Source organism: Pseudazoarcus sp. NS36, from assembly GCF_059703705.1.
On sequence record NZ_BAAKJA010000007.1, the window covers coordinates 55,830 to 111,093 of the forward strand.

At 62.1% G+C, this 55,264-nt stretch carries 63 protein-coding genes and 4 tRNA genes (1 of these 67 running past the window's edge); 10 read left to right on the forward strand and 57 right to left on the reverse strand.

All coding sequences use genetic code 11. The annotated features are described in order from the left end of the window. Positions 1–196: 196 nt before the first annotated feature. Positions 197–694 (reverse strand): single-stranded DNA-binding protein, encoded by a 498-nt coding sequence (ssb, locus tag AC6H0R_RS12060; RefSeq protein WP_497581619.1) that lies wholly within the window; start codon positions 692–694, stop codon positions 197–199. Between the two features lie 22 nt (positions 695–716). Further along, entirely contained in the window at positions 717–1,925 is a 1,209-nt protein-coding gene (locus AC6H0R_RS12065; protein ID WP_497581620.1) for an MFS transporter, read from the reverse strand. A gap of 162 nt (positions 1,926–2,087) precedes the next feature. Here AC6H0R_RS12065 and uvrA point away from each other — a divergent pair, with 162 nt between their 5' ends. Both uvrA and AC6H0R_RS12075 read left to right on the forward strand, forming a co-directional pair. After that, on the forward strand, positions 2,088–4,943 hold the full coding sequence (gene uvrA / locus AC6H0R_RS12070; RefSeq protein WP_497581621.1) for an excinuclease ABC subunit UvrA: 2,856 nt from the start codon (positions 2,088–2,090) through the stop codon (positions 4,941–4,943). 23 nt (positions 4,944–4,966) lie between these two features. Next, on the forward strand, positions 4,967–5,266 hold the full coding sequence (locus tag AC6H0R_RS12075; RefSeq protein ID WP_497581622.1) for a hypothetical protein: 300 nt from the start codon (positions 4,967–4,969) through the stop codon (positions 5,264–5,266). Between the two features lie 41 nt (positions 5,267–5,307). Here AC6H0R_RS12075 and AC6H0R_RS12080 read toward each other — a convergent pair whose 3' ends face one another. Further along, on the reverse strand, positions 5,308–5,691 hold the full coding sequence (locus tag AC6H0R_RS12080; RefSeq protein WP_497581623.1) for a DUF2237 family protein: 384 nt from the start codon (positions 5,689–5,691) through the stop codon (positions 5,308–5,310). A 16-nt stretch (positions 5,692–5,707) separates the two neighbouring features. After that, positions 5,708–6,739 (reverse strand): UDP-glucose 4-epimerase GalE, encoded by a 1,032-nt coding sequence (gene galE, locus AC6H0R_RS12085; protein WP_497581624.1) that lies wholly within the window; start codon positions 6,737–6,739, stop codon positions 5,708–5,710. Positions 6,740–6,806: 67 nt separating this feature from the next. Here galE and AC6H0R_RS12090 point away from each other — a divergent pair, with 67 nt between their 5' ends. Beyond that, positions 6,807–7,223: an RNA-binding S4 domain-containing protein gene (locus AC6H0R_RS12090; RefSeq protein WP_497581625.1), complete on the forward strand. Its 417-nt coding sequence runs from the start codon at positions 6,807–6,809 to the stop codon at positions 7,221–7,223. 58 nt (positions 7,224–7,281) lie between these two features. Here AC6H0R_RS12090 and rplQ read toward each other — a convergent pair whose 3' ends face one another. The 46 genes from rplQ to AC6H0R_RS12320 form a co-directional block, all read right to left on the reverse strand. Beyond that, on the reverse strand, positions 7,282–7,683 hold the full coding sequence (rplQ, locus tag AC6H0R_RS12095) for a 50S ribosomal protein L17 (RefSeq protein ID WP_497581626.1): 402 nt from the start codon (positions 7,681–7,683) through the stop codon (positions 7,282–7,284). Between the two features lie 25 nt (positions 7,684–7,708). Next, positions 7,709–8,689 carry a DNA-directed RNA polymerase subunit alpha gene (locus AC6H0R_RS12100; protein WP_497581627.1) on the reverse strand — a complete coding sequence of 327 codons (981 nt, stop codon included), beginning with the start codon at positions 8,687–8,689 and terminating at the stop codon, positions 7,709–7,711. A gap of 40 nt (positions 8,690–8,729) precedes the next feature. After that, positions 8,730–9,359 (reverse strand): 30S ribosomal protein S4, encoded by a 630-nt coding sequence (gene rpsD / locus AC6H0R_RS12105; RefSeq protein WP_497581628.1) that lies wholly within the window; start codon positions 9,357–9,359, stop codon positions 8,730–8,732. A 14-nt stretch (positions 9,360–9,373) separates the two neighbouring features. Then, positions 9,374–9,763 carry a 30S ribosomal protein S11 gene (rpsK, locus tag AC6H0R_RS12110; RefSeq protein WP_497574673.1) on the reverse strand — a complete coding sequence of 130 codons (390 nt, stop codon included), beginning with the start codon at positions 9,761–9,763 and terminating at the stop codon, positions 9,374–9,376. Between the two features lie 15 nt (positions 9,764–9,778). Next, entirely contained in the window at positions 9,779–10,144 is a 366-nt protein-coding gene (rpsM, locus tag AC6H0R_RS12115; protein WP_497581629.1) for a 30S ribosomal protein S13, read from the reverse strand. Positions 10,145–10,199: 55 nt separating this feature from the next. Further along, on the reverse strand, positions 10,200–10,313 hold the full coding sequence (rpmJ, locus tag AC6H0R_RS12120) for a 50S ribosomal protein L36 (RefSeq protein WP_497574675.1): 114 nt from the start codon (positions 10,311–10,313) through the stop codon (positions 10,200–10,202). Positions 10,314–10,336: 23 nt separating this feature from the next. Continuing rightward, a complete protein-coding gene (gene infA / locus AC6H0R_RS12125; RefSeq protein ID WP_497574676.1) occupies positions 10,337–10,555 on the reverse strand; it encodes a translation initiation factor IF-1 in 219 nt (72 codons plus the stop codon). A gap of 4 nt (positions 10,556–10,559) precedes the next feature. Beyond that, on the reverse strand, positions 10,560–11,885 hold the full coding sequence (gene secY / locus AC6H0R_RS12130) for a preprotein translocase subunit SecY (protein WP_497581630.1): 1,326 nt from the start codon (positions 11,883–11,885) through the stop codon (positions 10,560–10,562). Between the two features lie 15 nt (positions 11,886–11,900). Continuing rightward, positions 11,901–12,338 carry a 50S ribosomal protein L15 gene (gene rplO / locus AC6H0R_RS12135; RefSeq protein WP_497581631.1) on the reverse strand — a complete coding sequence of 146 codons (438 nt, stop codon included), beginning with the start codon at positions 12,336–12,338 and terminating at the stop codon, positions 11,901–11,903. Between the two features lies 1 nt (position 12,339). Then, complete coding sequence (rpmD, locus tag AC6H0R_RS12140; RefSeq protein WP_497574679.1) at positions 12,340–12,522, reverse strand: 50S ribosomal protein L30; 183 nt, start codon at positions 12,520–12,522, stop codon at positions 12,340–12,342. A gap of 3 nt (positions 12,523–12,525) precedes the next feature. Beyond that, entirely contained in the window at positions 12,526–13,050 is a 525-nt protein-coding gene (rpsE, locus tag AC6H0R_RS12145) for a 30S ribosomal protein S5 (protein ID WP_497574680.1), read from the reverse strand. A gap of 12 nt (positions 13,051–13,062) precedes the next feature. Further along, on the reverse strand, positions 13,063–13,416 hold the full coding sequence (gene rplR / locus AC6H0R_RS12150; RefSeq protein ID WP_497574681.1) for a 50S ribosomal protein L18: 354 nt from the start codon (positions 13,414–13,416) through the stop codon (positions 13,063–13,065). A gap of 11 nt (positions 13,417–13,427) precedes the next feature. After that, positions 13,428–13,961 carry a 50S ribosomal protein L6 gene (gene rplF, locus AC6H0R_RS12155; protein ID WP_497581632.1) on the reverse strand — a complete coding sequence of 178 codons (534 nt, stop codon included), beginning with the start codon at positions 13,959–13,961 and terminating at the stop codon, positions 13,428–13,430. A 9-nt stretch (positions 13,962–13,970) separates the two neighbouring features. Next, positions 13,971–14,366: a 30S ribosomal protein S8 gene (gene rpsH, locus AC6H0R_RS12160; protein WP_497574683.1), complete on the reverse strand. Its 396-nt coding sequence runs from the start codon at positions 14,364–14,366 to the stop codon at positions 13,971–13,973. 12 nt (positions 14,367–14,378) lie between these two features. Further along, positions 14,379–14,684 carry a 30S ribosomal protein S14 gene (gene rpsN, locus AC6H0R_RS12165; protein ID WP_497574684.1) on the reverse strand — a complete coding sequence of 102 codons (306 nt, stop codon included), beginning with the start codon at positions 14,682–14,684 and terminating at the stop codon, positions 14,379–14,381. Positions 14,685–14,691: 7 nt separating this feature from the next. After that, positions 14,692–15,231 (reverse strand): 50S ribosomal protein L5, encoded by a 540-nt coding sequence (gene rplE / locus AC6H0R_RS12170; protein ID WP_497581633.1) that lies wholly within the window; start codon positions 15,229–15,231, stop codon positions 14,692–14,694. Between the two features lie 10 nt (positions 15,232–15,241). Beyond that, positions 15,242–15,559, reverse strand: a complete 318-nt coding sequence (gene rplX, locus AC6H0R_RS12175; RefSeq protein WP_497581634.1) for a 50S ribosomal protein L24 — start codon at positions 15,557–15,559, stop codon at positions 15,242–15,244. A gap of 11 nt (positions 15,560–15,570) precedes the next feature. Next, a complete protein-coding gene (rplN, locus tag AC6H0R_RS12180) occupies positions 15,571–15,939 on the reverse strand; it encodes a 50S ribosomal protein L14 (protein ID WP_497574687.1) in 369 nt (122 codons plus the stop codon). A gap of 160 nt (positions 15,940–16,099) precedes the next feature. Next, a complete protein-coding gene (rpsQ, locus tag AC6H0R_RS12185; RefSeq protein WP_497581635.1) occupies positions 16,100–16,369 on the reverse strand; it encodes a 30S ribosomal protein S17 in 270 nt (89 codons plus the stop codon). Then, positions 16,366–16,560, reverse strand: coding sequence for a 50S ribosomal protein L29 (rpmC, locus tag AC6H0R_RS12190; RefSeq protein ID WP_497574689.1), 195 nt, complete (start codon positions 16,558–16,560; stop codon positions 16,366–16,368). Before rpmC ends, rpsQ begins: the two co-directional genes overlap by 4 nt. 4 nt (positions 16,561–16,564) lie before the next feature. Continuing rightward, a complete protein-coding gene (gene rplP / locus AC6H0R_RS12195; protein WP_497574690.1) occupies positions 16,565–16,978 on the reverse strand; it encodes a 50S ribosomal protein L16 in 414 nt (137 codons plus the stop codon). After that, entirely contained in the window at positions 16,947–17,774 is an 828-nt protein-coding gene (gene rpsC, locus AC6H0R_RS12200; protein ID WP_497574691.1) for a 30S ribosomal protein S3, read from the reverse strand. Before rpsC ends, rplP begins: the two co-directional genes overlap by 32 nt. 9 nt (positions 17,775–17,783) lie before the next feature. Next, positions 17,784–18,113, reverse strand: a complete 330-nt coding sequence (gene rplV / locus AC6H0R_RS12205) for a 50S ribosomal protein L22 (protein ID WP_497581636.1) — start codon at positions 18,111–18,113, stop codon at positions 17,784–17,786. A 9-nt stretch (positions 18,114–18,122) separates the two neighbouring features. Beyond that, a complete protein-coding gene (gene rpsS, locus AC6H0R_RS12210) occupies positions 18,123–18,398 on the reverse strand; it encodes a 30S ribosomal protein S19 (protein ID WP_497574693.1) in 276 nt (91 codons plus the stop codon). Positions 18,399–18,408: 10 nt separating this feature from the next. Next, on the reverse strand, positions 18,409–19,236 hold the full coding sequence (gene rplB, locus AC6H0R_RS12215; protein WP_497581637.1) for a 50S ribosomal protein L2: 828 nt from the start codon (positions 19,234–19,236) through the stop codon (positions 18,409–18,411). Positions 19,237–19,240: 4 nt separating this feature from the next. Continuing rightward, positions 19,241–19,546 carry a 50S ribosomal protein L23 gene (rplW, locus tag AC6H0R_RS12220; protein ID WP_497581638.1) on the reverse strand — a complete coding sequence of 102 codons (306 nt, stop codon included), beginning with the start codon at positions 19,544–19,546 and terminating at the stop codon, positions 19,241–19,243. Continuing rightward, the gene (gene rplD, locus AC6H0R_RS12225; RefSeq protein WP_497581639.1) at positions 19,543–20,163 is read right to left on the reverse strand and encodes a 50S ribosomal protein L4; all 621 of its coding nucleotides are present in this window, start codon (positions 20,161–20,163) and stop codon (positions 19,543–19,545) included. The genes rplW and rplD overlap by 4 nt, the downstream gene beginning before the upstream one ends. A gap of 11 nt (positions 20,164–20,174) precedes the next feature. Then, positions 20,175–20,819 (reverse strand): 50S ribosomal protein L3, encoded by a 645-nt coding sequence (rplC, locus tag AC6H0R_RS12230; protein WP_497581640.1) that lies wholly within the window; start codon positions 20,817–20,819, stop codon positions 20,175–20,177. Positions 20,820–20,943: 124 nt separating this feature from the next. Further along, a complete protein-coding gene (gene rpsJ, locus AC6H0R_RS12235; RefSeq protein WP_102246069.1) occupies positions 20,944–21,255 on the reverse strand; it encodes a 30S ribosomal protein S10 in 312 nt (103 codons plus the stop codon). A 65-nt stretch (positions 21,256–21,320) separates the two neighbouring features. Continuing rightward, positions 21,321–22,511, reverse strand: a complete 1,191-nt coding sequence (gene tuf, locus AC6H0R_RS12240; RefSeq protein ID WP_497581641.1) for an elongation factor Tu — start codon at positions 22,509–22,511, stop codon at positions 21,321–21,323. Between the two features lie 27 nt (positions 22,512–22,538). Next, positions 22,539–24,638, reverse strand: a complete 2,100-nt coding sequence (gene fusA, locus AC6H0R_RS12245) for an elongation factor G (RefSeq protein WP_497581642.1) — start codon at positions 24,636–24,638, stop codon at positions 22,539–22,541. A gap of 103 nt (positions 24,639–24,741) precedes the next feature. Beyond that, positions 24,742–25,212 carry a 30S ribosomal protein S7 gene (rpsG, locus tag AC6H0R_RS12250; RefSeq protein ID WP_497581643.1) on the reverse strand — a complete coding sequence of 157 codons (471 nt, stop codon included), beginning with the start codon at positions 25,210–25,212 and terminating at the stop codon, positions 24,742–24,744. Between the two features lie 32 nt (positions 25,213–25,244). Next, on the reverse strand, positions 25,245–25,622 hold the full coding sequence (gene rpsL, locus AC6H0R_RS12255) for a 30S ribosomal protein S12 (protein WP_497574701.1): 378 nt from the start codon (positions 25,620–25,622) through the stop codon (positions 25,245–25,247). A gap of 129 nt (positions 25,623–25,751) precedes the next feature. Next, positions 25,752–29,999 (reverse strand): DNA-directed RNA polymerase subunit beta', encoded by a 4,248-nt coding sequence (gene rpoC, locus AC6H0R_RS12260; protein WP_497581644.1) that lies wholly within the window; start codon positions 29,997–29,999, stop codon positions 25,752–25,754. 40 nt (positions 30,000–30,039) lie between these two features. Then, on the reverse strand, positions 30,040–34,173 hold the full coding sequence (rpoB, locus tag AC6H0R_RS12265) for a DNA-directed RNA polymerase subunit beta (protein ID WP_497581645.1): 4,134 nt from the start codon (positions 34,171–34,173) through the stop codon (positions 30,040–30,042). 158 nt (positions 34,174–34,331) lie between these two features. Beyond that, positions 34,332–34,715 carry a 50S ribosomal protein L7/L12 gene (gene rplL / locus AC6H0R_RS12270; RefSeq protein WP_497581646.1) on the reverse strand — a complete coding sequence of 128 codons (384 nt, stop codon included), beginning with the start codon at positions 34,713–34,715 and terminating at the stop codon, positions 34,332–34,334. A gap of 53 nt (positions 34,716–34,768) precedes the next feature. Then, positions 34,769–35,293 carry a 50S ribosomal protein L10 gene (gene rplJ, locus AC6H0R_RS12275; RefSeq protein ID WP_497581815.1) on the reverse strand — a complete coding sequence of 175 codons (525 nt, stop codon included), beginning with the start codon at positions 35,291–35,293 and terminating at the stop codon, positions 34,769–34,771. 273 nt (positions 35,294–35,566) lie between these two features. Continuing rightward, entirely contained in the window at positions 35,567–36,265 is a 699-nt protein-coding gene (gene rplA / locus AC6H0R_RS12280) for a 50S ribosomal protein L1 (protein WP_497581647.1), read from the reverse strand. A gap of 2 nt (positions 36,266–36,267) precedes the next feature. Next, the gene (rplK, locus tag AC6H0R_RS12285; RefSeq protein ID WP_497574706.1) at positions 36,268–36,699 is read right to left on the reverse strand and encodes a 50S ribosomal protein L11; all 432 of its coding nucleotides are present in this window, start codon (positions 36,697–36,699) and stop codon (positions 36,268–36,270) included. A 101-nt stretch (positions 36,700–36,800) separates the two neighbouring features. Further along, positions 36,801–37,334 (reverse strand): transcription termination/antitermination protein NusG, encoded by a 534-nt coding sequence (gene nusG, locus AC6H0R_RS12290; protein WP_497581648.1) that lies wholly within the window; start codon positions 37,332–37,334, stop codon positions 36,801–36,803. 2 nt (positions 37,335–37,336) lie between these two features. Continuing rightward, positions 37,337–37,684, reverse strand: a complete 348-nt coding sequence (secE, locus tag AC6H0R_RS12295; protein ID WP_497581649.1) for a preprotein translocase subunit SecE — start codon at positions 37,682–37,684, stop codon at positions 37,337–37,339. A gap of 26 nt (positions 37,685–37,710) precedes the next feature. Further along, positions 37,711–37,786, reverse strand: a tRNA-Trp gene (locus AC6H0R_RS12300). A gap of 63 nt (positions 37,787–37,849) precedes the next feature. After that, complete coding sequence (tuf, locus tag AC6H0R_RS12305) at positions 37,850–39,040, reverse strand: elongation factor Tu (RefSeq protein ID WP_497581650.1); 1,191 nt, start codon at positions 39,038–39,040, stop codon at positions 37,850–37,852. A gap of 73 nt (positions 39,041–39,113) precedes the next feature. Further along, positions 39,114–39,188 (reverse strand) — tRNA-Thr (locus tag AC6H0R_RS12310). Positions 39,189–39,218: 30 nt separating this feature from the next. Then, a tRNA-Gly gene (locus AC6H0R_RS12315) sits at positions 39,219–39,292 on the reverse strand. Positions 39,293–39,354: 62 nt separating this feature from the next. Beyond that, a tRNA-Tyr gene (locus AC6H0R_RS12320) sits at positions 39,355–39,439 on the reverse strand. A gap of 123 nt (positions 39,440–39,562) precedes the next feature. Here AC6H0R_RS12320 and AC6H0R_RS12325 point away from each other — a divergent pair. Both AC6H0R_RS12325 and AC6H0R_RS12330 read left to right on the forward strand, forming a co-directional pair. After that, positions 39,563–40,342 (forward strand): class I SAM-dependent methyltransferase, encoded by a 780-nt coding sequence (locus AC6H0R_RS12325; RefSeq protein ID WP_497581651.1) that lies wholly within the window; start codon positions 39,563–39,565, stop codon positions 40,340–40,342. Between the two features lie 92 nt (positions 40,343–40,434). Continuing rightward, positions 40,435–41,133, forward strand: a complete 699-nt coding sequence (locus tag AC6H0R_RS12330; RefSeq protein ID WP_497581652.1) for a hypothetical protein — start codon at positions 40,435–40,437, stop codon at positions 41,131–41,133. Here the strand turns inward: AC6H0R_RS12330 and AC6H0R_RS12335 are convergent, their stop codons facing one another. Further along, a complete protein-coding gene (locus tag AC6H0R_RS12335) occupies positions 41,134–41,763 on the reverse strand; it encodes a response regulator transcription factor (protein WP_497581653.1) in 630 nt (209 codons plus the stop codon). A 143-nt stretch (positions 41,764–41,906) separates the two neighbouring features. On the opposite strand from AC6H0R_RS12335, the gene AC6H0R_RS12340 reads away from it, so the two are divergent. Both AC6H0R_RS12340 and AC6H0R_RS12345 read left to right on the forward strand, forming a co-directional pair. Further along, positions 41,907–43,829 carry an ATP-binding protein gene (locus AC6H0R_RS12340; protein ID WP_497581654.1) on the forward strand — a complete coding sequence of 641 codons (1,923 nt, stop codon included), beginning with the start codon at positions 41,907–41,909 and terminating at the stop codon, positions 43,827–43,829. Between the two features lie 17 nt (positions 43,830–43,846). Further along, positions 43,847–44,221 (forward strand): PhaM family polyhydroxyalkanoate granule multifunctional regulatory protein, encoded by a 375-nt coding sequence (locus tag AC6H0R_RS12345; protein WP_497581655.1) that lies wholly within the window; start codon positions 43,847–43,849, stop codon positions 44,219–44,221. Here AC6H0R_RS12345 and AC6H0R_RS12350 read toward each other — a convergent pair. Next, positions 44,218–45,108, reverse strand: a complete 891-nt coding sequence (locus AC6H0R_RS12350) for an AEC family transporter (RefSeq protein ID WP_497581656.1) — start codon at positions 45,106–45,108, stop codon at positions 44,218–44,220. The two genes, AC6H0R_RS12345 and AC6H0R_RS12350, sit on opposite strands and share 4 nt — an antisense overlap. A 105-nt stretch (positions 45,109–45,213) precedes the next feature. Between AC6H0R_RS12350 and AC6H0R_RS12355 the strand changes: the two genes are divergently transcribed. Beyond that, a complete protein-coding gene (locus AC6H0R_RS12355) occupies positions 45,214–45,717 on the forward strand; it encodes a VOC family protein (protein WP_497581657.1) in 504 nt (167 codons plus the stop codon). 58 nt (positions 45,718–45,775) lie between these two features. Here the strand turns inward: AC6H0R_RS12355 and AC6H0R_RS12360 are convergent, their stop codons facing one another. From AC6H0R_RS12360 to scpA, 5 genes are all read right to left on the reverse strand, one after another. Then, positions 45,776–47,164, reverse strand: a complete 1,389-nt coding sequence (locus AC6H0R_RS12360; RefSeq protein WP_497581658.1) for a KamA family radical SAM protein — start codon at positions 47,162–47,164, stop codon at positions 45,776–45,778. A gap of 287 nt (positions 47,165–47,451) precedes the next feature. Further along, positions 47,452–49,440, reverse strand: a complete 1,989-nt coding sequence (accC, locus tag AC6H0R_RS12365) for an acetyl-CoA carboxylase biotin carboxylase subunit (RefSeq protein WP_497581659.1) — start codon at positions 49,438–49,440, stop codon at positions 47,452–47,454. Between the two features lie 145 nt (positions 49,441–49,585). Next, positions 49,586–51,118 (reverse strand): acyl-CoA carboxylase subunit beta, encoded by a 1,533-nt coding sequence (locus tag AC6H0R_RS12370; protein ID WP_497581660.1) that lies wholly within the window; start codon positions 51,116–51,118, stop codon positions 49,586–49,588. Positions 51,119–51,134: 16 nt separating this feature from the next. Further along, complete coding sequence (gene meaB, locus AC6H0R_RS12375) at positions 51,135–52,121, reverse strand: methylmalonyl Co-A mutase-associated GTPase MeaB (RefSeq protein ID WP_497581661.1); 987 nt, start codon at positions 52,119–52,121, stop codon at positions 51,135–51,137. A 2-nt stretch (positions 52,122–52,123) separates the two neighbouring features. Then, complete coding sequence (gene scpA, locus AC6H0R_RS12380) at positions 52,124–54,289, reverse strand: methylmalonyl-CoA mutase (protein ID WP_497581662.1); 2,166 nt, start codon at positions 54,287–54,289, stop codon at positions 52,124–52,126. A gap of 153 nt (positions 54,290–54,442) precedes the next feature. On the opposite strand from scpA, the gene AC6H0R_RS12385 reads away from it, so the two are divergent. Together AC6H0R_RS12385 and AC6H0R_RS12390 are read left to right on the forward strand one after the other, a co-directional pair. Next, positions 54,443–55,105: a GntR family transcriptional regulator gene (locus AC6H0R_RS12385; protein WP_497581663.1), complete on the forward strand. Its 663-nt coding sequence runs from the start codon at positions 54,443–54,445 to the stop codon at positions 55,103–55,105. A gap of 70 nt (positions 55,106–55,175) precedes the next feature. Continuing rightward, positions 55,176–55,264: the start of a type II toxin-antitoxin system HicA family toxin gene (locus AC6H0R_RS12390; RefSeq protein ID WP_497581664.1), read on the forward strand. 190 nt of this gene lie beyond the right edge of the window; 89 of the gene's 279 nt are visible here — the first part of the coding sequence; the start codon lies at positions 55,176–55,178; the stop codon falls past the right edge of the window.

Genomic DNA, 55,264 nt, shown 5'->3' on the forward strand with positions numbered 1-55,264 from the left:
TGGCTGCCGACATCCATATCGCCCGGACTCCCGGATTCACTGAGATGCCCACGCCAAACCAGCCGCGGAGAATACCGCATTCATAAGCCAAAACCATAGTTCGTTCTGCCATCCGGCGCGGCCGAATGCACACCCGAAAAAAATCGGGGCCAGCATCACCGGCCCCGACTCGTTGGACGTAACAGCAACGCGCCAATCAGAACGGAATATCGTCGTCGAAGTTGCCAAAGCCACCGCTCTCGGCAGGCTTCGCAGCGGACTGCTGCGGCGCCGGACGTTGCTGGCGCTGCGGTGCCGGCGCGTCATCATAGCCGCCGGAGTCCTGACGCCCCATCGGGGCATCGCCACCGCCTCCGCCCGAGCGCCCGCCGAGCATCTTCATCTCGTCGGCACGGATTTCGGTGGTGTAACGATCCTGGCCGTCCTTGTCCTGCCACTTGCGCGTCTGCAGACGGCCTTCGATGTACACCTGGCTGCCCTTGCGCAGGTATTGCGCAGCGATCTCGGCCAGCCGGCCGAACATCGCAACGCGGTGCCATTCGGTGGCTTCGCGCTTTTCGCCGGAGGTCTTGTCCTTCCAGGTATCGGTGGTGGCGATGCGCAGGTTGCAGATCGCGTCGCCGGACGGTGCATAGCGGGTTTCGGGATCGGCACCGAGGTTACCGATCAGGATTACTTTGTTGAGGGATGCCATCCCGTCCTCCTGGTTCGTCGAATCATCCCGCCTGCGCTGCAGCTTCAACCCTGCGGGGCGGCGGTGTCATGGTGAAAGCTAGGGCCAGCCAGATCAGCGCAATCACGGCGCAGAACAGATTGACTGCGCCGGAGCCGAAATGCTGGGCAAGGAAACCGCCCAGCATGCCGCCGAGAAACAGGCCGGCCGACTGCAAAGTATTGTACACGCCGAGCGCGGTGCCTTTGGCCTGCGGCGGCGCAACGCGCGAGATCCACGAAGGCTGCGTCGCCTCGAGCACGTTGAATGCAATGAAGAATCCGGTCAGCCACAGCGCAATGGTCCACGCCCCGCCCCCGGCAAACAGCAGGCCCAGCTGGACGACCACCAGCAGCATGATGGATGCATTGAAAACGAGTTTCAAGCGCCCGTGCCGCTCGGCCAGAATGATGGCCGGCACCATGAATACGAAGGAGACCAGCACAGCGGGAAGATAGACCTTCCAGTGCTCGACCAGCGGCAGCCCCCCCGCAGCGACCAGCGAGGCGGGCACCAGCACCCACATCGTGGTCTGGATGAGATGCAGCGCAAACACACCGAAGTTCAGGCGCATGAGCTGCCCGTTCTTCAGCACGTCGACAAAGCTGCCCGCGGTCGGACGCGGCACCGGCGACGCGCTCGGCACGACCTTGAGCACCAGAAAGATGGCGCCGCAGGCCAGCAGCGCGGTGAGCCAGAAGATGCCGCTCATGCCGATCACGGCATACAGCAGCGGCGCGGCAACCATCGAGAACGCAAACACGAGCCCGATACTGGCCCCGATCATGGCCATGATCTTGGTGCGGTGCTGGTCGCGCGAGAGGTCTGCGGCAAGCGCAGTGACGGCTGCGGAAATCGCGCCCGCCCCCTGCAGGACACGGCCGGCAATGACCACATAGATATTGGGCGCCAGGGCGGCAACGACGCTGCCGAGAATGAACAGCACCAGGCCGAACACGATGACCGGCTTGCGTCCGAATCGATCCGATGCAGCGCCGAAGGCGATCTGCAGAAAGGCCTGGGTCAGGCCGTACGCCCCGATGGCCAGGCCCACAAGCGTGAGGTCATCCCCCCCCGGGATCTGGTGCGCATGTACCGCGAATACCGGCAAGATCAGGAACAGGCCGAGCATGCGCAGACCAAAGATCGCGGCCAGGCTTGCGCCCGCACGCCGTTCCTCGGGGCTCATCTTGTCGTGCTCGGGGAGACTCATGCAGAAGGTCAGGACGGTTCGGACGAAGGGGCGATTCTATCAGTCGCACGGCCGATCGCGGCAGCGCCGCCTCGATACGCTCAAATTGCAGACCGCTCAAGGGTTTGTGCCGGGCCAGCCTTCTCTCGTATAGTGGCGTGTTACCCACATTCAGCAGACGCCATGGAAGAAATCCGCATCCGCGGTGCCCGCACGCACAATCTTCGCAATGTCAGCCTTGACCTGCCGCGCAACCGACTGACGGTGATCACCGGCCTGTCCGGCTCGGGCAAGTCGTCGCTCGCGTTCGACACGCTCTACGCCGAAGGTCAGCGCCGCTATGTCGAGTCGCTGTCGGCCTACGCACGACAGTTCCTGCAGTTGATGGAGAAGCCGGACGTCGACCTCATCGAAGGCCTGTCGCCGGCGATCTCGATCGAACAGAAGGCTACCAGCCACAACCCGCGCTCGACCGTCGGCACGGTCACCGAAATCCACGACTATCTACGCCTGCTGTACGCTCGCGCCGGCACGCCGCACTGCCCCGATCACCCGGAACAGCAACTGGCCGCGCAGACCATTTCGCAGATGGTCGACCATGTGCTCGATCTGCCGGAGGAAACGCGGCTGATGATCGTTGCGCCCGTGGTGTCGGGCCGCAAGGGTGAGCAGAGCGATCTCTTTGCCGAGCTGCGCGCGCAAGGCTTCGTGCGCGTGCGCGTTGATGGCGAGGTGCACGATCTCGATTCGCTGCCGGCGCTGGAGAAGGGCCGGCGTCACACCGTGGAAGTTGTCATCGACCGCCTCAAGGTACGCGCCGATGTGCGCGGACGCATCGCCGAATCCTTCGAAACCGCGCTGCTGCATGCCGAAGGGCGGGCGATTGCCGTGGAACTCGACAGCGGGCACGAGCATCTGTTCTCGGCGCGCTTCGCCTGCCCCATCTGCAGCTATGCGCTGGCCGAGCTGGAGCCCAGGCTGTTCTCGTTCAACAATCCGGCTGGCGCCTGTCCGACGTGCGACGGACTGGGGCACGTCGAGTTCTTCGACCCGGCGCGCGTTGTCGCCCACCCCGAGCTTTCCCTCGCCTCCGGCGCGATTCGCGGCTGGGACCGGCGCAACCAGTTCTATTTTCAGATGCTGACCGGGCTGGCGGTGCATTACGACTTCGATGTGGACACGCCCTTTGGCGAGCTCCCGGAGGACATCCGCGACATCGTGCTGCACGGCTCGGGCAACCAGAAGATCACCTTTCGCTACTTCTCCGACAGCGGAAAGCTGGTGGCCAAAGAGCACCCCTTCGAGGGCATCATCCCCAACCTCGAGCGACGCTTCCGCGAGACGGATTCGGTCACGGTGCGCGAGGAGTTGGCAAAGTACCGCGCCACCCGCGCCTGCCCGGCCTGTGGCGGCTCGCGTCTGCGCTCCGAGGCGCGCCACGTGTTGATCGGCGGGCTACCGATCAACCGCGTAGCGGCGATGCCGCTGTCGGAAGCCCGCACCTTCTTCGAAGGCCTGCAGCTCACTGGCCAGCGGGCCGCGGTGGCCGACAAGATCGTGCGCGAGATCGGCAACCGCCTCGGCTTCCTGATCGACGTCGGACTGGGTTACCTGTCGCTCGACCGCTCTGCCGACACGCTGTCCGGCGGTGAGGCGCAACGCATCCGGCTGGCAAGCCAGATCGGCTCGGGCCTGACCGGCGTGATGTACGTGCTCGACGAACCGTCGATCGGCCTGCACCAACGCGACAACGACCGCCTGCTCGACACGCTGCGCAAGCTGCGCGACCTGGGTAATACGGTGATCGTCGTGGAACACGACGAAGACGCAATTCGTGCAGCGGACCATGTCGTCGACATGGGGCCGGGCGCCGGCGAACACGGCGGCTGCGTGATTGCATCCGGCACCCCGGATGAGGTCATCGCCCACCCCGACTCGCTGACCGGCGCCTATCTGTCCGGCCGCCGCAGCATTCCGATGCCGGCACGCCGTCTCACACCCGACCCGCAGCGCACCCTGCATCTGACCGGCTGCAACGGCAACAACCTGAAGAACGTTGACCTCGAGATTCCCTGCGGCCTGCTCACCTGCGTAACCGGCGTATCGGGCTCGGGCAAGTCCACGCTGATCAATGACACCTTGTATGCCATCGCCGCTCGCCACCTGTATGGCAGCAACACCGAACCGGCCCCGTTCAATGCGATCGAGGGCCTGGACCACTTCGACAAGGTCATCAACGTAGACCAGTCACCGATCGGCCGCACACCCCGCTCAAACCCCGCGACCTATACCGGTCTGTTCACGCCGATTCGCGACCTGTTTTCCGGTGTGCCCGATTCGCGCGCGCGTGGCTACGGCCCGGGGCGCTTCTCCTTCAACGTCAAGGGTGGGCGCTGCGAGGCCTGCCAAGGCGACGGAATGATCAAGGTGGAAATGCACTTTCTCCCCGACATGTACGTCCCCTGCGACGTATGTCACGGCAAGCGCTACAACCGCGAGACGCTGGAGATCCGCTATCGCGGCAAGAACATCCAGGAAGTGCTGGAGATGACCGTCGAGCAGGCGCTGGACTTCTTTGCTGCCGTGCCCGCCATCGCACGCAAGCTCGACACGATGATGGACGTCGGCCTCGGCTATATCCGCCTCGGCCAGAGTGCCACAACCTTGTCCGGCGGCGAGGCCCAGCGCGTCAAACTGGCACTTGAACTGTCCAAGCGCGACACTGGTCGGACGCTGTACATTCTTGACGAACCGACCACCGGACTGCACTTTCATGACATAGAATTATTACTCGGCGTTGTGCAACGTCTACGCGACCACGGCAACACGGTCGTAGTGATCGAGCACAATCTCGATGTCATCAAAACGGCGGACTGGGTAATCGACCTCGGCCCTGAGGGTGGTGACGGCGGCGGGATGATCGTATGCAGCGGCCCACCGGAAAGCATCGCAACGAACGACCGCAGCCATACCGGACGCTATCTGTCACGTGCGCTGCAACTGCACACGACAACAGCGGGCGCAGCCATTACAGGTTAAAGCGCTGCCACAGGGAGCCAACGATGAGCGAACAACTGAACGAAGCGGAAACGCGCTTCATGGCGCGCATTGATCGACGTGTCGAATTTCTCAAGACCCTGATCGGCGCCGAGTTGGGCATTTATCTGCCGCCGGACGAACAACAGCGTAAACGTGCGATTGAATTGATCGTGCGCATGACGGCACGACAGAAGGAACTGCCCTACATCCGCCCAGAGACGATGCTCAAGGCCACCGTCATGGTGACGAGCCACTTCGAGGCGATGCAAAAAGTTTTGCCCAACGATGTGCAGTACCGCAACCGGGTGCGCAAGCACTGGTAGGTGCGATCACCGCCTGCCAGTGCTTTGCGCTGCGGCGGACATCATGATTCGAGCGCGCACTCCCGCAGCAACTCCAACGGAACGATTTCCAGCGCGGCACGATGGGTTGCTGCCAGTACGACGCCTGGCGCAGCACCGGCTCGGTAGGCTTCGAGCCAGCGCGCTGCGCACAAGCACCACCGATCACCAGGCTGAAGGCCGGCAAATCTGAACTCGGGACGCGGCGTACTCAGATCGTTTCCGGCCGAACGGGAGAAGTCGAGAAACTCCCGCGTCACCTTGACGCAAACCACGTGACGACCGACATCCTCGCCGCTGGTTTCACAACAACCGGTCCGGAAGAAGCCCGTCAATGGCGCGTAGCTGCAGGCGAGCAAAGGACCGCCCAGGACGTTGATCTGCTCCTCGGTCTGCGTATCGCTCACGATACCCTCCTCCACATCATTCAATTACCTCGCTGCGGTAGCCGCGGGGATTGGCAGATTGCCAACGCCAAGCGTCCTCGCACATTGTCATCAGATCGCGTTCCGCGCGCCAGCCCAGCAAGTGTTCAGCCAGTGACGGATCGGCCCAGCATTCGGCAACATCTCCGGCGCGCCGCGGCATCACCCGAAATGGAATCTGTTTTCCGCTCGCCGTCTCGAAGGCACGCAACACTTCCAGCACGCTGTAGCCACGCCCGGTTCCGAGATTCATGCAGTTCATGCCAGGCAAGTTGCCGAGCCGCTCCAGAGCATGAACATGGGCGCTAGCCAGATCCTCTACGTGGATATAGTCGCGCACTCCGGTGCCGTCGGTCGTCGGATAGTCATCGCCAAACACCTTTAGTTCCGCCAAACGCCCGACCGCGACCTGACTGATATACGGCATCAAGTTGTTCGGCAAACCCTCCGGGTCTTCCCCGATCATCCCGCTTGCATGCGCACCAACCGGATTGAAGTAACGCAGTACCGCAACAGACCAGCCGGGCTCGGACTGCGCCGTTTCCGCCAACACGTGTTCCATCATCCACTTGGTCCAACCATACGGATTGGTCGGCCCTGTCGGGAAATCCTCGCGCACCGGAACTGCGACCGGATCGCCATATACCGTTGCGGAAGAACTGAACACCAGACGTCGCACCCCGGCTTCACGCATCGCGCGCAGCACCGAGATGGTCCCGCCAACGTTGTTGTCGTAGTACTTGAGCGGCTCGGCAACCGACTCTCCAACCGCTTTGAGGGCCGCAAAATGGATCACCGCGTTGATCGGATGGCGCTCAAACACTTCCGAAAGAGCAACGCCGGAACGCACATCGATCGGATAGAAGGCGGTCAGCCGCTTGCCCGCAATGTGCTCGATGCGTTCGAGCACCTGCGGGTGGGCATTGATCAGACTATCCACCACGACAATATCGTGCCCCGCAGCGAGCAACGCAACGCAGGTATGCGAGCCGATATAGCCGGCCCCACCGGTCACGAGCACACAAGCCATCGACGTCTCCGTAGAATTGCAGAGAGGCGTACATACGCCCTCGTTTGAGCGGTCAAGGATACCAGTCATGCCACGCAACAATACCTGCGACACAACACCTGGTAACGAAGGCGTACGCATCGACAAATGGCTGTGGGCCGCTCGTTTCTACAAGACACGCAGTAGCGCTGCCGCGGCCATCGACGCAGGCCACGTGCGTATTGGCGGACTTCGCTGCAAGCCCGCCCGCAACGTACGCGTCGGGGACCGGATCAAGCTGCAAAAGGATGCAGTGGAACGAGAGGTGGTCGTTCGCGCGCTCAGCGCTCTGCGCGGCCCGGCTACCACCGCACAGACCTTGTACCTGGAGACAGAAGAAAGCCTGCGCAGGAGGATCGAAGCGGAAGCCTTGCGAAAGCTGGACTCCGCGCATGAGCCCTCTTCAGGCCGCCCGACCAAGCGGGATCGTAGAACCCTCGAGCGTTGGCGAGGCGATAGTCATTGAGCACAAAACAAAAGGGGCCCGCAGGCCCCTTTCTTTGCATCAGCCACGCTGAGAATACTCAGGCAGCTTCCTTGACCTGCTCAGCAGATGCCTCGTCCATCTCCGGACGGTCTACCAGCTCAACCAGCGCCATCGGCGCGTTGTCGCCATCACGGAAGCCGTACTTGAGAATGCGGAGATACCCACCGTTACGTTCGGCGAAGCGCGGGCCGAGCTCATTGAAGAGCTTGACCACCATATCGCGGTCACGCATGCGGTTGAAGGCGAGGCGGCGATTGGCCACCGTCGGCTTCTTGCCGAGGGTGATCAGCGGCTCGACGACGCGGCGCAGCTCTTTTGCCTTGGGCAGAGTCGTCTTGATGACCTCATGCTGCAGCAGCGAGTTGGCCATGTTGCGGAACATCGCCTGGCGGTGGCTGCTGGTCCGGTTCAGCTTGCGAAGACCGTTGCGGTGACGCATTTTCTATTACCTCATTCGACCCGCATTAACCGAGCTTTTCAAGCCCGGCCGGCGGCCAGTTTTCAAGTTTCATGCCAAGCGTCAGACCACGGGTGGCCAACACTTCTTTGATCTCGTTGAGCGACTTGCGACCCAGGTTCGGGGTCTTGAGCAGCTCGGTCTCGGTGCGCTGGATCAAGTCACCGATGTAGTAGATGTTCTCGGCCTTCAGGCAGTTGGCCGAACGCACGGTCAGCTCGAGGTCATCAACCGGACGCAACAGCACCGGGTCGATCGTGACGCTCTCGACACGCTCTTCGACCGGCTCGGTACCCTCAAGCTCGGCAAACACCGACAGCTGATCCATCAGCACGCGAGCCGAATAACGGATCGCCTCTTCCGGATCAACCGCACCGTTGGTCTCGATGTCAATGACCAGACGATCGAGGTCGGTACGCTGTTCAACACGCGCGCTCTCGACCATGTAGCTGACGCGACGAACCGGGCTGAACGAAGCGTCGAGCATGATGCGACCGATCGCCTTGCTTTCGGCATTCTCCGGACGCACGTTCGACGGCTCGTAGCCACGGCCTTGTTGAACACGAATTTCCATGTCCAGCTTACCGCCCGGCGCGATGTGAGCAATCACATGATCCGGGTTGATGATCTCGACATCGTGACCGATTTCCAGATCCGCAGCGGTAACCACACCCTCGCCACTCTTCGACAGACGCAAGGTCGCATCGGGACGATTATGGAGCTTGAGTACCACGCCTTTCAGGTTCAGCAGTACATCAACGATATCTTCGCGCACACCGTCCAGTGTGGAGTACTCGTGCAGCACGCCTTCGATCGTGACTTCCGTCGGGGCGCTGCCCGGCAGCGACGACAGCAGGATGCGACGAAGCGCATTGCCCAGCGTATGGCCGAAACCACGCTCGAACGGCTCCATCGTGACACGCGCCTGCACCGGCGAGATGTTCTGCACGTCGATGATGCGCGGTTTCAGCAGTGCATTGCTTTGCATCAGCAGTTCCTCGGGCCTTATGTCCTGGGGCTAACCGGAGTTAGCGGGAATAGAGTTCGACGACCAGATTCTCGTTGATCGTCGGGGGCAGCTCGCTGCGCTGCGGATAAGCCTTGAAGGTACCCTTGCCGGCTTTCGCATCAACGTCGAGCCACTCCGGGAAACCGCGGGAGCTGGCGGCCTCAAGGGCAGCTTTGACACGAAGTTGGCCACGGGCCGCCTCGGTCACTTCAACCACATCACCCGGCTTCACGACATACGACGGAATATTCACGCGCTTGCCATTGACCAGAATCCCGTTGTGGCGCACCAGCTGACGCGATTCGGCACGCGAACCACCAAAGCCCATGCGATAGACAACGGAGTCCAGACGGCCTTCGAGCAGCTGAAGCAGGTTCTCGCCGGTTTGACCACGGCGGCGATCAGCCTCTGCAAACACCCGACGGAACTGACCTTCGAGCACGCCATACAGACGACGGATCTTCTGCTTCTCACGAAGCTGAACACCGTAGCCGGACATGCGCTGACCGGAACGCTGACCGTGCTGACCCGGCGCGTAGGAACGACGCTCGATCGAGCACTTGTCGGTAAAACACTTTTCGGCCTTGAGGAACAGCTTCTCGCCTTCGCGGCGGCACTGACGGCACTTGGGATCCAGATTACGAGCCACTTTCTACTCCTTCGTCAGATACGACGCTTCTTGGGCGGACGGCAACCGTTGTGCGGAACCGGCGTGACATCCGTGATGCTGGAGATCTTGATGCCGATCGAGTTGAGCGCACGCACGGCGGACTCACGACCCGGTCCCGGGCCCTTGATACGAACCTCAAGGTTCTTGATGCCGCATTCCTGGGCAGCCTTACCGGCAGCCTCAGCTGCGACCTGCGCCGCAAACGGAGTGCTCTTGCGCGAGCCTTTGAAACCGGCACCACCCGAGGTCGCCCACGACAGGGCATTACCCTGGCGGTCGGTAATCGTGATGATGGTGTTGTTGAAGCTCGCGTGAACGTGGGCGATACCCTCGGCAACGTTCTTCTTGACCTTCTTGCGAACCTTCGCAGCAGTCTTAGCCATTTAGTTAACCCCTGATCACTTCTTCTTGCCGGCGATGGACTTGCGCGGACCCTTGCGAGTGCGAGCATTCGTACGCGTGCGCTGGCCGCGCATCGGCAGGCCACGGCGGTGGCGGAAACCACGGTAACAACCGAGGTCCATCAAACGCTTGATGTTCATCGTGACTTCACGACGAAGATCGCCTTCTACGACGAACTTCGCAACGCCATCACGCAGACGGTCCATGTCCGACTCGGTCAGATCTTTGACCTTGACCGAACGGGCAATAGCGGACTCGTCGCAAATTTTCTGGGCACGGGTGCGGCCAATGCCATAAATGGCAGTCAGCGCGATCTCGACGTGCTTATGGTTGGGAATGTTGACCCCAGCGATACGTGCCATTCGGCTATACCCCAAAAAGCGAAACGTTAAATTGTAATCTTAGGCAGCGCGGAGATCAACCCTGACGCTGCTTGTGACGCGGATCCGTGCAGATGACGCGAACCACGCCTTTGCGACGAACGACCTTGCAGTTGCGGCACAGCCGCTTGACAGAAGCTTGGACTCTCATTTTATTGCTCCTAATATCTTGGATTACTTCGTCCGGAACACGATCCGGGCTTTGCTCAGGTCATACGGCGTAAGCTGAACCGTTACCTTGTCGCCCGGAAGGATCCGGATGTAGTGCATGCGCATCTTCCCGGAGATATATCCGAGTACAACGTGTCCGTTCTCGAGCTTCACGCGGAAGGTCGCGTTCGGGAGGTTCTCGAGTACCTCCCCCTGCATCTCGATTACGTCTTCCTTCGCCATCTGCTCACCTGGAAGGCAAACCGGCGCCTTTGAAGTTCGCTTTCTTCAACAGGCTTTCGTACTGGTGCGACATCACATGAGACTGCACCTGGTTCATGAAGTCCATGGTCACCACCACGATGATCAACAACGAGGTGCCACCGAAGTAGAACGGCACGTTCCAGCGCAGGATCAAGAACTCAGGCAACAAGCACACCAAGGTGATATACACCGCGCCGACCATGGTCAGACGCGTCAGAATCTTCTCGATGTAGCGAGCCGTCTGATCACCCGGACGAATCCCCGGCACAAAAGCACCACTCTTCTTCAGGTTATCTGCCGTTTCCCGCGGGTTGAACACCAACGCCGTGTAGAAGAAGCAGAAGAAGATAATGGCCAGTGCATACAACATTACGTAGATCGGCTGACCCGGAGCGAGCGTCGACGAAATATCACGCAGCCAGGTCATGCCTTCCGAGGCGCCGAACCACTGACCCAGCGTCGCCGGGAACAGAATGATGCTCGACGCGAAGATAGGCGGAATGACACCAGCCATGTTCAGCTTCAGAGGCAGGTGCGAGCTTTGACCGCCGTACACCTTGTTTCCGACCTGACGCTTGGCGTAGTTCACCAAGATCTTGCGCTGGCCCCGCTCGACAAACACCACGAAGCCCGTCACCACCACCACCAGCACGCAAATTACGAGCGCCGTGAAGGGGTGCATCGCGCCAGTACGTACCAGCTCGAACAAGCCACCGATTGCACTGGGCAAGCCCGCCACGATGCCGGCAAAAATAATCAGCGAAATCCCGTTGCCAATACCACGCTCGGTAATCTGCTCGCCCAACCACATCAGGAACATCGTTCCGGTCACCAGCGTCGCCACCGTGACAAAGCGGAACATCAAACCTGGGTCAAGCACCAGACCAGCTTGAGTCTCCAGCGCTATCGAGATGCCGATTGCCTGCGCAAGCGCCAGCACCAAGGTGCCGTAGCGCGTGTACTGGGTAATCTTTCTCCGCCCGGCCTCGCCATCCTTCTTCAGCTGCTCCAGCGACGGAACTGCCACCGTCAAAAGCTGCATGATGATGGACGCCGAGATGTACGGCATGATACCCAAGGCAAAGATCGTAAAGCGCGACAGCGCACCGCCCGAAAAGAGGTTGAACACCCCAAGGATGCCACCGGCCTGCGACTGGAACAGCTCAGCGAGTCGCTCGGGGTCGATGCCAGGCACCGGAATGTGTGCACCAAGGCGATAGACGATGAGCGCACCGAGCACGAAGAACAAGCGACGCTTGAGATCTCCGAAACGCCCGGTGCTGCCCAAGGTGGCTGCGGTGTTTGCCACTGTGCTTTCCTTGCCTTATTCGGCCGAGACGGAGCCGCCGGCGGCTTCGATTGCCGCGAGCGCACCCTTGGTGGCACCCACACCACGCAGGGCAACCTTGCGACCGATTTCACCGGAGAGGATGACTTTAGCCGACAGCGAATCCGCCGGAATCACGCCTGCCTGCTTCAACACCAGCAGATCAATTTCGTCGATCGGCAGCTTGTCGATTTCCGACAGGCGGACTTCAGCGTTACGGCCGCGCGTCAGCGAAACGAATCCGCGCTTGGGCAGACGACGCTGCAGCGGCATCTGACCGCCTTCAAAACCGACCTTGTGAAAACCGCCGGCACGGGACTTCTGGCCTTTGTGGCCACGACCGGCAGTCTTACCCAGACCGGAACCGATGCCGCGACCAACGCGACGAGCGGCCTTCTTGGAGCCCTCACCGGGCTTGATGGTATTCAGTCGCATATCAACCCTCGGACTTCACAAGGTACGAGACCTTGTTGATCATGCCGCGCACTTCGGGCGTGTCCTGCAGTTCGACCGAGTGATTCAGTCGACGCAGGCCGAGGCCACGAACGGTTGCGCGGTGCGATTGCTTGGTACCGATCACGCTTTTCACCAGCGTGACCTTGATTTTCTTGTCGGACATCGCTTACCCCAGAATCTCTTCGACGGACTTGCCCCGCTTGGCAGCAATCTCCGCCGGCGTGCTGATTGCGAGCAAGCCGCTGATCGTTGCACGCACGACGTTGTAAGGGTTGGTCGAACCGATGCACTTGCAGATCACGTCGGTCACGCCCATCACTTCGAACACCGCACGCATCGGACCACCCGCGATGATGCCGGTACCGTTGGGCGCCGGCTGCATCAACACGCGAGCCGCGCCATGGTGGCCGATCACGGTGTGTTGCAGGGTTCCATTGCGCAGAGCGACTTTCGCCATCTTGCGACGGGCTTCGTCCATTGCCTTCTGCACGGCAACCGGCACTTCGCGGGACTTGCCCTTGCCCATGCCGATGCCACCATCGCCGTCACCGACGACGGTCAGCGCTGCGAAACCGAGGATGCGACCACCCTTGACGACTTTCGTCACGCGGTTGATGGCGACCATCTTCTCGCGCATGTTGTCGTCGCGCTCTTCAGCTCCAGGCGCTCGTTTGCTTTGTTGCTTGGCCATACGAATCCTCGCTTAGAACTTCAGTCCGCCTTCGCGGGCTGCATCGGCCAGCGCTTTGACGCGACCGTGATAGAGAAAACCGGAACGATCGAAAGCAACCTGCTCGATACCGGCGGCCTTGGCGCGTTCGGCGATGAGCTTGCCGACCACCGTGGCGGCTTCCTTGTTCGCACCGGACTTGAGCTGGGCGCGGACATCTTTTTCCACTGTGGAAGCAGAGGCGAGCACCTTCGAACGGCAGCCCGAAATGATCTGCGCATAGATGTGCGCATTCGTCCGGAACACCGTGAGACGCACTGCTTTCAGTTCCGCGAGCTTGGCCCGGGTTTTGCGGGCACGACGCAGACGACCTAGTTTTTTGTTCATGAAAACCGCCCTTACTTCTTCTTGGTTTCCTTGAGCACGATCACCTCGTCCGCGTAGCGAACGCCTTTACCCTTATAGGGTTCAGGTTGGCGATATGCCCGCACTTCAGCCGCAACTTGGCCGACTTGCTGCTTGTCGATCCCCTTGATCAGGATCTCGGTCTGGGTTGGCGTTTCCACCTTCACACCAGCCGGCATCTGATGCACGACAGGGTGAGAGAACCCCAGCGACAGATTCAGCTTGTCGCCTTGGGCCTGGGCGCGATAACCGACACCGACCAGCGTGAGCTTCTTCTCGAAGCCTTTGCTGACACCAAGCACCATGTTGTTCACGACTGCACGAGCGGTACCCGACATGGCATGACCGTTCGCAGCACCTTCGCGCGGCGCGAACACCAGCGCCTCACCGTCACGTTCGATCGTGACGTTATTGCTGAACTGCTGGGTCAGCGCACCGAGAGGCCCCTTGACGGTGACCTGAGACGCGCTGATCGTCACTTCCACACCCTTCGGGAGCGCGACCGGATTCTTCGCTACACGAGACATGCTTACTCCTTAGGCGACGTAGCAGATGACTTCGCCACCGACACGGCCGGCACGAGCCGCACGGTCGGTCATGACGCCCCTGGGGGTCGACACGATGGCCACACCCAGTCCGTTCATGACACGCGGAAGCTTGTCGCTACCCTTGTAGATACGAAGACCAGGGCGGCTCACGCGCTCAATGCGCTCGATAACCGGCCGGCCGGCGTAGTACTTCAAACCGATGTCAAGTTCCGGCTTTCCGCCGTTCTCGCGCACCGAATAGGAATCGATGTAACCCTCATCCTGAAGAACCTTCGCAATTGCGATCTTCAGTTTCGAGCTCGGCATCGTGACCGTGACTTTCTGAGCCTGCTGTCCATTACGGATGCGCGTCAGCATGTCGGCGATCGGATCGGACATACTCATTTCATACCCTCCTTACCAGCTCGCCTTGGTCACGCCGGGCACTTCGCCGCGGAACGCGAGTTCACGCAGCTTGTTGCGACACAGACCGAACTTGCGGAACACACCACGCGGGCGACCGGTGAGCGTGCAACGATTACGACCGCGGACCGGGCTCGCATTGCGCGGAAGCTGCTGGAGCTTCAGACGCGCAACCATGCGCTCCTCTTCGGACAACTTGCTGTCCTTGATCTGGGCGATCAGCGCGGCACGCTTGGCGGCATACTTCGCCACCAACTTGCTACGCTTTTCCTCACGATTGATCAGAGCCAATTTCGCCATAACAGCCTCAATTCTTGAACGGGAACTTGAACGCCGACAGCAGCGCTTTCGCTTCCTCGTCGGATTTCGCGGTCGTCGTGATGCTGATGTTCATCCCGCGCAGAGCATCGATCTTGTCGTACTCGATCTCCGGGAAAATAATCTGCTCTTTCACGCCCATGTTGTAGTTGCCACGACCATCGAAGCCTTTCCCGGAAATACCGCGGAAGTCGCGGATACGCGGGATCGCCACAGCGATCAGACGATCAAGAAACTCGAACATTTGCGGACCACGCAGCGTGACCATGCAGCCAATCGGATAACCGTCACGGATCTTGAAACCCGCGATCGACTTCCGAGCCTTGGTCACCACCGGCTTCTGACCAGCAATCTTGGTCATGTCAGCTACGGCATTCTCGAGAATCTTCTTGTCGCCTACCGCCTCACCCACACCCATGTTCAGGGTGATCTTGGTGATGCGGGGCACCTCCATGACCGACTTGTACTCGAAGCGCGTAGTCAGCTCCGGGACAACCGTGTCTTTATAAAACTCTTTCAAGCGCGCCATCGTCACTCCCTTAGGCGTCAACCAGTTCGCCGTTCGACTTGAAGAAACGAACCTTGCGGCCATCCTCAAGCACCTTGAAGCCAACCCGATCGGCTTTCTGCGCAGCCGGGTTGAACAGGGCAACGTTGGAAATGTGGATCGGCATCTCTTTCTCGAGAATACCTCCCGTCTCGCCCTTCATCGGATTCGGACGCACGTGCTTCTTAACGCGATTCACGCCTTCGACGAGCACGCGCTCATCATCAACGCGACGCAGCACGGCACCACGACGGCCCTTGTCCTTACCGGCCAGGACCATTACTTCATCACCTTTACGGATCTTGTTCATCGCAAAACCTCTCAGAGCACTTCAGGCGCGAGCGAGACGATCTTCATGAACTTCTCGGTACGCAGCTCACGGGTAACCGGCCCAAAGATACGGGTACCAATCGGCTCGAGCTTGTTGTTGAGCAGGACTGCGGCGTTGCCGTCGAATTTGACGAGCGAGCCATCCGGGCGACGAACACCCTTGGCGGTACGCACAACCACCGCGCTATAGACGTCACCTTTCTTCACGCGACCGCGCGGCGCAGCATCCTTGATGCTGACCTTGATGATGTCCCCAATACCCGCATAGCGACGCTTGGAACCACCAAGGACCTTGATACACATCACCGAACGCGCGCCAGAGTTATCGGCCACGTCCAGCATGGACTGCATTTGAATCATGAATTTATCTCCAACTTTTCCCGCCGGAGCGGTCAGTCTTGGAACCCGTTCGGGTGGGATGCCCGGCTAAGGGCGGAGTTACAGAAGCGAAGACCGAGCAGTATAACGGCGAATTATAAACTTCGCAAGCCGTTAAACCGCTCGGCAGTAAAAAAGGCGATCAGATGATGCGCGCCTTCTCCAACACCTTCGCAACACGCCAGGCCACGGTCTTGGAGACCGGGCGGCATTCTTCAATCTCGACCAGATCGCCGGCACCTGCCAGCTCTTCCCCGTCATGCGCGTGATACTTCGCAGTCTTGGTCATGATCTTGCCGTAGAGCTCATGCTTCACGCGACGCTCAACGAGCACCGTCACGGTTTTCTGCATTTTGTCGCTAACGACGCGGCCCACCAGGGTGCGGCGCACGCTCTGAGTCTGTTCGGTCATTTCTGCACCGCCTTTTCACGCAACAGGGTACGAACACGAGCCACGTCACGGCGCACCTTGCGCAGCTGAGTCGTATCACCAAGTTGCTGAGTTGCGTGCTGCATGCGCAGAGAGAACTGCGCCTTCAGCAACTCAAGCAACTCCTTGTCCAATTCCTCTACGCCTTTGGCGCGAAGTTCACTTGCTTTCATCAGATCACCCCAAGTGGCGATGCACGAACACCGTCGCAAGCGGAAGTTTCGCGGCTGCAAGCCGGAACGCTTCGCGGGCGAGTTCTTCGCTAACGCCATCCATTTCGTACAACACCTTGCCCGGTTGAATCTCAGCGACCCAGTACTCCGGGTTACCTTTACCGTTACCCATACGGACTTCGGCAGGCTTGCTGGAGATCGGCTTGTCCGGGAACACGCGAATCCAAATGCGGCCGCCACGCTTGATGTGACGGGTCATCGCACGACGGGCGGACTCGATCTGACGAGCTGTCAGACGACCACGACCAACCGCCTTCAGGCCGAACTCACCGAAACTGACCTTCGCGCCACGAGTGGCGACGCCGGTGTTACGGCCCTTCTGTTCCTTACGATACTTCCTTCTCGACGGCTGCAGCATCGTCTACTCCCGATTTCTTCGTACGTGCGCCGCTCTTGTCGGCATCCGGTTGATCTGCTCGACGGCCGGCGCGCTTGGGTGCGCGACCATCGGGGGCATCGGAACGCGGCGCGCGACGCGCCTTGCGAACCTCACCTTCACCCTCTACCGCAGCAGGCTTTTCATTGCGACCGAGCATCTCACCCTTGTACACCCAAACCTTGATGCCGATGATGCCGTAGGTGGTCTTTGCCTCGGAGAAGCCGTAGTCGATGTCCGCACGCAGCGTGTGCAGCGGCACGCGACCTTCGCGATACCACTCGGTACGGGCGATCTCGGCACCGTTCAGACGACCGGAGCTCATGATCTTGATGCCCTGGGCACCGAGGCGCGTGGCGTTCTGCATCGCGCGCTTCATTGCACGACGGAACATGATGCGCTTCTCGAGCTGCTGCGCAATCGAATCAGCGATCAGCTGCGCATCAACCTCGGGCTTGCGGACTTCCTCGATGTTCACGTGAACCGGAACACCCATGATGCCCTGCAGCTCACGCTTGAGCGTCTCGATGTCCTCACCCTTCTTGCCGATGATGACACCAGGACGAGCACTGAACAGCGTAATGCGTGCGTTCTTGGCCGGACGCTCGATGATCACGCGACCAACGGAGGCATGCGCGAGACGCTTCTTGAGGAAGTCACGGACCTTGATGTCTTCGCCCAGCATCTTTGCGTAATCGCCCGTCGGAGCGAACCAGCGCGAGGACCAGTCGCGCGTAACCGCGAGACGGAACCCGGTCGGATGAATTTTCTGACCCATAGTTGCTCCTTACTCCCCGACCGACACGTAGATATGGCAGGTGGGCTTGAGAATGCGGTTGCCGCGGCCTTTCGCACGCGCAGTGAAGCGCTTGAGCGAAGTACCCTCTTCGACCATGATCGTCTTGACTTTCAGTGTGTCGATATCGGCACCGTCGTTGTGCTCGGCGTTGGCAATCGCGGACTCGACCACCTTGCGGATGATCTCGGCACCCTTCTTCGGCGAGAAGGCGAGAATGCTGAGCGCCTGATCAACCGACTTGCCTCGCACCATGTCAGCAACAAGTCGGCCTTTTTGGGCAGACAGGCGGACACCGCGAAGAATCGCTTTGGTTTCCATGTTTTCCCCTTACCTCTTCGCCTTCTTGCTCGCGGCGTGACCTTTGAAGGTACGCGTGAGCGCGAACTCGCCGAGCTTGTGGCCGACCATGTTCTCGGAAATGAATACCGGAACGTGCTGGCGACCGTTATGCACCGCGATCGTCAGACCGACGAAGTCGGGCAGGACCGTCGAGCGGCGGGACCAGGTCTTGATGGGGCGCTTGTCATTTGACGTGCGCGCCGCATCCACCTTTTTCAGCAGGTGCCCGTCTACGAACGGGCCCTTTTTTACGGAACGTGCCATCTCTTACCTCTTATCGCTTGTAGCGGCGCTGCACGATCATCTTGTCCGTGCGCTTGTTGCTCCGCGTACGGTATCCCTTGGCCGGCTGACCCCACGGACTGCGCGGAACACCGCCTTCACCGGTACGGCCTTCACCACCACCGTGCGGGTGATCGACCGGGTTCATCGCGACACCACGCACCGTCGGGCGGATGCCGCGCCAGCGGTTGGCACCGGCCTTACCGATCTTGCGCAAGGAGTGCTCGGAATTACCGACCTCACCAATGGTGGCCCGGCATTCGACGTGCACCCGACGGACTTCACCCGAGCGCAGGCGAACCTGAGCGTAGGAGCCTTCACGTGCAAGCAGCTGAACAGACGCCCCGGCGGCACGCGCCATCTGGGCACCCTTGCCAGGCTGCAGCTCGATGCAATGAATCGTCGTACCGACGGGAATATTGCGAATCGGCAGCGTATTACCCGGCTTGATCGGCGCCTCGGAGCCGCTCACGACCTGCTGACCAACTTCGAGCCCTTTCGGCGCGATGATGTAGGCACGCTGACCATCGGCGTAGCAAATCAGCGCGATGTTGGCCGAGCGGTTGGGGTCGTACTCAAGACGCTCCACCTTGGCCACGATACCGTCACGGTTACGACGGAAATCGACGACACGATAGTGCTGCTTGTGACCACCACCCTGGTGACGCACCGTGATGCGACCGTTGTTGTTACGGCCGGCATTCTTGGTCTGCTTCTCGACCAGGGCCGCAAACGGACGACCTTTGTGCAGGTCGGGGTTGACGATCTTGACGACCGCACGACGACCAGCAGAGGTAGGTTTGACTTTAACGATTGCCATGTCTTTACTCCCCGGCCGCGAAGTTGATTTCTTGGCCCGGCTTAAGGCTCACGAAGGCTTTCTTCCAGCCCTTGCGGCGACCGATCGTGCGACCGAAACGCTTTTCCTTGCCCTTGACGTTGGCAATGTTCACCGCACTCACTTCGACCTTGAACAACAGCTCGACAGCGGCTTTCACTTCCGGCTTGGTCGCCGAAGAATGAACCTTGAACACCACCTGCCCGTTCTGGTCGGCGAGCTGGGTCGCCTTCTCGGAGATCTGGGGCGCGAGCAGCACCTGCATCAGACGCTCTTGGCTAAATCCACTCATTGCCAGACCTCCTCCATCTTGGCCAGCGCACCCTTGGTGACCAGCACCTTGGCGAAATTGACCAGCGAAACAGGATCCGCCTCGGACACCTCGAGCACCAGCACGTTGTGCAGGTTGCGCGAAGACAGGAACAGGTTCTCGTCGAACTGATCGGTGATGACGAGCACCGAGTCGAGACCCATGCCCTTCAGTTTTTGCGTCAGCAGCTTGGTCTTCGGCGCTTCCAGCTCGAGGCTGTCGATAACGGCAAGACGGTCTTCGCGAGCCAGCTGCGACAGAATCGTCGCAACGCCGGCGCGATACATCTTGCGGTTAACTTTCTGCGTGAAGTTCTCATCCGGCGAATTCGGGAAAGCGCGACCGCCTCCACGCCAGATCGGGCTCGACGACATACCGGCACGAGCACGACCCGTACCTTTCTGACGCCACGGCTTGCGCGTCGAATGCTTGACGTCGTCACGGCCTTTCTGCTGACGATTGCCCGAACGCGAATTGGCCATGTAGGCCACCACGATCTGGTGCACCAGCGCTTCGTTGTAATCACGTCCGAACAGCGTATCCGACACTTGCAGCGTCGAAGCCTCTTGGCCCTGTTCGTTCAGGAGCTTCAGTTCCATTTCACCCCCGCTCAGCTATTGGCCTTGACCGCCGGATGGACGATCACGTCGCCACCCTTCGATCCCGGCACAGCCCCTTTGACCAGGAGCAACTGACGCTCGACATCCACGCGCACAACCTCAAGGCTTTGCGTCGTGCATGTGACCGCACCCAGATGACCCGCCATCCGCTTACCCGGAAACACTCGACCCGGGTCCTGCGCCATACCGATGGAACCCGGCGCATTGTGGGAGATGGAGTTACCGTGCGAGGCGCGGTTCGACGAGAAGTTGTGACGCTTGATCGCGCCCGCAAACCCCTTGCCGATAGAAGTGCCGGTGACGTCAACCATCTGGCCAACGGCAAAGATGTCGGCAGCAACAACATCGCCGGGCTTGAGCGCGGCGAGCCTGTCGGCTTCGACAGTGAATTCTTTCAGAACGCTACCTGCCTCAACGCCAGCTTTGGCGTAGTGACCGGCAAGCGACTTGCTCACGCGGCTTGCGCGACGCGAACCGAACGCAACCTGAACCGCGGCATAACCGTCGGTTTCGGGCGTCTTGATCTGGGTCACACGGTTGTTCGACACGTCAAGCACCGTCACCGGAATGGAACGACCATCCTCGGCGAAGATGCGAGTCATGCCGACCTTGCGACCAACAAGGCCTAGACTCATTTTTTTCTCCTGAACCCCAGTTTCGATTGACCGGGACCGTTTAGGGACTACCAAATTGCGCCGAAAAGCGCAAACGCCGGATTATACCGGCCTTTCCTTCTCGCATGCAAGCATGCGGACATTCTTACTGGAGTTTGATCTCCACATCCACACCGGCCGGCAGATCCAGCTTCATCAGCGCGTCGACGGTCTTCTCCGTCGGGTCGATGATATCCATCAGACGCTGATGGGTACGGATCTCGAACTGATCGCGCGAAGCCTTGTTTACGTGCGGCGAACGCAGCACGTCGAAACGCTCCTTGCGGGTCGGCAGCGGCACGGGGCCCCGCACGACAGCACCGGTACGCTTGGCGGTCTCGACAATCTCCAGGGCGGACTGATCGATCAGACGATAGTCAAAAGCCTTGAGACGGATGCGGATTTTCTGATTCTGCATGTTCGTTCCTAAAGAGCAAAAAGAGCAAAGCACCCGACGCCTTGCGGCGCCGGGCAGTATTGGTGTTACTCGATGACTTTCGCCACGACACCGGCGCCGACGGTACGGCCGCCTTCGCGAATGGCGAAACGCAGACCTTCTTCCATCGCGATCGGAGCGATCAGCTTCACCGTGATCGACACGTTGTCACCCGGCATCACCATCTCGGTGCCTTCGGGCAGCGTGATCGAGCCGGTCACGTCCGTCGTACGGAAGTAGAACTGCGGGCGGTAGTTGGCGAAGAACGGGGTGTGACGACCACCCTCTTCCTTGCTCAGCACGTAGATCTCGCCCGTGAAGTGGGTGTGCGGGGTGATGGAACCCGGCTTGCACAGCACCTGACCACGCTCGACTTCTTCACGCTTGGTGCCGCGCAGCAGCACGCCGACGTTGTCGCCTGCCTGACCCTGGTCGAGCAGCTTGCGGAACATCTCGACGCCCGTGCAAGTGGTCTTCTGGGTAGGCTTGATGCCGACGATCTCGATTTCTTCACCAACCTTGACGATGCCACGCTCGACACGGCCGGTCACGACGGTGCCGCGACCGGAGATGGAGAACACGTCTTCGATCGGCAGCAGGAACGGGCGGTCAATGGCGCGCTCCGGGGTCGGGATGTAGCTGTCCAGTGCTGCAGCCAGTTCGAAAATGGCCGGCTCGCCGATCGGCGACTGGTCGCCTTCGAGCGCTTTCAGGGCCGAACCCTTGACGATGGGAATGTCGTCGCCCGGGAAGTCGTACTTGGAGAGCAGTTCGCGAACTTCCATCTCGACGAGTTCGAGCAGCTCTTCGTCGTCGACCATGTCGCATTTGTTCAGGAACACGATGATGTACGGCACACCGACCTGACGGGCCAGCAGGATGTGCTCGCGCGTCTGCGGCATCGGGCCGTCAGCGGCCGAGCATACCAGGATCGCGCCGTCCATCTGCGCAGCACCGGTAATCATGTTCTTGACGTAGTCAGCGTGACCCGGGCAGTCAACGTGAGCGTAGTGACGCGCCTCGGTCTCGTACTCGACGTGTGCGGTGTTGATCGTGATACCACGAGCCTTCTCTTCCGGCGCGCTGTCGATCGACGCGTAATCCTTCGCTTCACCGCCGAACTTCTTCGACAGAATCGTCGTGATCGCAGCCGTCAGCGTCGTCTTGCCATGGTCAACGTGGCCAATCGTGCCTACGTTCACGTGCGGCTTCGTACGTTCAAACTTGCCCTTAGCCATTCTTCAGTCCTCTCTCGATCTCTGAGCTTACTTAGTGCGATTGTTGATCACTGCCTCGGCGACGTTTTTCGGCGCCTCGGAGTAGTGTTTGAATTCCATCGAGTACGTGGCGCGGCCCTGCGACAACGAACGCATCTGCGTCGCGTAGCCGAACATCTCGGCCAGCGGAACCTCGGCCTTGATTTCCTTCATCCCGCCCGGAATGTCGTCCATGCCCTGCACGATGCCACGACGACCCGAAAGGTCGCCCATGACGTTACCCATGTACTCTTCGGGCGTCTCGACAACGACCGCCATCATGGGCTCGAGCAGGACCGGGCTGGCCTTGCGCATGGCGTCCTTGAACGCCATCGATGCAGCCATACGGAACGCGTTTTCGTTCGAGTCAACGTCGTGGTAGGAGCCGTCAAACAGCGTGACCTTGACGTCAACCACCGGGAAGCCGGCCAGCACACCGTTCGGCAGCGTGTCCTGCAACCCTTTGTCGACCGCAGGGATGTATTCGCGCGGAACCACACCACCCTTGATCGCATCCACGAACTCATAGCCTTTGCCGGCTTCGTTCGGCTCAAGCTTGATCCACACGTGACCGTACTGACCGCGACCACCGGACTGCTTGACGAACTTGCCTTCCTGCTCGACCGGCTTGCGGATCGCTTCGCGATAGGCAACCTGCGGCGCACCAACGTTAGCTTCAACGTTGAACTCGCGCTTCATGCGATCCACCAGGATCTCAAGGTGCAGCTCACCCATACCGGAAATGATGGTCTGACCGGACTCTTCGTCGGTACGCACGCGGAAAGACGGATCTTCCTGCGCCAGACGACCGAGCGCGATACCCATTTTTTCCTGGTCGCTCTTGGTCTTCGGCTCGACGGCAATGTGAATCACCGGATCCGGGAAAATCATGCGCTCGAGGATGATCGGAGCCGACGGATCGCACAGCGTTTCACCGGTCGTCACTTCCTTGAGACCCACGCAGGCGGCGATGTCACCGGCCACAACTTCCTTGATCTCGGCACGCTCGTTGGCGTGCATCTGCAGGATCCGGCCGATACGTTCTTTCTTGTTCTTGATCGAGTTCAGCACCGTGGCGCCGGATTCGAGAACACCGGAGTACACACGCACGAAGGTCAGCTGACCGACGAACGGGTCGCTCATCAGCTTGAATGCCAGCGCCGAGAATTTCTCGGAGTCGTCCGCCTTGCGGGTAACCGGCTTCTCATCGTCGTCCACCCCGGTAACCGGCGGGATATCGATCGGCGAAGGCAGCAGTTCAATCACGGCGTCGAGCATGCGCTGCACGCCCTTGTTCTTGAACGCAGTACCACACAGCATCGGCTGGATTTCGCAGGCGATGGTACGGGTACGCAGGCCAAGAATGATCTTGTCCTCGGACAGCTCACCATTCTCGAGGTACTCGTTCATCAAGTCCTCGGAAGCCTCTGCAGCGGCCTCGACCATCTGCTCGCGCCACTTCTCGGCTTCAGCCTGGAGCTCAGCCGGAATCGGCTGATACTCGAACTTCATGCCCTGGCTGGCCTCATCCCAGATCACCGACTTCATCTTGAGCAGGTCAACAACCCCACGGAAGCCCTCTTCTGCACCGATCGGAATCACGATCGGCACGGGGCTCGCCTTCAAGCGGAGCTTCATCTGCTCGACGACCTTGAAGAAGTTGGCACCCTGACGGTCCATCTTGTTCACAAAGGCAAGGCGCGGCACCTTGTACTTGGTGGCCTGACGCCAGACGGTTTCGGACTGCGGCTGCACACCACCGACCGCGCAATACACCATGCACGCACCGTCGAGCACACGCATGGAGCGCTCAACTTCGATGGTGAAGTCCACGTGCCCCGGGGTATCGATGATGTTGAAACGATGCTCCGGATACTGCTGATCCATGCCTTTCCAGAAGCAGGTCGTGGCAGCCGAGGTAATGGTGATACCGCGCTCCTGCTCCTGCTCCATCCAGTCCATGGTCGCAGCGCCGTCGTGCACTTCGCCAATCTTGTGGCTCACGCCGGTATAGAAAAGGATGCGTTCGGTCGTCGTCGTCTTACCGGCGTCGATGTGCGCGGAGATGCCGATGTTGCGATAGCGCTCAATGGGAGTCTTGCGAGCCACGATAATCCTGCCTTCTGTCTATGCGCCTCGTGGGCGCGTGAAATTCCTGCCGTACAAAGCAATCGAGCCCTTGTCGGGCCCGAGTCACTACCGTTTCGAAAAATCAGAAACGGTAGTGCGAGAATGCCTTGTTTGCTTCAGCCATACGGTGCACTTCTTCGCGACGCTTCATCGCGGAACCGCGGCCTTCGGCAGCCTCGAGCAGCTCACCGGCCAGACGCTGGGCCATCGACTTCTCGGCACGCTTGCGGGCCGCTTCACGCAGCCAACGCATCGACAGCGCCATACGACGGGAGGGACGCACTTCAACCGGCACCTGGTAGTTTGCACCACCGACGCGACGGCTCTTGACCTCAACCACCGGCTTCACGTTACCGACCGCAGCCGCAAACACTTCCAGCGGATCCTTGCCAGCCTTGCCGGAGATGTGATCAAAAGCACCGTAGACGATGCGCTCGGCAACCGACTTCTTGCCGGACTGCATGATCACGTTGATGAACTTGGATACATCCTGGGAAGCGAATTTCGGATCCGGCAGGATTTCGCGCTTCGGTACTTCGCGACGACGGGGCATAACGACCTCTGACTAATGTCTGTAAGCGTGGATCAGGCCTGCTTCGGGCGCTTGGCGCCGTACTTGGAGCGGGACTGCTTGCGATCCTTGACACCCTGAAGGTCAAGCGAACCGCGAACGATGTGGTAACGGACACCCGGCAAATCCTTGACGCGGCCGCCACGGATCAGCACAACAGAGTGCTCCTGCAGGTTGTGGCCTTCACCACCGATATACGAAATGACCTCAAAGCCGTTCGTCAGACGCACCTTCGCAACCTTACGCAGCGCGGAGTTCGGCTTCTTCGGAGTCGTCGTGTAGACACGCGTGCACACGCCGCGCTTCTGCGGGCAGGCCTCAAGGGCCGGCACCTTGCTCTTGACGACAACCTTTTCCCGCGGCTTGCGGACGAGCTGATTGATAGTAGGCATAGTAGTCAGTCTTTCAAATGGTCCGAGGCGGCGCGCACGCCACCTCGGACGGATTGTTCTGCGGCGGAGCAGGCAATATGGGCCATTCCGCACAAAGAGGCCGGATTCTATTCCGGCACAAGCCCTGCGTCAACCGGCCTGAACATCCTGCGACGCTTCACCCTCGGCTGCGCTGGCGGCTGCATTCTCCGCAACCGCTTCGTCGAAGCCCGGCCAAGCATGATCTCCACCCAGATCCCCACCCGCCTTCTGCACACGGCGGTTGCGGTGGTAGGCCATGCCGGTACCTGCCGGGATCAGGCGACCAACGATGACGTTCTCCTTCAGACCGCGGAGTTCGTCGCGCTTGCCCATGATTGCGGCTTCGGTCAGCACCCGCGTGGTTTCCTGGAAGGAAGCTGCGGAGATGAACGAATCAGTCGACAGCGAGGCCTTGGTGATGCCGAGCAGAACGTTGTCGTAGTTCGCCGGCAACTTGCCTTCGGCGACCATCTTGTCGTTCTCTTCGAACACATCCGAACGCTCGACCTGCTCCTCACGGATGAAGCGCGTATCGCCCGGATCCGTAATGACCACCCGACGCAACATCTGACGAACGATGACTTCGATGTGCTTGTCGTTGATCTTCACGCCCTGCAGACGATAGACGTCCTGCACTTCGTCGATGATGTAACGCGCCAGCGCCGGGATACCCTGCAGACGCAGGATGTCATGCGGATCGGCCGGACCGTCGACGATCAGCTCACCCTTGTTCACTACCTGACCGTCGTGCACCATCAGGTGCTTGTCTTTCGGGATCAGGAAGTCGTGCGATGTGCCATCCGGCTCGGTGATCACCAGGCGCTGCTTGCCCTTGGTGTCCTTGCCGAACGAAACCGTACCGGTGAACTCGGCCAGCACGCCAGCGTCCTTCGGCGCACGCGCCTCGAACAGTTCGGCAACACGCGGCAGACCACCGGTAATGTCGCGGGTCTTGGCCGATTCCTGCGGGATACGCGCAAGCACGTCACCCACACCAACCTGCTGACCGTCTTTCACGGTAATGATCGAGCCGACCTGGAAGGTAATAGCGACCGCATGCTCGGAGCCTGCGATACGCACCTCCTGACCCTGATCGTCGATCAGCTTGACCTGCGGACGCGAAGCCTTGACGGTCGAACCCGAACCGCGGCGCTTGGCGTCGATGACGACCAGCGTCGACAGACCGGTGACTTCGTCGATCTGCTTGGCAACGGTAGAGCCCTCTTCCACGTTCTCGAACTTCACCGTACCGGAGTACTCGGTGATGATCGGACGGGTGTGCGGATCCCACGTCGCGAGCTGCCCACCGGCCTTGACGGTCATGCCGTCATCCACAAACAGCATGGCACCGTACGGCAGCTTGTGACGCTCGCGCTCGCGACCCATGTCATCCGCCACGACCAGTTCGGCCGAGCGGGCGATGACGACTTTCTCACCCTTGACGTTGGTGACGTAGCGCATGTTGCCGGCGAAACGAATGGTACCGGCCGATTTGGCTTCGACGCCGCTCGCAACCGCAGCACGCGACGCTGCACCACCGACGTGGAAGGTACGCATCGTAAGCTGGGTACCCGGCTCACCGATCGACTGGGCGGCGATGACGCCAACCGCTTCACCAACGTTGACATCGGAACCACGACCCAGATCGCGGCCATAGCACTTGCCGCAGATACCGAAGCGCGTTTCGCAGGTCAGCGCGGTGCGAACCTTGACCTCGTCAATGCCGAGGCTGTCGATCAACTCGACCATGTCTTCGGTCAGCAGCGTGCCGGCTTCGATCACGGTTTCCTGTGTATCCGGATTCACCAGATCTTCAGCCGCAACACGGCCCAGGATGCGCTCGCGCAGCGGCTCGACCACCTCGCCGCCCTCAATCAGGGCCTTCATGACGAAGCCTTCACGCGTGCCGCAATCATCCTCGGTCACGACCAGATCCTGCGTCACGTCGACCAGACGACGCGTGAGGTAGCCCGAGTTCGCCGTCTTCAGCGCCGTGTCGGCCAGACCCTTACGGGCGCCGTGCGTCGAGATGAAGTACTGCAGAACGTTCAGACCTTCACGGAAGTTCGTCGTGATCGGGGTCTCGATGATCGAGCCGTCCGGCTTGGCCATCAGGCCACGCATGCCGGCCAGCTGACGGATCTGTGCAGCAGAACCGCGCGCGCCGGAGTCGGCCATCATGTAGATGGAGTTGAACGACTCCTGCTTAACCGTGTTGCCCTCGCGGTCGACCACTTCTTCCTGGCCGAGCTGGTCCATCATCGCCTTGGCGACCTGGTCACCACAGCGACCCCAGATATCGACGACCTTGTTGTAACGCTCGCCATCGGTCACCAGACCCGAGGTGTACTGGTCGGCAATGTCCTTGACCTCAGCCTCGGACGCAGCGATCAGGCGATCCTTCTCGCCCGGCACCAGCATGTCCTTGATCGAGATCGAGATACCGGCGCGCGTTGCCAGCGTGAAGCCGTATTGCATCAGCTTGTCGGCGAAGACGACCGATTCCTTCAGACCGCAGCGACGGAAGGCCGCGTTGATCAGGCGGGAAATCTCTTTCTTCTTGAGTGCCTTGTCGATCACGCTGAACGGCAGGCCGGCCGGCAGGATCTCGGACATCAGGGCACGGCCGACGGTCGTTTCATAGCGACGCGTGACCGGAATACGCTCACCTTCCGCACCGAACTCAACGGTGTTCAGACGCACCGAAACCTTGGCGTGCAGCGATGCATTGCCGGACTCGTAGGCACGGCGGGCTTCAGCCACGTCAGAGAACTTCATGCCTTCGCCAAGTTCGTTCACGCCTTCACGTGTGGCGTAGTACAGGCCCAGCACGATGTCCTGCGACGGCACGATGATCGGTTCGCCGTTGGCGGGCGAGAGCACGTTGTTGGAGGCCAGCATCAGCGTGCGGGCTTCCATCTGCGCCTCGAGCGACAGCGGAACGTGGACGGCCATCTGGTCACCGTCAAAGTCGGCGTTGAACGCAACGCAGACCAGCGGGTGCAGTTGAATGGCCTTGCCTTCGATCAGTACCGGCTCGAAGGCCTGGATACCCAGACGGTGCAGCGTCGGCGCGCGGTTAAGCATCACCGGGTGCTCGCTGATGACCTCCTCGAGGATGTCCCACACCACCGGCTCGTGGCTCTCGACCATCTTCTTGGCTTGCTTGATGGTGGTCGCCAGACCGCGCAGTTCAAGCTTGTTGAAGATGAACGGCTTGAACAGCTCGAGCGCCATCAGCTTGGGCAGGCCGCACTGGTGCAGCTTGAGCTGCGGACCGACCACGATGACCGAACGGCCAGAGTAGTCGACGCGCTTGCCCAGCAAGTTCTGACGGAAACGACCGCCCTTGCCCTTGATCATGTCGGCCAGCGACTTGAGCGGACGCTTGTTGGCGCCGGTCATGGCCTTGCCGCGACGACCGTTGTCGAGCAGCGAGTCGACCGATTCCTGCAGCATGCGCTTTTCGTTGCGCACGATGATGTCCGGCGCCTTCAGTTCGAGCAGGCGCTTGAGGCGGTTGTTGCGGTTGATGACGCGGCGATACAGATCGTTCAGATCCGAGGTCGCGAAGCGGCCACCATCCAGCGGCACCAGCGGACGCAGGTCCGGCGGCAGCACGGGCAGCACTTCGAGGATCATCCACTCCGGCTTGATGCCCGAGGTCTGGAAGGCCTCGAGCACCTTGAGGCGCTTGGAGAACTTCTTGACCTTGGCTTCCGAGCCGGTGGACTCGAGTTCGCCACGCAGCTTCTCGACTTCGTGGTTCAGATCCAGCGTACGCAGCAGTTCGCGCACGGCCTCGGCGCCCATCAGGGCGTCGAAATCGTCACCGAACTCCTCGACCTTGGCCAGGTAGTCGTCCTCGGTCAGCAGCTGACCGCGGGTCAGCGGGGTCAGTCCCGGCTCGACCACCACGAAGGCTTCGAAGTACAGCACGCGCTCGATATCGCGCAGGGTCATGTCGAGCACCATGCCGAGACGGCTCGGCAGGCTCTTCAGGAACCAGATGTGCGCGACCGGGCTGGCCAGCTCGATGTGGCCCATGCGCTCGCGGCGCACTTTGGACAGCGTCACTTCGACGCCGCATTTTTCGCAGATGACACCACGATGCTTGAGGCGCTTGTACTTGCCGCACAGGCACTCGTAGTCCTTCACCGGGCCGAAGATCTTGGCGCAGAACAGGCCATCGCGCTCCGGCTTGAAGGTACGGTAGTTGATGGTCTCCGGCTTCTTTACTTCGCCGTAGGACCACGAACGAATCTTGTCGGGCGAGGCGAGGCCGACGGTAATCGCGTCGAACTCTTCCTCTTGCGGCAGGGTTTGCTTGAACAGATCAGCGAGCATGCCTTTCATTATTCACTCCATCCGGGTTGGCAGTGGGCTTTCACCCGGTTCAGTACGTATCCAGATCGATATCGATCGCAAGCGAGCGGATTTCCTTCACCAACACGTTGAAGGACTCCGGCATGCCTGCATCGATCTTGTGCTCACCCTTCACGATGTTCTCGTAGACCTTGGTACGGCCCGTCACGTCGTCGGACTTCACGGTCAGCATTTCCTGCAGCGTGTAGGCAGCGCCGTAGGCTTCCAGCGCCCAGACTTCCATCTCGCCGAAGCGCTGGCCACCGAACTGCGCCTTGCCGCCCAGCGGCTGCTGGGTAACGAGCGAGTACGGACCGGTCGAACGCGCGTGCATCTTGTCGTCGACCAGGTGATGCAGTTTGAGCACGTGCTTGTAGCCGACGGTGACCTTACGGTCGAAGGCGTCACCGGTGCGGCCGTCATACAGCGTGACCTGACCGCTGGAGTCGAGCCCTGCAAGTTCGAACATCTTCTCGAGTTCCATCTCCTTGGCACCATCGAACACCGGCGTGGCAAACGGCACGCCTTTGCGCAGGTTGGACGCCAGCTCAACGATCTCGCCGTCATCGAAGGACTTCAGATCTTCGCTGCTGCCGGTGGTGTTGTAGATCTCGTGGAGCAGCCCACGGATCTCCTTGACCTTGGCATTCGCCTGCAGCATGCCGTCGATCTTCTGACCCAAGGCCTTGGCAGCACGGCCCAGGTGGGTTTCGAGGATCTGACCGATGTTCATCCGCGAAGGCACACCCAGCGGGTTCAGCGCGATGTCGACCGGCGTACCGTCATCCATGTACGGCATGTCTTCCACCGGCACGATGCGCGAAACCACGCCCTTGTTACCGTGACGGCCGGCCATCTTGTCACCCGGCTGCAGACGACGCTTCACCGCAAGGTGAACCTTGACCATCTTCTGTACGCCCGGCGGCAGTTCGTCGCCCTGCGTGAGCTTCTTCTTCTTCAGCTCGAAGGCTGCGTCGAAGTCCTTGCGGGTCTTCTCGAGACCGTCACGCACGGCTTCCAGCTGGGTGGCCAGCTCTTCGTCTGCCATGCGGATGTCGAACCAGTTGTACGGCTCGATATCGTCCAGGTAGGCCTCGGTGACCGCAGCGCCCTTGGCCAGCTTCTTCGGGCCGCCATTGACTTTCTGACCCACGATCATGCGGCGGATACGAGCAAACGCGTCACGTTCGACGATACGCATCTGGTCGGCGAGGTCGGTCTTGAAGCCACGCAGCATGTCGTCGATGATCGACTGGGCGCGCTTGTCGCGCTCGATGCCTTCACGCGTGAAGATCTGCACGTCGATGACGGTACCGACCATGCCGGACGGCACACGCAGCGAGGTGTCCTTCACGTCGGAAGCCTTCTCGCCGAAGATCGCGCGCAGCAGCTTCTCTTCCGGCGTCAGCTGGGTCTCGCCCTTGGGCGTGACCTTGCCGACCAGCACGTCACCGGCCTCGACTTCGGCACCGATGTAGACAATGCCGGACTCGTCCAGACGGCCCATTTGCGCTTCGCCCAGCGAGGCGATGTCACGCGTGATCTCTTCAGGTCCGAGCTTGGTGTCGCGGGCAACGACCGTCAGTTCCTCGATGTGGATCGAGGTGAAGCGGTCATCGGCAACCACACGCTCGGAGATCAGGATCGAGTCTTCGAAGTTGTAGCCGTTCCACGGCATGAACGCGACCAGCATGTTCTGGCCGAGCGCGAGCTCGCCGAGGTCGGTCGAAGCACCGTCAGCGATCACGTCACCCTTGGCCAGCACGTCGCCGACCTTCACGATCGGGCGCTGGTTGATGTTGGTGTTCTGGTTCGAACGCGTGTACTTGATCAGGTTGTAGATATCGACACCAACCTCACCCGCGAGCGTTTCCTTGTCGTGCACACGCACCACGATACGGTTGGCATCGACATAGTCGACCACACCGCCACGCAGGGCCTGCACCGCCGTACCGGAGTCGACCGCAACCGTGCGCTCCATGCCGGTACCGACCAGGCACTTCTCGGGACGCAGGCAAGGCACCGCCTGACGCTGCATGTTGGCGCCCATCAGTGCGCGGTTGGCGTCATCGTGCTCAAGGAACGGGATCAGCGAGGCCGCGACGGACACGATCTGACCCGGCGCGATGTCCATGTACTGGACCTGCTCGACGTTGGACAGCGTGAACTCGCCCTTGTGGCGGCACGACACCAGATCGCCGGTCAGTTCGCCCTTGTCGCTCACCTCGGCGTTGGCCTGGGCGATGACGTAGTGACCCTCTTCGATGGCCGACAGGTAATCCACCTGATCAGTCACCTTGCCGTCGGTTACCTTGCGGTACGGCGTCTCGAGGAAGCCGTAGCGGTTGGTACGCGCATACACGGCCAAGGAGTTGATCAGGCCGATGTTCGGGCCTTCCGGCGTTTCGATCGGGCACACACGACCGTAGTGGGTCGGGTGCACGTCGCGCACTTCAAAGCCGGCGCGTTCGCGCGTCAGACCGCCCGGGCCGAGGGCCGAGACACGACGCTTGTGCGTGATCTCGGACAGCGGGTTGGTCTGGTCCATGAACTGCGACAGCTGGCTGGAACCGAAGAACTCCTTGATCGCGGCCGAAATCGGCTTGGCGTTGATCAGGTCGTGCGGCATCAGGTTGTCGCTCTCGGCCTGGCCGAGGCGTTCCTTGACGGCACGCTCTACACGCACGAGACCGGCGCGGAACTGGTTCTCGGCCAGTTCGCCGACCGAACGCACGCGGCGGTTGCCGAGGTGGTCGATATCGTCAATCTCGCCGCGGCCGTTGCGCAGTTCGAGCAGGATGCCGATGACGGCCAGGATGTCCTGGTTCGACAGCACGCCCGGACCGACTTCTTCCTGCTTGCCGATGCGCTCGTAGAAACGCTTGACCCAGGCCGGAGCGCGATCGTCGATGGCTTCCGGGTAGGCGCGCCGGTTGAACTTCATGCGGCCGACGGACGACAGGTCGTAGCGCTCTTCGTTGAAGAACAGGCCGTGGAACAACGCCTCGACAGCGTCTTCGGTGGGCGGCTCGCCCGGACGCATCATGCGGTAGATCGCAACGCGAGCGGCCCACTGGTCGGTGGTGTCGTCGATGCGCAGCGTGGAGGAGATGTAGCCACCGCGGTCGAGGTCGTTCACGTACAGGGTCTGCAGCTCGGTGATGCCACCGGCGCGAATCTTCTCGACCAGCTCTTCGGTGATCTCGTCGTTGGCCTTGGCCAGGACTTCACCGGTTTCCTTGTCGGCGAGGTTGGTCGCCAGCACGCGGCCCAGCAGGAACTCGTCCGGCACCAGCATCGTCTTGACGCCAGCCTTCTCAAGCTCGCGGATATGGCGGGCGGTGATGCGTTTCTCGCGCTCGACAATCACCGTACCGTCCGGCGCGGTGATGTCGAAACGCGCGACTTCGCCACGCAGGCGCTCAGGCACCAGCGTGAAACGAACGCCGTCCGCTTCGATGCGGAAATCGTCGAAATCGTGGAAGGAGGCTAGGATTTCCTCGGTGCTCATGCCGATCGAGCGCAGCAGGATCGACACCGGCATCTTGCGGCGACGGTCAACGCGGAAGAACAGGCAGTCCTTCGGGTCGAACTCGAAGTCCAGCCACGAACCGCGGTAGGGGATCACGCGGGCCGAGAACAGCAGTTTGCCGGAAGAGTGCGTTTTGCCACGGTCGTGATCAAAGAACACGCCCGGCGAACGGTGCAGCTGCGACACGATGACGCGCTCGGTACCGTTGATGACGAAGGAACCGGTGGTGGTCATGAGCGGAATCTCGCCCATGTACACTTCCTGTTCTTTCACTTCCTTGATGGTTTCCTTCGGAGCGTCACGGTCCATGATGACCAGACGCACACGGGCGCGCAGCGGCGCAGCAAACGTCAAGCCGCGCTGCTGGCATTCCTTGACGTCAAACGGCGGCTCGCCGAGGTTGTACTGGACGAATTCCAGTCGGGCGTTGCCGCTGTGGCTGGAGATCGGGAAGATCGACGTGAAGGCCGCCTGCAAGCCGTCGTTGATACGACGGTCGACCGGGATTTCGGCCTGCAGGAAGGACACGAAGGAGTCAATCTGCGTGGCCAGCAGAAACGGGACGTCCCGCTCGGAAGTGCGCTTTGCAAAACTTTTGCGGATGCGCTTCTTTTCGGTATAGGAATACGCCATGGGGGCTCCGGGTAGAGATCAGACGTCAAACAGCAGAACAAAGCGTCGGCATGCACAGCCAAACCGCATCGCACGCTTTGTTGTGCCATCTGGCAAGCAGAAAGCACGAAAGGGCTGGCGCCCCTGAAAGGTCGCCAGCCCCGCGAAAAGGCACGAGATTACTTGATCTCGACCTTGGCGCCAGCTTCTTCGAGTTGCTTCTTCAGCGCCTCGGCGTCAGCCTTCGAAACACCTTCCTTGACGGCCTTCGGAGCGCCATCAACCAGGTCCTTGGCTTCTTTCAGGCCCAGACCGGTAGCAGCGCGCACGACCTTGATGGCCTCAACTTTCTTCTCGCCAGCAGCCACGAGAACAACGTCGAACTCGGTCTTCTCTTCGGCAGCAGCAGCAGCCTCACCACCACCGGCAGCCGGGGCGGCAACGGCGACAGCGGCAGCAGCCGATACGCCGAACTTCTCTTCCATGTCCTTGATGAGCTGGGACAGCTCGAGGACGGACATGTTGCCAATCGCTTCCAGAATATCGTCTTTGGACACAGCCATTTTTCTACTCCTGAATCAGTCGTTTGCCCCGTTACAGGGCGATTACGTGGAAATTACGCAGTCTCTTTCGAATCGCGCAGGGCAGCCACGGTGCGCACAAACTTGCCCGGAACCTCGTTGAGGGTCTGAACAAACTTCACCACCGGAGCCTGCATCGTCCCGAGCAGCTTCGCCAGAAGCTCCTCGCGGCTCGGCATCGACGCCAGCGCCTTGACGCCGTCGGCGTCCATGACGTAGTTCGGCATCGCGCCGCCCTTGATCACCAGCTTGTCGTTGGTCTTGGCGAACTCTTGCAGGACTTTGGCGGAGGCCACCGGATCTGCGGAAATACCGTAGATCAGCGGACCGACCAGCTGCGAGGTCAGACCTTCGAACGGCGTGCCATCAACGGCACGGCGCACAAGCGTGTTTTTCAGGACGCGCAGGTAGACGCCCGACTCACGCGCTTTCGCACGCAAGGCGGTGATCTGCCCGACTTCGAGACCACGGTACTCAGCGACAATCACGGCCTGAGCGTTCGCAACTTCTGCGGACACTTCGGCGACAACTGCCTTCTTGTCATCAAGATTGAGACCCAAGGCCATCTCCCTTTTGAAACATCCGCCCGCCCCGGAAAACCGGCACGGACAACCACGGCGACCGTATTCAGAAGACTGGTCTGCCACCTTGCGGCAGCACAACCGGAATCCTGCTTCGGGATACGCCATCTGCGTTGGGCCCGAGGAAACCTCGCGGATTAAGACAAAGCGCCAAACCTGCCGGACACCCTGCCCCCAACGGTCTTTGACAACCTGTCGCCCGAAGGCGACAGCCCAAAGTCATCGGACGGCTGGAGCCGTCCGGATACAAACTCAAGCGGCGTTGACCGTCGACGGATCGACTTTCACGCCTGCACCCATGGTGCTCGACACTGCAATCTTGCGCAGATAGATACCCTTGGAGGCGGCCGGCTTGGCCTTCACCAGTGCATCCACCAGGGCGCCGACGTTCTTCTGCAGCGCTTCAACCGAGAACGAAGCACGACCGACGGTGGCGTGCACGATGCCAGCCTTGTCGGTACGGTACTGAACCTGACCGGCCTTGGCGTTCTTGACCGCAGTCTCGACGTCCATGGTGACGGTGCCAACCTTCGGGTTCGGCATCAGGCCGCGCGGGCCGAGCACCTGACCGAGCTGACCGACCACACGCATGGCGTCCGGGGTGGCGATACACAGATCGAAATCGATGTTGCCAGCCTTGACAGCGGCAGCCAGGTCGTCAAAACCGACGACGTCAGCGCCGGCGGCCTTGGCGGCCTCGGCCTTGTCGCCCTGGGCGAACACGGCCACACGCACGCTCTTGCCGGTACCGGACGGCAGTACCACCGAACCACGCACCAGCTGGTCGGATTTACGGGCATCGATACCGAGGTTGATCGAGATGTCGATCGACTCGTCAAACTTGGCGGTTGCGCAGTCCTTGACCAGACCGAGCGCATCGCTCACGGCGTAGGTGCGGTTGCGGTCAACCTTGGCGCGCAGCGCCTGAACGCGTTTGGAAAGCTTTGCCATGATCAGAGACCCTCCACCGTGATGCCCATGCTGCGGGCGGAACCGGCGATGGTGCGCACAGCGGCGTCCATATCGGCAGCGGTCAGATCCTTCATCTTGGTCGTGGCAATTTCTTCGACCTGAGCGCGGGTCAGCGAACCGATCTTGTCGGTGTGCGGACGCGGCGAGCCCTTGGCGACCTTGGCAGCCTTCTTGATCAGGACTGACGCCGGCGGCGTCTTCATGATGAAGGTGAAGCTCTTGTCGGCGAACGCGGTGATGACCACCGGGATCGGCAGGCCGGGCTCAAGACCTTGAGTCTGCGCGTTGAATGCCTTGCAGAACTCCATGATGTTCAGACCGCGCTGACCCAGCGCAGGACCGATCGGGGGACTGGGGTTGGCCTTGCCGGCCGGCACCTGCAGCTTGATGTAGCCAATGATTTTCTTTGCCATGGCGGCAATCTCCTTGTGTGAGTACTAGCGCGCCAGCCGCAGCCGGCGCTCCTCGTCTGCCCGAAAACAGGCAATGGGCACCCTCACGGGCGCCCGCTCGCTCAGGTCTTCTCGACCTGGGCGAAATCCAGTTCCACCGGGGTCGCACGACCGAAAATGGTCACCGACACGCGCAGCTTGCTCTTTTCGTAATTGACGTCTTCCACGTTGCCGTGGAAGTCGGTGAAGGGACCATCCTTGACCCGCACCACCTCGCCAGCCTCCCACAACACCTTGGGACGCGGCTTGTCGACCCCTTCCTGCATCTGGGTCATGATCTTCTCGACCTCCTTCTCGGAGATCGGACTCGGCTTGTTGGCGGTACCGCCAATGAAGCCCGTCACTTTCGGCGTGGATTTGACCAGATGCCAGGAGTCATCGTTCATGTCCATTTCAACCAGCACGTAGCCGGGAAAGAACTTGCGCTTGGAGATGCTCTTCTGGCCGCCTTTCATTTCGACGACTTCTTCAACCGGCACCAGAATCTGGCCGAAATGCTCCTGCATGCCGGTGCGATTGATCCGCTCGATCAGTGCCTGCTGCACCGAGTTCTCAAAACCCGAGTACGCATGCACGACATACCAGCGCTTGGTCATATTCACTTCCATCCCAGAACGAGATCGTACATGACCCACTCCAGGCCCTTGTCCGTCAGCCACAGGAAGATCGCCACCACCACCACGAAGGCGAACACCATACCGGTCGACTGCACGGTTTCCTTGCGCGTCGGCCAGACGACCTTGCGGGCCTCATTGATCGATTCGCGCGCAAAACCGAAAAAGCGACGACCCGGGGCCGAAGTCCATGCCACCGCCACGCCGGCGATCACACCACCGAAGACGCACAGCACACGGACAACGAGGGCCTGCTCCGCAAAGGCGTAGAAGCCGGCAATGCCGGCCGCAACCAGGGCCAGTGCCAGCAGGAGCTTGATCTTATCGGCCATCAGGATCTCGTATTACGGAAAAGCATTGGCAGGGGCAGAGGGAATCGAACCCCCAACCTTCGGTTTTGGAGACCGACGCTCTGCCAGTTGAGCTATACCCCTGCGACAGAGACTACAAAGCGCTCCCTCGCGGGAGCGCCTTTGATCGATCGGTTACCCGAGCGATTATTCGATGACTTTGGCCACGACACCGGCGCCGACGGTACGACCGCCTTCGCGAATGGCGAAACGCAGACCTTCTTCCATGGCGATCGGGGCGATCAGCTTCACCGTGATCGACACGTTGTCACCCGGCATCACCATCTCGGTGCCTTCGGGCAGCGTGATCGAACCGGTCACGTCCGTCGTACGGAAGTAGAACTGCGGGCGGTAGTTGGCGAAGAACGGGGTGTGACGACCACCCTCTTCCTTGCTCAGCACGTAGATCTCGCCCGTGAAGTGGGTGTGCGGGGTGATGGAACCCGGCTTGCACAGCACTTGACCACGTTCGACTTCTTCACGCTTGGTGCCGCGCAGCAGCACGCCGACGTTGTCGCCAGCCTGACCCTGGTCGAGCAGCTTGCGGAACATCTCGACGCCCGTGCAGGTGGTCTTCTGGGTGGCTTTGATGCCGACGATCTCGATTTCTTCGCCGACTTTGACGATGCCACGCTCGACACGACCGGTCACGACGGTGCCGCGGCCGGAGATGGAGAACACGTCTTCGATCGGCAGCAGGAACGGGCGGTCAATGGCGCGCTCCGGGGTCGGGATGTAGCTGTCGAGCGCTGCAGCCAGTTCGAAAATGGCCGGCTCGCCGATCGGCGACTGGTCGCCTTCGAGCGCTTTCAGGGCCGAACCCTTGACGATGGGGATGTCGTCGCCCGGGAAGTCGTACTTGGACAGAAGTTCGCGAACTTCCATTTCGACGAGCTCGAGCAGCTCTTCGTCGTCGACCATGTCGCACTTGTTCAGGAACACGATGATGTACGGCACACCGACCTGACGGGCCAGCAGGATGTGCTCGCGGGTCTGGGGCATCGGGCCGTCAGCGGCCGAGCACACCAGGATCGCGCCGTCCATCTGCGCAGCACCGGTAATCATGTTCTTGACGTAGTCAGCGTGACCCGGGCAGTCAACGTGTGCGTAGTGACGCGACTCGGTCTCGTACTCAACGTGTGCGGTGTTGATCGTGATACCACGTGCCTTCTCTTCCGGCGCGCTGTCGATCGACGCGTAATCCTTCGCTTCACCGCCGAACTTCTTCGACAGAATCGTCGTGATCGCAGCCGTCAGCGTCGTCTTGCCATGGTCAACGTGGCCAATCGTGCCTACGTTCACGTGCGGCTTCGTACGTTCAAACTTGCCCTTAGCCATGTCAACACCTCATGTACAAAATTCAGAATTAGCGGACCAACGCCGTGGCGATCCGACCGGATCGATAAAACCGTGGTGCCCTTGACGTGGATTGAACACGTGGCCTCTCCCTTACCAAGGGAGTGCTCTACCACTGAGCTACAAGGGCTCACTACTACCTAAACCAATAACGCCCGTTTGGAGCGGGTGAAGGGAATCGAACCCTCGTCGTAAGCTTGGAAGGCTTCTGCTCTACCATTGAGCTACACCCGCACACGACGCGGAAATCCGCATCACCTTGCGCCGAAAGCATCGCTGCCGGCAGCGCCAGAATCTGGTGGAGGGGGAAGGATTCGAACCTTCGAAGGCTGAGCCGTCAGATTTACAGTCTGATCCCGTTGACCGCTTGGGTACCCCTCCGGGCGACAAGCCGCGCACTATAGTGCCTCTCTGAAGCAATGTCAAACCCGAACCGACTTGTCGTTTATCCGCGCCGGACGCCCTTCTGCTAAGGTCTGCAGCTTCGCCCGCACAGCATCGCCAATGCCCTCTCCAACACGTGCCCACCGCCCCCTTCCGAGCTGGCTTGCAGCGCTGCTCGCACAGCTTGGCGGCACCTTGCTGGCATTCGCACTGGCGCGCAGCGGGGTGCTTGGCACACCCGCAGCCCTCGTCTTTGCACAGGCCGTTACGGCAGCCCTGCTATCCCTTCTAATGAAACGCGAGCGTTGGTGGGTGGGCATTCATCTGTGCTTCATGCCCCTGTTGCTCACCGTACTGTCGGCCAATATCGACCCGCTCTGGTATCTGGCGGTTTTCATATTGCTGCTCCTGGTCTTCTGGGGGACGCTCGGCACGCGTGTGCCGCTCTACCTCTCGGGCGGGGACGCCGTGGAAGCCGTCGACACGCTTCTGCCAACCGGGCGGTCATTGCAGGTACTCGACATCGGCTGCGGCACAGGGGCGATGCTGGTGCCGCTGGCACGCCGCCATCCGGAACACCGCTTCACGGGCATCGAAGCGGCTCCGCTGCCGTGGCTGATCGCGCGGATTGCCGCACGCCACTGCAGCAACCTGCACATCGAGCGAGGCGACTTCTTCGCCCACGACTGGAGCGCCTACGATGTGGTGTACGCCTTCCTGTCAACGCATCCGATGGCACGGGTCGAAGACAAGGCCCGCAATGAGTTCGGACCTCAGTCCCTGTTGATCAGCAAGGACTTCGTTGCACCGGGCCTGGTGGCCGAGCGGACTCTGGAACTCCCGTCCGGCGCCAGACTGTATTGCTACCGCCCCGGCGCGACCGCCGGCAGAACAGATTAACGGGACAATTCCACCGTTTTTCCGCAAATCGCCCGGCATCGCGCTCGGGATAATGCGCTGCATGGAGAACTGCATGCAGACAAAGGGGCAGCATGGCTGAAATCATCTGCGTCATCGGCAACAAGGGCGGCACCGGCAAGACCTCGATCTCGCACATGCTGTGCCAGGGGCTGGGCTTGCTGGACCAGCGCGCTGCCTGCGTACTGACCGACACCACGCGCGAACCACTCAATCCGGCCGGGCGGCGTTACGTCACCGCCGACGCCCGCACGCGCGAGTCGCTGACCAAGGTCGTCGACAAGCTGCGCACGCTGGAAAACTGGATCGGGGTCATCGACGGCGGCGGCAACCGCACCGAGATGGATCGCAAGCTGTATGCGATGTCGGACATCGTGCTGCTGCCGTTCCGCGAGTCGCACGAGGACATCCGCACGGTGGTGCGCGACCTGGAGATGCTCCCGCGCGCCTATGCCGTACCGTCGCAGTGGCCCACCAACGCCTGGCAACGCGAAGCGGCGGACCGCAACGTGCGCACGCTGATGCGCCCCTACCGCCACCGCATCCTGAACCCGGTCAACGCCCTGTCGGCCAGCAAACTGCTGCTGCAGAAAGACATCCCGGAACAGTTGCCGACAGCGCTGGCAAACGCATGCCGTGCGCTGGCGCGTCAGGTGCTGGAGGTACTGGAAATCGACGTACCGGACAGCGCCGGCTCACAACTGGCCGCCGTCAGCGAGCAGGACCGCATTGCTGCCGACGAAATGCCGTTGCGCATCGGCAACCGGCGCTGATCAGGCCCGCGCCGTGGAGCGCGACAAGGCCACCAGCGCCTGAGCGCGGTTGCGCACATTCATGGCACGAAAGATGGCCGACATGTGCACCTTCACCGTGCCCTCCGACAGCCCCAACAGATCGGCGATCTCGCGGTTGGTCTTGCCCTGGCCGAGCAGCTCGGCGACACGCGTCTGCGCCGTGGTCAGCCGGTAGCGCTGCTCCAGCGAACGATTGCCGCGACGCCCTTCATCCGGAGCATCCTGCGGCATGAAGTACACACCGCCATCCAGCACCGTTCGCACTGCCAGACGCAGCTCATCGCCCGAGCTGCTTTTGGACACGAAACCCGAAGCCCCGACCTTCATCGCCCGACGCAGCGTGGCGGCATCATCCAGCGCCGACACGACAATGGTCGGCATGTCCGGGTAGCGCTTGGCCAGCACCCCGAGCAGGGAAAAGCCGGACATATCCGGCAGCATCAGGTCGATCACGGCGAGATCCCAGTCGCTGCTCTCCGCGAGCAACTCCAGCGCCTCTTCCGAACCACGCGCCTCGACGCACAGCAACCCGGCCTCGAGACGGTTGAGCGTCTGCGCCATGGCTTCCCTGACGAGCGCGTGATCCTCGACGATCAGAACCCTGGTCACCTTGGTCTCTCTCCTGCGGATTGGCGTGCACCAAAATGTGGCAAGCATAGCACCCCGGTGCCGGCATACGCGTCGCAGACTGCGCCGAAACATTGCACAATCGGCGCATCACGCGGCCCGGGCGCCGCAACGGAGAACCGGACATGACGATCAACTGGGGCGTGCGGGCACGCGTGCTGCTCGTGGCAGTGCTGCCGATGCTGGTGGTCGCCCTGCTGCTGACGGTGTTCTACACCAGCTCCCGGCTGGCCGACATCGAAGAAGCCCACATCGCCCGCGGCAAGGCCTACGCCCGCCAACTCGTCGCCGCCAGCGAGTACGCCGTGTTCTCGGGCAACCACGACGCGTTGCAGAAGCTCACCGAGGCCAGCCTCGCCGAGGAAGGCATGACCGGCGTGATGATCATCGACCTGTTCGGTGAGACGCTTGCCCGCAGCGGCCGCCTGGACGCAACCCTGCCCGCCGAACAGGACTTGCGGCCCGAGTCGACCTACCTCGGCAACGCATTGACGATGCGCGTCATCGAACCGATCTACGCCAGCCAGGCCTCGCTCGGCATCGAGTTCAACGACGACGCTTTTCGCGCCGACACCAATGTGGTCACCCCGATTCTCGGCAACGTCATCGTCGACCTCGGTCGCGACGCCGTCGAGGCCAAGCGGCGCGACCTGCTGCGCACCGGCATGCTGACCGTGTTCGCGGCCCTGCTCGGCACGCTGGTACTGGCCACTTCAATGAGCCGAGGCGTATCCGGCCCGATCCGCCGCATCGCCGCCGCCGTCTCGCGCATCGGCAAGGGACAGTTCGACGAGCGCGTGCCGCTGGTCGGCGGGGGAAGTCTGCTCATGCTCGCCGAAGGCGTGAACCAGATGGCCGCCGAACTGGCCGGCATGCATGCGCAGATGAGCGCGCGCATCAACGAAGCAACCGCCGAACTGCGTACCCGCAAGGATGAAGCCGAAAGCGCCAACACCGCCAAATCACGCTTTCTGGCAGCCGCCAGCCATGACCTGCGTCAGCCCATGCACGCCCTGGGGCTGTTCATCTCGGAACTGTCGCAGTGCCGCCTCGACGCCCCCGCCCGGCGCCTGCTGTCCAAAGTCTCAGCCTCCGCCGAGGCCATGGAAGACCTGCTCGACAGCCTGCTCGACATCTCGCGGCTCGACGCAGGCGTGCTCGAACCCAATGTACGCGCGTTCCCGCTGCAGCCCATTCTCGAACGCATTGCAGCCACCCAGCGCAGTGCAGCGATCGAGAACCGGGTGCATCTGCGCATCCGCCCCACCTGGGCCTGGTGTGTCAGCGATCCGGTGCTGTTCGAGCGTGTGCTGGGCAACCTCGTCAGCAATGCCGTGCGTTACTCACCGGGCGGCCGGGTGCTGGTCGTGTGCCGCCAGCGCGGTCAGCGCTGGCGCATCGAGGTGCGCGACAACGGCATCGGCATCCCGCAACAGGCGCAGGAGAGCATCTTCCAGGAATTCGTTCAGCTGCAGAACCCGGAACGCGCGCGCGACAAGGGCCTCGGCCTGGGGCTGGCCATCGTGCGGCGCCTGACCGACATGCTCGGTCATCCGCTGGAACTGCGTTCGGCGCCGGGGCAAGGATCGGCCTTCGCCGTCACCCTTCCCGCGGGCAAGGTCGAAGACGTGGACACTCGCGAAGAAGAAGCCCGCGAGCCCGGCGATCTGGGCGGCCTGTGCCTCGCCATCATCGACGATGATCCGCTGGTTCTGACGGCCATGGAAAGCCTGCTCGGCTCGTGGGGATGCGACGTTGTCGCAGCAGCCGACCTGCACGGTGCGCTGGAACGCTTCGATGCGCTGGGCAAATCGCCGCAGGCCATCATCAGCGATCATCGACTTGCACGCGGAACCACCGGCACCGAGGTCATTCGCGCGCTGCGCCAGCGTTTCGGCGACGATCTACCCGCAGCGCTGGTCACCGGCGACACCGGCCCCGACGCCCTCGGCATGGCCGAACGCGAAGGCTACCCGGTGCTGCACAAGCCGCTGCGGCCAGCACGACTGCGCGCATTGCTCAACCGTTTCGCGGCACACTGCGACTGAACCGCCAGGAGGTCACGATGAGCGACAAGAACACCGAAGGGCCGGACCCGCTCGAAATGCTTCGCCAGATGTGGAGCGCGGCCGGCGTACCGCTGCCCGGCATGATCGCGCCGACCATGGATATCGACGATCTGGACAAGCGCATCAAGGATCTGCGCACGGTCGAAAACTGGCTGCAGATGAACCTCAACATGCTCCAGGCCACCATTCAGGGGCTGGAAGTGCAGCGCTCGACCATCGCCGCGCTGAAGGCCATGAGCGAACAGGCCGCATCCGGCAAGCCGGCGGGCAGTGAAGCCCCGCCCAACCCGTTCGCGCAGATGTGGCCGTGGAACATGGCTGCACCGGAAGCGCCGAAGCCCCCTACGGAAACGCCAAAGAAAAAGCCCTAAAGCAGCGCCAGCCAGACAGTCAGCGTCGGCATCGCCAACACTGTGGTGGCCGAAATCAGCCATGCCACGCCGGGGCCGTCACCGCCCATGCGCATGGCCAGAATGTAGGCCGAGCTGGCCGTAGGCATGGCCGCGTACAGCACCAGCAGATCGAAGGCGATGCCCTCCAGCCCCACCACACGCCCCAGCCCCCAGGCGATGGCCGGCAGCAGCGCAAGCTTGACGGTCACGATCCACGACGAACCCAGCACATTGCCGCCGGCCGAACCCCAGCGCAGCGCCGCACCCACCGCCAACAGCCCGAGCGCCACCGCGGCGTCGCCCAGTCGCGTCAGGAAAGCATTCGCCGGCTGTGGCAGCTCGCCGCCGGACAGATTGAAGGCCATGCCGGCCAGCGTCGCCAGCACCAGCGGATTGCGCACCAGCTCGCGCACCAGCCCGCCCTGCCCGTGGCGCGCCAGCATACCCACCGCCATGATGTTGGCGAACGGCACCATCATCCCGCACAGCGCACCCATCAACGCCACGCCCTGCGCGCCGTGCAGCTGACCCGCCACGGCAATCGCGATATAGGTATTGAAACGATAGGAGCACTGCAGGCGCGAGGCGAAACTGATGCCCGACAAGCCCATCAACGGCCGCCCGACCAGCCCCAGCACGAAGCCGATGAACATCACGGCCAGACCCGTGGCGACCAGCGGCAGGGTGTTGTCGAGGTCGATGGACACCGACGTCAGCGCGCGGAACAACATCGCCGGGAACAGCACGAAATACACCAGCCGCTCGACGCCGGTCCAGAAACCGGTGTCGGTGATCATCCAGCGGCGCAGCAACACGCCCAGCAGGATCAGGGAGAAGTCAGGAAGAAGCGTCAGCAGACTTTGCATGGGGCGCAAGGATAGCGTTTTGTGCAGCGCAAACCCACCGGGGTCGACCGCAACACGCCGCAGCGTGACAATGCGGCTTCACCCGTTCGCTGGCGAGATGAAGACATGAGCACACGCCCCTTCCGCATCCTCGGCATCCAGCAGATCGCCATCGGCGGCCCGGACAAGCAGCGCCTGGCCAGGCTGTGGGTCGATCTGCTCGGTCTGGAACGCACCGGCAGCTTCGTCAGCGAACGCGAGAACGTCGACGAGGACATCTGCGCCATCGGCCGAGGCCCCATGCGCGTCGAGGTCGACCTGATGCAGCCGCTCGACCCCAACGCCAAACCGGCCGTGCAGGCCACCCCGCTCAACCACGTCGGCCTGTGGGTGGATGACCTGCACGCGGCCGTCGAATGGCTCAGCACCCAGGGCCTGCGCTTCGCCCCCGGTGGCATCCGCACCGGGGCTGCCGGCCACGACATCGTGTTCGTGCACCCCAAGGCCAATGATGAATTCCCGATCGGCGGCGAAGGTGTGCTGATCGAACTGGTGCAGGCCCCGCCCGACGTCATCGACGCCTACGCCACGCTGGCCGCACATTCACGGCCGCTGGGCGAGACGCTGTAGGCGAGCGCAGACCAAAAAAAAGCCCGCCATCGGCGGGCTTTTTCCTTCGGCAGCTCGGTCAGCTCACGGCCGCGAGCTTGTGCTCACGCATCGCCGCGTACTCGTCCTGCCAGAACCACTTTTCCTCGAAAGCGGGCTGCAGGCCATCGAGCCAGGTGGCGTGTTCGTCGTATTTCGCGAAGAACGGGCGCTGCACCCAGTCCGGGTTGCGCGCCTGGATGAAACGCAGCACAAAAACCTTCTCGCCGGCAATCTCGGCCACGCCCTGGATTTCGACCTTGCCGGGGCTGGCACTCATGCTCGGACCACGCGCAGTACGCGACAGGCCGGACACATGCTGCATGGCTTCGCGATAGATCTGCCAAGCACGCACCAGTGGCACCTCGAAGTAGGCGCTGGCGCCGGTATCGCGCTCGACGAACAGGTAGTACGGCACGATGCCGAGCTTGACCTGGGTCTTCCACATGCGCGCCCACACGGCCGGGTCGTCGTTGATGTGCGCAATCAGCGGCCCCTGCGCGCGGATTACCGCGCCGGTCGAGCGGATGCGGCGGATTGCCGCCTGCGCAGCCTCCGGCTCCAGCTCCTTCCAGTGGTTGTAGTGCGCCATGATGGCGACCTGCTTGCCGGCCTCGACCAGACGCTCGAGCAGGCGGATCAGGTCATCTGCGTCCGGCGCACCAAGGAAGCGGTGCGGCCAGAAGGTCAGCGCCTTGGTGCCGATGCGCACGGTCTGGATGTGATCGAACTCGGGCTGCAGCAAGGGCTCGAGGTAGCCCGCGAGGTTCGAGGTCTTCATCACCATCGGGTCACCGCCGGTGATCAGCACGTCGCTCACTTCCGGATGGGCGCGCAGGTAGTCGTGCAGCTGCGAGGCCTCGGAACTGGCGATGCGCAGCTCCTTGTCGCCGACGAACTGCGCCCAGCGGAAACAGAAGCTGCAATAGCTGTGACAGGTCTGCCCCTGGCTCGGGAAGAACAGCACCGTCTCGCGGTACTTGTGCTGCAGGCCGTCAAGGCGGTTGCCGTCGGCATCCAGCGGCATGTTCATGGCCATCTGATCGGCCGGGTGCGGGTTCAGCTCGTGCCGCACCGCATCAATGGCGGCATTCAGCTCGGCCTTGTCAGCGCCGGCGCGCAGCAGATCGGCGATACGCGCGTAGTGCGCCTCCGACAGCATTCCGCGTTGCGGGAAGACGAGCTGGTAAATCGGGTCGGCCGGGATGTTGCTCCAGTCGATCAGTTCGTCGATGACGTACTGGTTCACGCGGAACGGCAGCACCGACGAGACCACCTTCATCTCGAAGCGCTGCGCTTCGGTCAGGCTCTGCAGCGGCGCGATGCGATCCAGATCGCGCTGCGTGAAGACCTTGAAGGGTACGGTTTCCTGAAAGCCGCTGGGCGGCGGTGCGACGCGTCGCACCAGGGGCGAGACCACGGCGGTCATAGGTAACTCTCCTTTCATTGCGCCGTCCCTTGGTCCTCTCCACCGCAACCGCGGCAGGGATGGACAACAATAAGAAGGGACGAACGGCGGCTACTGCACGGATGGCGACCCTGCGGCGGGTCGGGCAGCAACACTGCGTGAAGCCGGCAAAAGTGCCGGAACGCGTCAACGGGAGACGGATGGTATGCGATGAATAATGTTTGCGCAAATCGTATGTAGCGCAATGAAAAGGCCTTGCCCGATGCCATCCGGGCAAGGCCTTGAGGCTTGCGGCAATGCGGCGCGTGTCAGTCGAATTCGATGATCAGGTCGTCCACCGCCAGGCTCGCACCGGCCTGCGCATGGATGCGTCTCACACGGCCGTCGCGCTCGGCGCGCAGCACGTTTTCCATTTTCATGGCTTCGATCACGGCCACCTTCTCGCCGCTCTTGACCTCCTGCCCCTCGGCCACCAGCACCTCACGCAGCAAGCCCGGCATCGGCGAGAGCACCATGCCCGAGAGGTCCGGCGCCTGCTTGACCGGCATGCGCGCCAGCATGGCCGCCGCACGCGCACTCATCACCATGGCCTCGACCTGCAGGCCGAAGTGGGTGATGACATAGCGCAGGCCGCGACGCTCGACCTGCATGCACACCTCGACGCCATCGATGCGCCCGCAGAACAGCGGATCGCTCAAGCCCCAGCCGGACTCCACGCGCAGGCGGCGCGCCCCTTCGCGCACGATCAGCGCGTCGTCGTCGGGCTCGACCGCAAGCCGGTGCTCATGCACGCCCACCACCACCGACCAGTCCCGCGGCGGCGCGTAGGCCGCGCCATCCATCTGCCCGCTGATGGCGGCGTCGCGCTGCGCACGGCGCCAGTGCGCGAACATGGCCACCGCTGCGAGCAGCAGCGGATCGTCGTGCGGCACTTCGGCGGCATCGAAGCCGTCCGGGTATTCCTCCGCGATGAATCCGGTGTTGAACGCCCCGGAGCCGAAGCGCGGGTGCTGCAGCAGCGCGGCCTGGAACGGGATGTTGGACGAGATACCGCGGATCACGAAGGCGTTGAGCGCATCACGCATGCGGGTGATGGCTTCCGCGCGGTCGCGCCCGTGCACGATCAGCTTGGCAATCATCGAGTCGTAGAACATCGGAATCTCGCCGCCCTCGTACACGCCGGTATCGACGCGCACTGCACCCGGCACCTCCGCCGGCGGGCGGAATTTCACGAGCCGCCCGGTCGAAGGCAGGAAGCCGCGGAACGGGTCTTCGGCGTTGATGCGGCACTCGATGGCCCAGCCGTCCAGACGCACATCGGTCTGACCGAACGACAGTTTCTCGCCCGCCGCGACACGGATCATCTGCTCGACCAGGTCCAGCCCCGTGACGAACTCGGTGACCGGATGCTCGACCTGCAGGCGGGTATTCATTTCCAGAAAATAGAAGGACTTGTCCGCGCCGACGACAAACTCCACCGTACCGGCCGACTGATAGCCCACGGCCTTGGCCAGCGCTACGGCCTGCTCGCCCATGGCTTTACGAGTGGCGGCGTCGAGGAAGGGGCTGGGTGCTTCCTCGATGACCTTCTGGTGACGGCGCTGGATCGAGCATTCGCGCTCGTTCAGATACACCACGTTGCCGTGCGCGTCGCCCAGCACCTGGATCTCGATGTGGCGCGGCTCGACGACGAATTTCTCGATAAACACCCGATCGTCACCAAAGGCATTGGCCGCTTCCGAACGGCACGACGCAAAGCCCTCAGACGCCTCCTCGTCGTTGAAGGCCACGCGCAGGCCCTTGCCTCCACCGCCGGCCGAGGCCTTGATCATCACCGGGTAGCCGATGTCGCGCGCAATCTCGACTGCGCGCTCGGGCGACTCGATGGCGTCATTCCAGCCCGGAATGGTGTTCACGCCGGCCTTGTCCGCCAGCTTCTTGGACGCGATCTTGTCGCCCATCGCGGCAATCGCCGCATGCTTGGGCCCGATGAAGACGATGCCGGCTTCTTCGAGCCGGCGCGCGAACGCCTCGTTCTCCGACAGAAAACCGTAGCCCGGATGCACGGCCTCGGCGCCGGTCTCGCGGCAGGCCTCAATGAGGTTGTCCATCATCAGATACGACTGTTTGGACGGTGCCGGACCGATGCACACGGCCTCATCCGCCAGCTCGACATGCAGCGCAGCGGCGTCGGCCTCGGAATACACGGCGACGGTCGCGATGCCCATGCGGCGCGCGGTCTTGATGACCCGGCAGGCGATTTCGCAGCGGTTTGCGATCAGGATTTTCTTGAACATTCGCCAACCTCAATTCGAAGTGAAGTCTCTGAGCGATCCGGCGCGCGCAGGGCAAGGCGGCGACGCAGGCTGCGACGAGACAGTACGCCAGTACGGCGAGGAGCAGACGAGGAAGCCAACGCCGCCATGCGTGATGCCGGGTCGTTCAGAGAGGCATGTTCCCGTGCTTGCGCCACGGGTTGTCCAACTGTTTGTTCTTCAGCATCGCGAGCGAACGGCACACGCGCTTGCGCGTCTCGTGCGGCATGATCACGTCGTCGATGAAGCCACGGCTACCGGCCACAAAGGGGTTGGCGAAGCGCGCCTTGTATTCCGCCTCGCGCGCCGCGATCTTGTCGGCGTCGTCCTTCTCTCCGCGGAAGATGATCTCGACCGCGCCTTTCGGCCCCATCACCGCGATCTCGGCCGTCGGCCAGGCGAGGTTCACGTCGCCGCGCAGATGCTTGGAGCTCATCACGTCGTAGGCGCCGCCATAGGCCTTGCGCGTGATCACGGTGACCTTGGGCACGGTGCATTCGGCGTAGGCGTACAGCAGCTTGGCGCCGTGCTTGATGATGCCTCCGTATTCCTGCGCGGTGCCGGGCATGAAGCCGGGCACGTCGACGAAAGTCACCACCGGGATGTTGAAGGCATCGCAGAAGCGCACGAAGCGCGCGGCCTTGATCGAACTCTTGATGTCGAGGCAGCCCGCCAGCACCAGCGGCTGGTTGGCGACGATGCCCACCGTCGAACCGCCCATACGCGCCAGACCGATCACGATGTTCCTGGCGTAATCCGGCTGCAGCTCGAAGAAGTCGCCGTCGTCCACGATCTTGGCGATCAGCTCCTTCATGTCGTAGGGCTGGTTGGGGTTGGCCGGCACCAGCGTATCGAGCGACTCGTCGCAGCGATCAGCCGCGTCGGTGAGCGGCATTGTGGGCGGCGCCTCGCGGTTGCTGGCGGGCAGGAAATCGATCAGGCGCCGCGTCATCAGCAGCGCCTCGACATCGTTGTCGAAGGCCAGATCCGCCACGCCGGACTTGCTGGTGTGCGTGCCGGCACCGCCCAGTTCCTCGGCGGTGACTTCCTCGTGCGTGACGGTGCGCACCACCTCCGGTCCGGTCACGAACATGTAGGACGAGTCGCGCACCATGAAGATGAAGTCCGTCATCGCCGGGCTGTACACCGCCCCGCCTGCGCACGGCCCCATGATCAGCGAGATTTGCGGGATCACGCCGGAGGCGAGCACATTGCGCTGGAACACGTCGGCGTAGCCGCCAAGCGAATCCACCCCTTCCTGGATGCGCGCGCCGCCCGAATCGTTGAGCCCGATCACCGGCGCGCCGACCTTCATGGCGTGGTCCATCAGCTTGCAGATTTTCTCGGCGTGGGTCTCGGACAGCGAACCGCCGAACACCGTGAAATCCTGCGAGAACACGAACACCAGCCGACCATTGACGGTGCCGTAGCCGGTCACCACGCCGTCGCCGGGAATGGTCTGGCCCGCCATGCCGAAGTCGGTGCAGCGGTGCTCCTTGAACATGTCCCACTCTTCGAAGCTGCCCTCGTCGAGCAGCAGTTCGATGCGCTCGCGCGCGGTGAGCTTGCCCTTGGTGTGCTGCGCGGCGATACGTGTCGCCCCGCCCCCCTGCCGCGCGCGTTCGCGCTTCTCTTCGAGTTGCCGGATGATTTCCTGCATCTTCCCCTCCCCCGGATCAGATGTTGTCGAGGTGCCCGAGCAATCGGGCCGCCGCGGCAGCCGGTGTGACCTGTCCCTGCTCCACCTCGGCCTGCAGGCCGGGCAGTTCTTCTGCAACGTGCGCATTCGCACGGAAACGCGCGCGCAATTCGTGATCGATGAGTTCCCACATCCAGGCCCCGGCCTGACGGCGGCGGCGGGCGTCGAAGGCGCCGTTGGCGACCATCGTGTCGCGGAACTTCAGTACCGTGTTCCAGAGGGTAGCTATGCCCTCGGCCTTGAGCGCGGAGACCGGAATCACCGGCGGCGTCCACTCGGGGTGGGTGTGGCGCACCATCGAAATCGCGCCCTGCATCTGCGCCTGCGCGCGCCGGGTCGCTAGCGGGTCAATGTCGGCTTTGTTGATGGCCACCAGATCGGCGATCTCGACGATGCCCTTCTTCATGCCCTGCAGGTCGTCGCCGGCATTGGGCAGTTGGAGCAGGCAGAAGATGTCGGTCATGCCGGCCACGGCGATCTCGCTCTGGCCGACGCCGACGGTCTCGACCAGCACCACGTCGAAACCGGCGGCCTCGCACACCAGCATGGCCTCGCGCGTGCGGTGGGCCACGCCGCCCAATGCGCCGGCAGCAGGGCTGGGGCGGATGAAGGCTTCCGTGCGGCGCGACAGCAGTTCCATGCGCGTCTTGTCGCCGAGGATGGAGCCGCCATGCACCGAAGACGATGGATCAACCGCCAGCACCGCGACGCGATGACCCTGTTCGATCAGGTACAGGCCCAGCGCCTCGACGAAGGTGGACTTGCCTACGCCCGGTACGCCGGAGAGCCCGACGCGCAAAGCCTTGCCGGTGTCCGGCAGCAAAGTCTCGACCAGCGCGCGTGCCTGCTCGCGATGGTCGGTTCGGGTCGATTCGACCAGCGTGATGGCTTTCGCCAGCGCGCGGCGCTGACCTGCGCGCACGCCTTCGGCGATTGCCAGGCTGGAGTCGGTCGGGGAAATCACGTTCAGCCTTGGGCCAAGGCCTTGCGGATCTGCTTGAGCACTTCGCGCGCGGCATCCGGAATCGGCGTGCCCGGCCCGAAGATGCCGCTGGCGCCCGCGTCATACAGCATCTGGTAATCCTGCTGCGGGATCACGCCACCGACGAAGACAATAATGTCGTCCGCTTCCTCGGCGCGCAGCGCCTTGACCAGCTCCGGTACCAGCGTGCGGTGCGCGGCCGCCAGCGTGGAGATGCCGACGGCGTGCACGTCGTTCTCGACGGCGTGGCGCGCGGCTTCCTCGGGCGTCTGGAAAAGCGGGCCGATGTCCACGTCGAAGCCCAGATCGGCGAAGGCCGAGGCCACCACCTTGGCGCCGCGGTCGTGGCCGTCCTGGCCGAGCTTGGCGATCATGATGCGCGGCCGGCGGCCGAAGTCGGCCACGAAGGCGTCGATGTCGTTCTGCAGCACCTGCCAGCCCTCCTCGTTCTCGACGACCTTGCCATACACGCCGGACACGGTGTGCGTGTCGGCGCGGTAGCGGCCCCACACCGCCTCCAGCGCATCAGAAATTTCGCCCACCGTGGCACGTGCGCGTACGGCGGCGACCGACAGTTCCAGCAGATTACCCGAGCCGCCTTTGGCGCATTCGGTCAGCGCGGCCAGGGCGCGCTCGACCGCGCCGGTGTCGCGCGTGGCCCGAATCTTCTGCAGTCGCGCAACCTGCGATTCACGCACTGCGTGGTTGTCGATGTCGAGGAAGTCGATTGAATCCTCTTTTTCCAGCTTGTACTTGTTCACGCCGACGATGACGTCCTTGCCCGAATCGATGCGCGCCTGCTTCTCGGCCGCGCACTCCTCGATCTTGAGCTTGGCCCAGCCCGATTCGACGGCCTTGGTCATGCCGCCCATGGCCTCGACTTCCTCGATGATGGCCCAGGCCTGATCGGCCATGTCCTGCGTGAGCTTTTCCATCATGTAGGAACCGGCCCAGGGATCGACCACGTTGGTGATGTGCGTCTCCTCCTGGATCACCAGCTGGGTGTTACGTGCAATGCGCGCCGAGAAGTCGGTCGGCAGCGCGATGGCTTCATCCAGCGCATTGGTATGCAGGCTCTGCGTGCCGCCGAACACCGCGGCCATGGCCTCGATGGTGGTGCGCACGACGTTGTTGTACGGGTCCTGCTCGGTCAGCGACCAGCCCGAGGTCTGGCAGTGCGTGCGCAGCATCAGCGAGCGCGGATTCTTCGGCCCGAACTCCTTCATGATGCGCCACCACAGCAGGCGCGCGGCACGCAGCTTGGCCACTTCCAGATAGAAGTTCATGCCGATGGCGAAGAAGAACGACAGCCGCCCGGCGAAGTCGTCCACGTCCAGCCCGCTACCCAGTGCGGTGCGCACGTACTCGCGCCCGTCGGCCAGCGTGAAGGCCAATTCGAGGGCCTGCGTCGCGCCCGCTTCCTGCATGTGGTAGCCGGAGATCGAGATGGAGTTGAACTTCGGCATGTTGCGCGCGGTGTAGCCGATGATGTCGGCGATGATCTTCATCGACGGCGCGGGCGGGTAGATGTAGGTGTTGCGGACCATGAACTCCTTGAGGATGTCGTTCTGGATGGTCCCCGAAAGCTGGTCCTGCGACACGCCCTGTTCCTCGGCCGCCACCACGTAGCCCGCCAGCACCGGCAGCACACCGCCGTTCATGGTCATCGACACCGACACCTTGTCGAGCGGAATGCCGTCGAACAGGATCTTCATGTCCTCGACCGAATCGATCGCCACGCCGGCCTTGCCCACATCGCCTACCACGCGCGGGTTGTCCGAGTCATAACCACGATGCGTGGCCAGATCGAAAGCCACCGACACACCCTGCCCGCCGGCCGCCAGCGCCTTGCGGTAGAACGCGTTCGACGCCTCCGCCGTGGAGAAGCCGGCGTACTGGCGGATGGTCCACGGCCGCACCGCGTACATGGTCGGCTGCGGCCCGCGCACGAAGGGCTCGAAGCCCGGCAGCGTGTCGGCAAACGGCAGACCCTGCACATCGGCTGCGGTGTACAGCGGCTTGACGCGGATGCCCTCCGGCGTGACCCAGTCGAGCCGGCTGACGTCGCCTTCGGGCGCGTGACGGGAAGCGGCCTTGCTCCAGGCGCCCAGATCGGACGGCGGCACGGGCGGAAAAGCGGATTGCGACATCGTGAACCTCGTGTGGCGATTGCGGCAGACAGCGCCGGCGCGGGGGACGCGCGGGCTTGACTTGCGGACCTGCGGCAAGAATACTGCATCCATAATTATGGATACAAGCGGCGCATTCTCCCGACGAGCCTGCGCCGCTCCCAACCGCTACCGATGAACGCGCCCAATCCCATCGCCCCGCTCGCGCTGTACCAGGAAGTGGCCGAACGCCTGCGCCAGCGCATCTTCGCGCATGAGCTCACGCCCGGCACTTGGGTAGACGAGCAGTCGCTCGCCGAGGAATACGGCATCTCGCGCACGCCACTGCGCGAGGCACTCAAGGTGCTCGCCGCCGAAGGGCTGGTCACGCTCAAGCCGCGCCGCGGCTGCTATGTGAATGAGGTATCGGAAAGCGATCTGGACGAAATCTTCGGTGTCATGTCGCTGCTTGAATCCGAGGCTGCCCGGCTCGCCGCGACCAAGGCCGGCAAGGCCGACCTGACAGCGCTGGAAGCCCTCCACGAAGCGCTCGAAGCCGCTGCAAAGGCGCGCGACATCGACCGCTTCTTCGAAGCCAATCAGGCCTTCCACCGCAAGGTGCAGGACATCGCTGGCAATGGCTGGCTGACGCATGTGGTCGATGACCTGCGCAAGATGATCAAGCTCTCACGCCACCACTCGCTGTTTGGAGACGGGCGACTGGAGCAGTCGCTGGAAGAACACCGCGCCATCGTTGCCGCGCTGCTGGCCGGCAACGCGGAAGCGGCCGGGCGGCTGATGCATGATCACATCCTGAGCGGACGAGCCGCCCTCAAGCGCATCGCCGCAGCCCCCTGAGGGTCAGTCGGCGAACCCTCTGCCAACCGAGGCGGTCACAGTACACGACCCCTCCGAGGAGCGCGCGACCATGAGCCACAAGCACATCAACCTGCTGCGCAGCATCTTTCAGGAACCCGCCCCTGCCAACGTGCACTGGCGCGAAATCGAATCCCTGCT

Coding starts and splice junctions, on each gene's coding strand:
- rplD (WP_497581639.1), bottom strand. CDS start 20,163: ATGGAACTGAAGCTCCTGAACGAACAGGGCCAAGAGGCTTCGACGCTG.
- AC6H0R_RS12100 (WP_497581627.1), bottom strand. CDS start 8,689: ATGCAAAGCAATGCACTGCTGAAACCGCGCATCATCGACGTGCAGAAC.
- rplN (WP_497574687.1), bottom strand. CDS start 15,939: ATGATTCAAATGCAGTCCATGCTGGACGTGGCCGATAACTCTGGCGCG.
- AC6H0R_RS12340 (WP_497581654.1), top strand. CDS start 41,907: ATGACGATCAACTGGGGCGTGCGGGCACGCGTGCTGCTCGTGGCAGTG.
- nusG (WP_497581648.1), bottom strand. CDS start 37,334: ATGACCAAGCGCTGGTATGTCGTGCATGCGTACTCGGGTTTTGAGAAC.
- rpoC (WP_497581644.1), bottom strand. CDS start 29,999: ATGAAAGGCATGCTCGCTGATCTGTTCAAGCAAACCCTGCCGCAAGAG.
- rplO (WP_497581631.1), bottom strand. CDS start 12,338: ATGCGACTGAATACCATCAAGCCCGGTGAGGGCTCCAAGAAGGCCGCT.
- AC6H0R_RS12325 (WP_497581651.1), top strand. CDS start 39,563: ATGCCCTCTCCAACACGTGCCCACCGCCCCCTTCCGAGCTGGCTTGCA.
- rplA (WP_497581647.1), bottom strand. CDS start 36,265: ATGGCAAAGCTTTCCAAACGCGTTCAGGCGCTGCGCGCCAAGGTTGAC.
- rplW (WP_497581638.1), bottom strand. CDS start 19,546: ATGAGTGGATTTAGCCAAGAGCGTCTGATGCAGGTGCTGCTCGCGCCC.
- rplK (WP_497574706.1), bottom strand. CDS start 36,699: ATGGCAAAGAAAATCATTGGCTACATCAAGCTGCAGGTGCCGGCCGGC.
- uvrA (WP_497581621.1), top strand. CDS start 2,088: ATGGAAGAAATCCGCATCCGCGGTGCCCGCACGCACAATCTTCGCAAT.
- infA (WP_497574676.1), bottom strand. CDS start 10,555: ATGGCGAAGGAAGACGTAATCGAGATGCAGGGGGAGGTACTCGAGAAC.
- AC6H0R_RS12360 (WP_497581658.1), bottom strand. CDS start 47,164: ATGACCGCCGTGGTCTCGCCCCTGGTGCGACGCGTCGCACCGCCGCCC.
- AC6H0R_RS12090 (WP_497581625.1), top strand. CDS start 6,807: ATGCCACGCAACAATACCTGCGACACAACACCTGGTAACGAAGGCGTA.
- galE (WP_497581624.1), bottom strand. CDS start 6,739: ATGGCTTGTGTGCTCGTGACCGGTGGGGCCGGCTATATCGGCTCGCAT.
- AC6H0R_RS12370 (WP_497581660.1), bottom strand. CDS start 51,118: ATGCAGGAAATCATCCGGCAACTCGAAGAGAAGCGCGAACGCGCGCGG.
- rpmD (WP_497574679.1), bottom strand. CDS start 12,522: ATGTCCGACAAGAAAATCAAGGTCACGCTGGTGAAAAGCGTGATCGGT.
- rplB (WP_497581637.1), bottom strand. CDS start 19,236: ATGGCAATCGTTAAAGTCAAACCTACCTCTGCTGGTCGTCGTGCGGTC.
- rplQ (WP_497581626.1), bottom strand. CDS start 7,683: ATGCGTCACCGCAACGGTCTTCGCAAGCTGAACCGGACCAGCAGCCAC.
- tuf (WP_497581650.1), bottom strand. CDS start 39,040: ATGGCTAAGGGCAAGTTTGAACGTACGAAGCCGCACGTGAACGTAGGC.
- accC (WP_497581659.1), bottom strand. CDS start 49,440: ATGTTCAAGAAAATCCTGATCGCAAACCGCTGCGAAATCGCCTGCCGG.
- AC6H0R_RS12385 (WP_497581663.1), top strand. CDS start 54,443: ATGAACGCGCCCAATCCCATCGCCCCGCTCGCGCTGTACCAGGAAGTG.
- rplP (WP_497574690.1), bottom strand. CDS start 16,978: ATGCTGCAGCCGTCGAGAAGGAAGTATCGTAAGGAACAGAAGGGCCGT.
- rpmJ (WP_497574675.1), bottom strand. CDS start 10,313: ATGAGAGTCCAAGCTTCTGTCAAGCGGCTGTGCCGCAACTGCAAGGTC.
- rpmC (WP_497574689.1), bottom strand. CDS start 16,560: ATGAAAGCAAGTGAACTTCGCGCCAAAGGCGTAGAGGAATTGGACAAG.
- rpsK (WP_497574673.1), bottom strand. CDS start 9,763: ATGGCTAAGACTGCTGCGAAGGTTCGCAAGAAGGTCAAGAAGAACGTT.
- AC6H0R_RS12355 (WP_497581657.1), top strand. CDS start 45,214: ATGAGCACACGCCCCTTCCGCATCCTCGGCATCCAGCAGATCGCCATC.
- AC6H0R_RS12350 (WP_497581656.1), bottom strand. CDS start 45,108: ATGCAAAGTCTGCTGACGCTTCTTCCTGACTTCTCCCTGATCCTGCTG.
- rpsJ (WP_102246069.1), bottom strand. CDS start 21,255: ATGCAGAATCAGAAAATCCGCATCCGTCTCAAGGCTTTTGACTATCGT.
- rpsC (WP_497574691.1), bottom strand. CDS start 17,774: ATGGGTCAGAAAATTCATCCGACCGGGTTCCGTCTCGCGGTTACGCGC.
- scpA (WP_497581662.1), bottom strand. CDS start 54,289: ATGTCGCAATCCGCTTTTCCGCCCGTGCCGCCGTCCGATCTGGGCGCC.
- AC6H0R_RS12065 (WP_497581620.1), bottom strand. CDS start 1,925: ATGAGTCTCCCCGAGCACGACAAGATGAGCCCCGAGGAACGGCGTGCG.
- rplE (WP_497581633.1), bottom strand. CDS start 15,231: ATGGCGCGCTTGAAAGAGTTTTATAAAGACACGGTTGTCCCGGAGCTG.
- tuf (WP_497581641.1), bottom strand. CDS start 22,511: ATGGCTAAGGGCAAGTTTGAACGTACGAAGCCGCACGTGAACGTAGGC.
- rpoB (WP_497581645.1), bottom strand. CDS start 34,173: ATGGCGTATTCCTATACCGAAAAGAAGCGCATCCGCAAAAGTTTTGCA.
- AC6H0R_RS12330 (WP_497581652.1), top strand. CDS start 40,435: ATGGCTGAAATCATCTGCGTCATCGGCAACAAGGGCGGCACCGGCAAG.
- rpsG (WP_497581643.1), bottom strand. CDS start 25,212: ATGCCCCGTCGTCGCGAAGTACCGAAGCGCGAAATCCTGCCGGATCCG.
- rpsE (WP_497574680.1), bottom strand. CDS start 13,050: ATGGCCAAGCAACAAAGCAAACGAGCGCCTGGAGCTGAAGAGCGCGAC.
- secE (WP_497581649.1), bottom strand. CDS start 37,684: ATGGCCGATAAGATCAAGCTCCTGCTGGCACTGGCCCTGGTTGCGGCC.
- rplC (WP_497581640.1), bottom strand. CDS start 20,819: ATGAGTCTAGGCCTTGTTGGTCGCAAGGTCGGCATGACTCGCATCTTC.
- rplR (WP_497574681.1), bottom strand. CDS start 13,416: ATGAACAAAAAACTAGGTCGTCTGCGTCGTGCCCGCAAAACCCGGGCC.
- AC6H0R_RS12345 (WP_497581655.1), top strand. CDS start 43,847: ATGAGCGACAAGAACACCGAAGGGCCGGACCCGCTCGAAATGCTTCGC.
- rpsQ (WP_497581635.1), bottom strand. CDS start 16,369: ATGACCGAACAGACTCAGAGCGTGCGCCGCACCCTGGTGGGCCGCGTC.
- rplV (WP_497581636.1), bottom strand. CDS start 18,113: ATGGAAACCAAAGCGATTCTTCGCGGTGTCCGCCTGTCTGCCCAAAAA.
- rplX (WP_497581634.1), bottom strand. CDS start 15,559: ATGAACAAGATCCGTAAAGGTGATGAAGTAATGGTCCTGGCCGGTAAG.
- ssb (WP_497581619.1), bottom strand. CDS start 694: ATGGCATCCCTCAACAAAGTAATCCTGATCGGTAACCTCGGTGCCGAT.
- rplF (WP_497581632.1), bottom strand. CDS start 13,961: ATGTCTCGTGTAGCGAAGAATCCGGTCGCGCTCCCGAAGGGTGTGGAA.
- rpsH (WP_497574683.1), bottom strand. CDS start 14,366: ATGAGTATGTCCGATCCGATCGCCGACATGCTGACGCGCATCCGTAAT.
- rpsN (WP_497574684.1), bottom strand. CDS start 14,684: ATGGCGAAATTGGCTCTGATCAATCGTGAGGAAAAGCGTAGCAAGTTG.
- rpsM (WP_497581629.1), bottom strand. CDS start 10,144: ATGGCACGTATCGCTGGGGTCAACATTCCCAACCATAAGCACGTCGAG.
- rpsL (WP_497574701.1), bottom strand. CDS start 25,622: ATGCCTACTATCAATCAGCTCGTCCGCAAGCCGCGGGAAAAGGTTGTC.
- rplL (WP_497581646.1), bottom strand. CDS start 34,715: ATGGCTGTGTCCAAAGACGATATTCTGGAAGCGATTGGCAACATGTCC.
- AC6H0R_RS12075 (WP_497581622.1), top strand. CDS start 4,967: ATGAGCGAACAACTGAACGAAGCGGAAACGCGCTTCATGGCGCGCATT.
- rpsS (WP_497574693.1), bottom strand. CDS start 18,398: ATGGCACGTTCCGTAAAAAAGGGCCCGTTCGTAGACGGGCACCTGCTG.